Below are 54,902 nucleotides of genomic sequence, written 5' to 3' on the forward strand. Positions count from 1 at the left end.
CTCAGACTCAATCCGGGTGAACACCCGATACAACCTATTGAAGCTTCACACCTAGGCTTCATCAAGGGTGCCGCAACGCAAGGACGCCAGATCGAGCACCCGCAAACCACCGTACTCGACCCGGATCCAGCCCCTGGCCGCCAGCGTGGTCAGGGCCTCGTTGGTGCGCTGGCGCGACAGGCCCACCAGGTAGGCAAGTTCCTGCTGCGTGATGCGCAGCACGTCGCCCACGTTGGGCGAGAGCAGCGGGTGGAACAGCGATGCGAGGTTGCGTGCCACGCGAAGGTCCGGGCTGTTCAGACGGTCGATCTCGCGCGCGGCGATGAACTGGCCCAGGCGCTCGTTGAGCTGGTGCATCACGAAGCGGTTGAAGCCGAGCGAGTGATCGAGCAGCCAGTCAAAGGTCTTCACCGGCAGGCCTGCCACGCAGCTCTTGCGCAGCGCCTGGATGTTGTAGCGGTACTGCTCGTGCTTGAGCAGGGTGCCCTCGCCAAACCAGCCACCGGGCGCCACCCCGGTGAAGGTGACCACCGGTCCCTGCGACTCGTCGTTGCCCATCTTGAGCAGGCCTTCCACCAGACCGAACCAGTAGGTCACCGGTCGGCCAAAGCGGCAGATGTAGTCCCCCGCGTCGGCCTCGCCCACCACCAGCGCGTCCACCGCGCGCGCGCGCTCCACCGGCGTCAGGCGTTCCAGCCAGGGAATTTCGGCCAGCTCTGCAGCCGTTGGCGCGCGGGCACGGTCGCGCAGGCCGCTGCCCGATCGGTGGGGTGTGAAGGGGTTCATGGGAGGCGTGGCCAGGCCTTGGGTCGTAGGGGAAAGTCCTAGGAGGGATGACCCGCAATTGTCGTCGTACCGACAACATGACGTCAAACGAAGTCATACGATCGCTTTCATCGAAGGGTGTCCTGTGACGGACATCCGGATGCCGGCGCCACCGACCGGCCCAGGAGACACACATGCAAACAACGTTCCCCCGGCTGCTGCTGGACCACGCCCAGCGCCGCCCCGACGCGCCGGCGATGCGCGAGAAGGAATACGGCATCTGGCAGACCACCCGCTGGAGCGACATGGCGCGACTGGTCGAAGCCCTGGCCTGCGGCTTGCACCAGGCCGGCCTCAAGCGTGGCGAACACATGGTGGTGATCGGCGCCAACCGGCCACGGCTCTACGCCACCATGCTGGCGGCCCAGTCGCTGGGCGCCATCCCGATCCCGCTCTACCAGGACGCGGTGGGCGGCGAATGCATCTTCCCGATCAACAACGCGGAGGTGCGTTTTTGTGTGGTGGAAGACCAGGAACAGGTCGACAAGATGCTCGAGATCCGCGAGCAGTGCCCCCAGCTCTCGAACATCTACTACGACGATCCGCGCGGCCTGCGCAACTACGACCAACCCGGGTTGGGCGGTGTGGAAGAACTGGTGGCCGCCGGCCAGGCACACGCCAAGGTCCACCCGCAGCTGTTTCAGGACCAGGTCGCGGCCTGCCAGCCCGACGACGTGGCCGCCATGTTCTTCACCAGCGGCACCACCGGCAACCCCAAGGGCGTCGTGCACACGCACAACACGCTGATCAACCGCGCCGACGTGGGCGCCCGTTTCGACAAGCTCACACCCGCCGACGAGGTGCTGGCCTACATGCCGCCGGCCTGGATCGGGCAGAACATCTTTTCCTATGCGCAGTGGCTGGTGGCCGGCTACGTGGTGAACTGCCCCGAATCGGGCGCCACGGTGACCATCGACCTGAAGGAGGTCGGCCCGACCTACTACTTCGCGCCACCGCGCGTGTTTGAAGGCCTGCTCACCAGCGTGATGATCCGCATGGAAGACGCCGGTGCGATCAAGCGCGGCATGTTCCATTACTTCATGGACGTGGCGCGCCGCGTCGGTCCCACCCGCATGGACGGCAAGTCCATCGGTCTGGTGGACGCCATCAAATACCGACTGGGCGACTGGCTGGTCTACGGCCCGCTGCGCAACAACCTCGGCATGAGCCGCGTGCGCGTGGCCTACACCGCCGGCGAGGCCATCGGCCCCGACCTCTTCAGCTTCTACCGCTCCATCGGCATCAACCTGAAACAGCTCTACGGCTCCACCGAAACCGCCGTGTTCGTCTGCCTGCAGCCCGACCACGAAGCGCGCGCCGACACCGTGGGCGTGCCTTGCGAGGGGGTCGAGATCAAGCTCAGCGAGAGCGGCGAGATCCTGGTGAAGTCGCCCGGCCTGCTCAAGGGCTACTACAAGAACCCGACGGCGACGGCCGAGGTGCTCACCGCCGACGGCTGGTACCACACCAGCGACGCCGGCTTCATCGACGCCTCGGGCCACCTCAAGATCATCGACCGGGTGAAGGACGTGGGCCGCATCCAGGGCGGCGAACACGACGGTGCCATGTTCGCGCCCAAGTACGTGGAGAACAAGCTGAAGTTCTTCAGCTACATCAAGGAAGCGGTGGCCCTGGGCGACAAGCGCGACCGGGTCTGCGTGATGCTCAACATCGACTTCGAGGCCGTGGGCAACTGGGCCGAGCGGCGCAACCTCTCCTACGCCGGCTACACCGACCTGGCGCAGAAGCCCGAGGTGTACGAACTCATCCGCGATTGCGTGGAAAAGGTCAACGCCGACCTGTCGCGCGACGAGTTGCTCGCCGGCAGCCAGATCAGCCGTTTCCTGGTGCTGCACAAGGAGCTCGACGCCGACGACGGTGAGCTCACCCGCACGAACAAGGTGCGCCGCGGTTTCATCAGCGAGCGTTATGCCGCGCTGGTGGATGCCCTCTACAGCGGCAAGACCGAGCAGTACATCGAAACCCAGGTGAAGTTCGAGGACGGGCGCAGCGGCTCGGTCAGCGCCACGCTCAAGCTCGGTGACGCCAAGACCTTTGCCCCGGTGAAAGCCGCAGCCTGAAGACCATCCCATGAGCAAAAAAATCGGCGACGTCATCCTCGACGTGCACAACATCAGCCTTCGCTTCGGTGGCGTCAAGGCGCTCACCGACATCAGCTTCAACGTGCGCGAGCACGAGGTGCGCGCCATCATCGGGCCCAACGGCGCCGGCAAGAGCTCGATGCTCAACTGCATCAACGGCGTGTACCAGCCGCAAGAAGGCTCGATCAGCTTCCGGGGCCAGACCTTCAAGCACATGAACAGTCGCCAGGTGGCCGAGATGGGCATCGCGCGCACCTTCCAGAACCTCGCGCTCTTCAAGGGCATGAGCGTGATCGACAACATCATGACCGGGCGCAACCTGCGCATCAAAAGCAACATCTTCGCGCAGGCGTTCCGCAACCCTTTCGGCATCGGTGGGGCGCAGAAGGAAGAAGAGGCCAACCGCGAATTCGTCGAACACATCATCGACTTCCTGGAGATCCAGGCCTTTCGCAAGACCCCCGTGGGCACCCTGCCCTACGGTCTGCAAAAGCGCGTCGACCTCGGCCGCGCGCTGGCGATGGAGCCCCAGGTGTTGCTGCTGGACGAACCCATGGCCGGCATGAACCTCGAGGAGAAGCAGGACATGAGCCGCTTCATCCTGGATGTGAACGACGAGTTCGGCACCACCATCGTGCTGATCGAGCACGACATGGGCGTGGTGATGGACATCTCCGACCGCGTGGTGGTGCTCGACTACGGCAAGAAGATCGGCGACGGCACGCCCGAAGAAGTCCGCAACAACGAGGAGGTGATCAGCGCCTACCTCGGCACCTCCCATTGATGGACCTGACAACCATGCAGCAGAACACCACAAACCATTGCATGAAGAAGCCTCGCCCAGGGATGTCGTGGAACCGGCTTTGCCGGGCCACAGACATCGCCCCCTGGAGGGGGGATGCGGCTACACGCAGTGAGCAAGCAACGGGGGGGAGATAAGTCATGGCATTTTTCCTTGAAGCTCTTCTCGGCGGCCTGATGGCCGGCATGCTCTATTCGCTGGTGGCGCTGGGCTTCGTGCTCATCTACAAGGCCTCGGGCGTCTTCAACTTCGCGCAGGGCGCCATGGTGCTGTTCGCCGCGCTCGCCATGGCCCGCTTCTCCGGCTGGATCCCCGGCTGGCTGGGCATCGAAGACAAGTTCCTGGGCAACCTGATCGCTTTCGTGATGGCCGGCGCCCTCATGTTCGTGCTGGCCTGGCTGATCGAGCGCCTGGTGTTGCGCCACCTGGTCAACCAGGAAGGTGTGACCTTGCTCATGGCCACGCTGGGCATCACCTACTTCCTCGATGGCCTGGGCCAGACCATCTTCGGCTCCGACATCTACCAGATCGATGTCGGCATGCCCAAGGACCCGATCTTCCTGTTCGAGGGGGTGTTCGAAGGTGGCGTGCTGGTCAACCTCGAAGACGTCTATGCCGCCTGCGTGGCCGCGTTGCTGGTGATGGTGCTGTCGCTGTTCTTCCAGAAGACATCCACCGGGCGCGCCCTGCGCGCCGTGGCCGACGACCACCAGGCCGCACAGAGCATCGGCATTCCGCTCAACCGCATCTGGGTCATCGTCTGGTTCGTGGCCGGCATCACCGCGCTGGTGGCCGGCATCATCTGGGGCTCCAAGCTCGGCGTGCAGTTCTCGCTGACCACCGTGGCCCTGCGCGCCCTGCCCGTGATCATCCTGGGCGGCCTCACCTCGGTGCCCGGCGCCATCATCGGCGGCCTGATCATCGGCGTGGGCGAGAAGCTCTCCGAGGTTTACCTCGGCCCCTATGTGGGCGGGGGCATCGAGATCTGGTTTGCGTATGTGCTGGCCCTTGTGTTCCTGCTCTTCCGGCCTCAGGGCTTGTTCGGCGAAAAGATCATCGACCGCGTCTGACCCCACCACAAGAACAACACAGAAAGGGCACGCACCATGTTCTACCGAGAAAACGGTCAATTCAAGACCTCCTACCGCACCGACCAGCAGATCTTCCCGATCGCGCAGGACCGCTGGGTCATCCTCGCCTTCATCGCGTTTGCCTTCATCGGCGTGCCGCTGCTGGTTGACGAATACATGTTCCGCGCCATCCTGATCCCCTTCCTGATCCTGGCGCTGGCTGCGCTGGGCGTGAACATCCTGGTGGGCTACTGCGGACAGATCAGCCTGGGCTCGGGCGCCTTCATGGCGGTCGGCGCCTACATGGCCTACAACACCTATGTGCGCATCGACGGCATGCCGCTGATCATCGCCCTGCTCTCGGGCGGCTTCTTCGCCACTTTGGTGGGCATGTTCTTCGGCATTCCCAGCCTGCGCGTCAAGGGGCTGTACCTGGCGGTGGCCACGCTGGCCGCCCAGTTCTTCTGCGACTGGGCGTTCCTGCGCATCGGCTGGTTCACCAACAACACCGCTTCGGGTTCGGTCTCGGTGTCCAACCTCAGCGTGCTGGGCTGGACCATCAACACCCCGGCCGAAAAGTACCTCTTCTGCCTGGGCTTTCTGGTGGTCTTTGCCCTGCTGGCCAAGAACCTCGTGCGATCGGGGATCGGCCGCGAGTGGATGGCCATTCGCGACATGGACGTGGCCGCTGCGGTCATCGGCATCCGCCCCATGTACGCCAAGCTCAGCGCCTTTGCGGTCAGCAGCTTCATCATCGGCGTGGCCGGTGGCCTGTGGGGCTTCGTGCACCTGGGCTCGTGGGAGCCGGCGGCCTTCTCCATCGACCGCAGCTTTCAGTTGCTGTTCATGGTGATCATCGGGGGCATGGGCTCGATCATGGGGAGTTTCTTCGGTGCCGCGTTCATCGTCGTGCTGCCCATCTTCCTCAACCAGTTCCTGCCCGCCGTGGGCGCGCTGGTCGGCGTGGAGATCTCCACCGCGGCCATCTCCCACACCGAGTTCATGATTTTCGGCGCGCTCATCGTCTGGTTCCTCATCGTCGAGCCGCACGGCCTGGCCAAGCTGTGGAGCATCGCCAAACAGAAGTTGCGGCTCTGGCCCTTTCCGCACTGAGTCCGGAACGGCGCTGGCCGTCCGGCATCCAAGGGTCATCGTGAGTGTTGTGTTGGTCTGTGTTTGATTTTTACTAGGAGACAAGAGATGAAACTGCGAAATCTGGTTCTGTCCGCGTCCATCGCATGCGCGGGTGTGTCCGCTGCGCTGGTGGCACCGAGCGCCATGGCGCAAGCCAAGGAACAATTCTTCCCCTCGCTCGTGTACCGCACAGGCGCCTATGCGCCCAATGGCGTGCCCTTTGCGAACGGCTATGCCGACTACCTCAAGCTCACCAATGCGCGCGGCGGCATCAACGGCGTGCAGGTGTCCTTTGAAGAATGCGAGACCGGCTACGCAACCGACCGGGGCGTGGAGTGCTATGAGCGCCTGAAGGGCAAGAACGGCGGCGCCACGGTGTTCCAGCCGCTGTCCACCGGCATCACCTTCGCGCTCACCGAGAAGGCGCCCGTCGACAAGATCCCGCTGATCACCGCCGGTTATGGCCGCAGCGAATCGGCCGACGGCGGCGTGTTCAAGTGGAACTTCCCGATTGCCGGCACCTACTGGGTGGCGGCCGACGTGCTGATCCAGCACATCGCCAAGAAGGAAGGCGGCTACGACAAGCTCAAGGGCAAGAAGATCGCGCTGGTCTACCACGACAGCCCGTTCGGCAAGGAACCCATTCCGCTGCTGCAGGAACGCGCGGCCATGCACGGTTTCCAGCTGAGCCTGCTGCCGGTCACCCACCCGGGCGTGGAGCAGAAAGCCACCTGGTTGCAGATCCGTCGCGACCGCCCCGATTTCGTCATCAACTGGGGCTGGGGCGTGATGAACTCCACCCTGCTCAAGGAAGCACAGGCCACCGGTTACCCGCGCGAGAAGATCTACGGCGTGTGGTGGGCCGGTGCCGAGCCTGACGTGAAAGACGTGGGCATGGGCGCCAAGGGCTACAACGCCATCACGATGCAGCACGGCACCGAAAAAGGCGCCGCCGTCGTGAAGGAAATCCTGGCCAAGTTGCACGACAAGAACCAGGGCACCGGCCCCAGGGACGAAGTGGGCGAGGTGCTCTACATGCGCGGGCTGATCAGCGCCATGTTCGCCGTCGAGGGCGTGCGCCAGGCGCAGGAAAAGTACGGCAAGGGCAAGGTTGTGACCGGCGAGCAGGCGCGTTGGGGCTTCGAGAACCTGAACCTGACGCAAGCCAAGCTCGACGCGCTGGGCTTCAAGGGCGTGATGCGCCCCATCTCCACCAGCTGCCAGGACCACATGGGCGCCGCCTGGGCCCGCATCCACACGTGGAGCGGCACCAAGTGGGAGTTCAGCAGCGACTGGTACCAGGGTGACGAGCAGATCATCAAGCCCATGGTCAAGGCAGCTGCCGACAAGTACGCCGCCGAGAAGAAGCTGACGCGTCGCGCACCGTCCGACTGCCAGTCTTGAGGTAACACCCCCCGCCGCAAGGCTTGACCCACCCCCGCCGCGCTTCGCGCGACCCCCTCCAGGGGGCGACACTTGCGGCCCGGCAAAGCCGGTTCCGCGGTGTCCCTTGATGGGTCACCTCGTTCGCGGCGGGTCTCGGCGGCTGACTTCAGCCGCCATCCACAAGACCGGCGCGCCGTGTCTTGTGAATGGTTCACGAGGAAACACCATGAGCACCACTCCCAACATCGTTCTCAACGTCAACGGCATCGAGGTCATCTACAACCACGTGATCCTGGTGCTCAAGGGCGTCTCGCTCAACGTGCCCGAGGGCAAGATCGCCGCGGTGCTCGGCGGCAACGGCGCCGGCAAGACCACCACGCTGCGCGCCATCTCCAACCTCCTGAAGGCCGAGCGGGGCGAGGTCACCAAGGGCAGCATCGAGCTGCGCGGCGAACGCATCGAGAACCTCAGCACCTCCGACCTGGTGCACCGCGGCGTGGTGCAGGTGATGGAAGGTCGGCACTGCTTCGCCCACCTGACCATCGAGGAAAACCTCATGACCGGCTCCTACACCCGCAAGGACAAGGCCGAGATCGCGCGCAACCTGGAGAAGGTCTACAACTACTTTCCGCGCCTGAAGACGCGGCGCACCAGCCAGGCCGCCTACACCTCGGGCGGCGAGCAGCAGATGTGCGCCATCGGCCGGGCGCTGATGACCAATCCCAGCGTGATGCTGCTCGACGAGCCCTCCATGGGCCTGGCGCCGCAGATCGTCGAAGAGGTGTTCGAGATCGTGAAAGACCTGAACCAGAAGGAAAAGGTCACCTTCCTGCTGGCCGAGCAGAACACCAACATGGCGCTGAAATATGCCGACTACGGCTACATCATGGAGTCGGGCCGCATCGTGATGGATGGCCTGGCCAGCGACCTGCGCAACAACGAGGACGTCAAGGAGTTCTACCTCGGCATGGGCGGCGGGGAGCGCAAGAGTTTCAAGGACGTGAAAAGCTACAAGCGGAGAAAAAGGTGGCTTGCCTGACTCCCCCCCGCGCCTTCGGCGCGTCACCCCCTCGAGGGGGCAACACCTGCGGACCGGCAAAGCCGGATCTGCGGTGTTTCTCAAACAGACACTTCTCTCAACTGGAATGGCGATGAACGAGTTTTTCGACGCTCTTGAAACCCGGACTTGCGATCAGCGCGAGACCGAGCAGATGGCGGCGTTGCCCGCGCAGATTGCCCATGCACAACGCCACAGCGCTGCGTTTGCCGAGATCCTGAAAGGCGTGGACGCCGCCAGCATCAAGAGCCGCGCGGCGCTGGCCCGCTTGCCGGTGACACGCAAGGGCGAGCTGCTGGAGCGCCAGAAGGCGTCGCGGGCGCAGGGCGGTGATGCTTTTGGTGGCTTCGCCGCGCTGGTGCGTGGCCCGGCCATGTCGCGCGTGTTTGCCAGCCCAGGGCCGATCTACGAACCCGAAGGCGCGGCGCGCGATTACTGGCGCACCGGCCGGGCACTCTTCGCTGCGGGCTTTCGAGCCGGCGAGCTGGTGCACAACAGCTTCAGCTACCACATGACGCCCGGCGCGTTCATCCTGGAGTCGGGCGCCCACGCCGTGGGTTGTACCGTCTTCCCGGCCGGCACGGGGCAGACCGAACAACAGCTCGAAGCCATCGTCGACCTCAAGCCGACCGCCTACACCGGCACGCCGAGCTTCCTGCGCATCCTGCTGGAAAAGGCACGCGAAGCGGGCACCGACATCGGCAGCATCACCAAGGCATCGGTGGGAGGCGAAGCCTGCCCGCCCAGCCTCACCGCCTGGTTCAAGACACAGGGCCTGGACGTGTACCAGACCTACGCCACGGCCGATCTGGGCCTGGTGGCCTACGAGACCCCGGCGCGCGAAGGCCTGGTGCTCGATGAAGGGGTGATCGTGGAGATCGTGCGCCCCGGCACCGGCGACCCGGTGCCCGAGGGCGAGGTCGGAGAACTCGTGGTGACCACGCTCAACGCGGCCTACCCGCTGATCCGCTTCGGCACCGGTGACCTGTCGGCGGTGCTCGGCGGCACCTGCCCCACTGGCCGCACCGCCCAGCGCATCAAGGGGTGGATGGGTCGCGCCGACCAGACCACCAAGGTGCGCGGCATGTTTGTGCACGCCTCGCAGGTGGCCGACATCGCACGGCGCTTTCCGCAGGTGCACAAGGCGCGCTTGGTGATCAGCGGCGAAATGGCCAACGACCAGATGTGCCTGCACGTCGAAGCCAGCGACGCCGACGACAGCCTGCGGGGCCAGATCGAAACCGCGGTGCGGGACATCACCAAGCTGCGCAGCGCCGTGCAGCTGGTGCAACCCGGCAGCCTGCCCAACGACGGCAAGGTGATCGAGGACGCGCGCAGCTACCAGTGACGCTGGCCGGCGGAGACGGTTCGGGCCGGTCGGGCGGGGCCTCTGGCTGCACTGCAGCAGAGGGTTTTCCCCCGCCGCCCGCTAAGTAATTTCCGCGATTTCCCGTTGCTGCGCCGGGGATACCATCCGGGGGTTCCCTTAAACCTGCTGGAGATCCTTGATGAAAAAACTGCTTGTTCTCGCCCTGGCGGCCACGGTTTCGGCCGGCGCTTCGGCGCAGGCCTTCCCCGCCAAACCCGTCACCCTGGTGGTGCCTTTCGCCGCCGGCGGCCCCACCGACCTGGTGGCGCGCCGACTGGCCGAAGCCATGCGCGGGCCCCTGGGTGGCGCCAACATCGTGGTGGAGAACGCAGCCGGCGCCGGCGGCACCATTGCAGGCACCAAGGTGGCCCGCGCCACACCCGACGGCTACACCCTGCTGGTCTGGCACATCGGCATGGCCGCCACCACCAGCCTGTACCGCAAGCAGCAGTTCAAGCCGCTGGAAGATTTCGAGTACCTGGGCATGATCAACGACGTGCCCATGACCTTGCTGGGCTCGCCCAAGCTGCCCGCCAACACCTACCGCGACTTCGAGGCCTACATCCGCGCCAACGGCGGCAAGCTCAACCTGGCCCACGCCGGTCTGGGTTCCGCTTCGCACATCTGCGGCCTGATGTGGCAGTCGGCGGTCAAGCTCGACAAATCCATGACCACGATCGCCTACCGCGGCACCGGCCCGGCCATGAACGACCTGATCGGCGGCCAGGTGGACGTGATGTGCGACCAGACCACCAACACCACTTCGCAGATCGAAGCCGGCCGTGTGAAGGCCTTTGCCGTGACCACGGCCAAGCCCCTGTCGAACCACAAGCTGCTCAAGGACTACCCGTCCCTGCAGGAAATGGGTCTCAAGGACTTCAACCTGACCATCTGGCACGGCCTGTACGCCCCCAAGGGCACGCCCCCCGAAGTCACCAAGCGCCTGAACGAGGCGCTGCAGGCGGCCCTGAAGGACCCCGCCTTCATCAAGAGCCAGGAAGACCTGGGCGCCATCGTCGTCAAGGATGCCCGCGTGACGCCGGCTGGCCACAAGGCCTTCGTGGCCGGCGAGATCACCAAGCTCAAGACCGCCATCGACGCTGCCGGCCAGTTCGCAGACTGAACGGCCGAACACCCCTGCGGCGCTCTGCGCCGTCCCCTCGAGGGGACGATGCCTGTGGCCCGGCAAAGCCGGTTCCACGGCATCCGCCGGGTTGAGACGCGCGCGCCGACCAGACAACGGGACCCCATGATCTCGATCCGGGTGGTGGACTCCATCACCGAACTGCAGCCCGCCGACGCGGGCTGCATTGCGTTGAGCGGCTCGCACGGGGGCTTGAGTTCGGCGCGCTACGCACTGGCGGCGCGTCCGCTGCTCTCGGTCTTCAACGATGCGGGCGTGGGCCTGGACGACGCAGGCATCGCCGGCCTGGCGTTTCTGCAATCGCATGGCCTTGCTGCATGCGCGGTGTCGCACACGAGTGCGCGCATCGGGCAGGCAGCCAGTACATTGAGCCACGGCGTGGTCAGCCACGCCAACACCGCGGCGCAGGCGCTGGGCATTCGCACCCACGAAGCCCTGCAACCGCAAGTCGACAACCTGAGCCGGAGACAACCATGAACCTTTACCGTCGCACCCTCATTGCCGTGGCCGTTGCTGCCACCGCCCTCCCCGGTCTGGTCGCCGCGCAAGCCGCCTGGCCGAGCAAACCGATCCGCATCGTGGTGCCGTTCGCGCCCGGCGGCACCACCGACATCCTGGCCCGCACGCTCGCCCCCGAACTGACCAAGGCCCTGGGCCAACCCGTGGTGGTGGAAAACCGCGCCGGCGCCGGCGGCAACATCGGCGCCGATGTGGTCGCCAAGGCTCCCAATGACGGCTACACGCTGCTCATGGGCACCGTGGGCACGCACGGCATCAACAAGTCGCTGTATTCGAAACTGCCCTACGACCCGCAAAAGGACTTCGCACCCATCACCCTGGTTGCAGGCGTGCCCAACGTGATGGTGATGAACACCAAGCGCGCGCAGGAGCTGGGCATCAACAGCGTGGCCGACTTCGTTCGCCACGCCAAGGCCAACCCGGGCAAGCTCAACATGGCGTCCAGTGGCAACGGCACCTCGATCCACCTCGCGGGCGAACTGTTCAAGTCGCGCACCGGAATCTTCATGACGCACATTCCCTACCGCGGCTCCGGCCCGGCCATGACCGACATGCTCGGCGGCGCCATGGACGTGATGTTCGACAACCTGCCTTCGGCGATGCCGCACATCCAGTCGGGTGGCTTGAAGGCCTTTGCCGTGACCAGCGCCGTGCGCTCGAGCGCGCTGCCCGACACGCCCACGGTCGCCGAGGCCGGCGCTCTCGCGGGCTTTGAAGCCAGCTCCTGGTTTGGCCTGCTCGCTCCGGCCGGTACTCCCGCCGAGATCGTGAACCGCCTGCAGCAGGAGACCGCCAGGGCACTGAGCCTGCCGGCTGTCAAAGAACGGCTGGTGGCGCAAGGCGCCATTCCCAGCGGCAACACGCCGCAGGAGTTCGGCAAGTTGATCGAGGCCGAAATCGCGAAGTGGGCGCCCGTGGTGAAGGCATCCGGCGCGAGAGTCGATTGAAGGGACTGGCCCCCACGCTCCGCCGCGCTTCGCGCGACCCCCTGAAAGGGGGCGATGCCTGCGGCCCGGCGGAGCCGGTTCCGTGGCATCTCTTGGTGAAGGCATCGCGCCCCGGCGCGCGTGTCCCAAGCCAGGGACACCGCGGGTCCGGCTCCGCCGGCCCCAGGTGTCGCCCCCCTCTCGCCGCAGGCGAGAGAGGGGGGTGGCGCCGCAGGCGACGCGGGGGGTGCTTCCTCTAGACCCCCCAGGTGATCTCCACGCCCGCCTGTTCGCAGCGCTGGAGCATCTCGATGAAGGGGGCGCTGCGCATGCGCAGGCTCACCTGATCGAACGCCGGCGGCACGTCGCCGCGCGCGGCGGCCTCTTCGATCTGTCTCTTCTGATCGGCCTCTTCGAGCACGATCGCATCGCGGATCGCCTGAATGGCAGCAGGCATCTGCTGGTGCATCACCACGCCCGGACCCGATGGGTCCTTGCTCAGGATTTCCAGCAGGCGTTTGCCGTGCTGTTCCAGCATCACCAGATCGCCAGTTTCGCGGGATTTGAATCGGTACAGGGACATGTTGGCCTCCTTCGCCTATGGTTCATTGTTGCACCAAAAGTACTCCATACGGGCATGGGTACAAAGACCATGCGGGTAAACCCGATTGAAGCTGAATAATTCAAGTATAAACTAATTAGACATGAACACTCCAGACTCGCCTCTCCAACGGATCCTGTGCATTGGTGGCGGCCCGGCGGGGCTGTATTTCGCGCTGCTGATGAAGCGCCGCGATCCGTCTCTCACGGTCACCGTGGTCGAGCGCAACCGCCCGTTCGACACCTTCGGCTGGGGCGTGGTGTTCTCCGACCAGACCCTGGGCAATCTGCAGGCCGCCGACCCCGAGAGCGCGCAGCTGATCGGCGACGCCTTCAACCACTGGGACGACATCGAGGTCTTCTACAAGGGCGGCCGCGTGCGCTCGGGCGGACATGGTTTTTGCGGCATCGGACGCAAGAAGCTGCTCAACATCCTGCAGGAACGCTGCCTGGCGCTGGGCGTCAACCTGGTCTTCGAGACCGATGTGGCAGACGACCAGGCGCTGGCTGCGCAGTACGACGCAGACCTGGTGATCGCCAGTGACGGCCTCAACAGCCGCATTCGCACCCGCTACGCCGACACCTTCCAGCCCGACATCGACACCCGCGAATGCCGCTTTGTCTGGCTCGGCACAAAAAAGACCTTCGACGCCTTCACCTTCGACTTCGTGCAGACCGAACACGGCTGGTTCCAGGCGCACGCCTACAAGTTCGACAGCGACACATCGACCTTCATCGTGGAGACGCCCGAAGCGGTGTGGAAGGCCCACGGCATCGACCGGATGGATCAGGCCGAAGGCGTGGCGTTCTGCGAAAGGCTTTTTGCCGACCGGCTGGAAGGCCACGCCCTCATCAGCAATGCGCAGCATCTGCGGGGCTCGGCCAACTGGATCCGCTTTCCGCGCGTGATCTGCAAGACATGGGTGCACCGGGTTGACATTCCTGACCCCCACGCTCCACCGCTGCGCGGGTCGCTGCCCCCCGAGGGGGCTGATCCGGCTTGGGGCGGCCCGGCGCCGGATCGCGCGGCAAAGCGCATACCAGTGGTGCTCATGGGAGACGCCGCCCACACCGCGCACTTCTCCATCGGCAGCGGCACCAAGCTCGCACTGGAAGACGCGATCGACCTGGCCAACGAATTCACGCGCCACGCGAATGCCGATGTGGACGAAGTGCTGCGTGGCTACGAAGCACGCCGAAGTGTCGAGGTGCTCAAGATCCAGAATGCCGCGCGCAACTCGACCGAGTGGTTCGAGAACGTGGAGCGCTACAGCGGCATGGAGGTGGAGCAGTTCGCCTACTCGCTGCTCACGCGCAGCCAGCGCATCAGCCATGAAAACCTGCGCCTGCGCGATGCGGGTTGGCTCGAAGGCTACGAGTCGTGGCTGGCGCGTTTCAGCCCTGGCGCAGCGGCGCAGCGTGGGGGCGAGAACGATCCGGCGCCGGGCCGCCCCAAGCCGGATCAGCCCCCCCGGGGGGCAGCGACCCGCGCAGCGGCGCAGCGTGGGGGCGAGAACGATCCGGCGCCGGGCCGCCCCAAGCCGGATCAGCCCCCCCGGGGGGCAGCGACCCGCGCAGCGGCGGAGCGTGGGGGCCAACACCCCACACCGCCGATGCTGCTGCCGCTCACGGTGCGCGGACTGACGCTGAAAAACCGCATCGTGGTCTCGCCCATGGCGCAGTACAGCGCGGTGGACGGGGTGGTGGGCGACTACCACCTGGTGCACCTGGGCGCGCGCGCGCTCGGTGGTGCGGCGCTGGTGATGGTGGAGATGACCAGCCCCACGCCGGAGGGTCGCATCACACCCGGCTGCCCCGGCTTGTGGAACGACGCGCAGCAAGCCGGCTTCCAGCGCATCGTGGACTTCAGCCACAGCCAGCAGGCGCACATCGGCATCCAGCTCGGCCACAGCGGGCCCAAGGGTTCCACACAGCTCGGCTGGGAACGCATCGACGAGCCGCTGGCGACCGGCAACTGGCCCGTGATCTCGGCCAGCGCCGTGCCGTATGGCGAGCAGAACCAGGTGCCCCGCGCCATGACCCGCGCCGACATGGACGCGCTCACCGCCGCCTTCGTCGAGTCGACGAAGCGTGCCGCTGCCGCCGGCTTCGACTGGCTTGAATTGCACGCGGCCCACGGCTACCTGCTCTCGGCCTTCATCTGCCCGCTGACCAACCAACGCACCGACGAATACGGCGGCACGCTGGCCAACCGCTGCCGCTATCCGCTGGAGGTGTTCACCGCGGTGCGCGCCGCGTGGCCGGCGGATCGGCCCATGAGCGTGCGCATCTCGGCGCACGACTGGGCGCCCGGCGGCAACACCCCGGACGACGCAGTGGCGATGGCGCGGCTGTTCAAGGCCGCCGGCTGCGACGTGATCGACGTGTCCTCTGGCCAGACCACGCGCGCGGCCAAGCCGGTGTACGGCCGCATGTACCAGACACCGTTCGCCGACCGGGTGCGCAACGAGGCCGGCATCCTCACCATGGCGGTGGGTGCGATCAGCGAAGCCGACCACGCCAACAGCATCATCGCCGCCGGCCGCGCCGACCTCTGCGCCGTGGCCCGCCCCCACCTGGCCAACCCGGCCTGGACACTGCACGAGGCCGCCAGGCTGCAGACACGCGCCCTGCAATGGCCACGCCCCTACGAAAGCGGGCGGGACCAGCTCTACCGCGAAACGGCCCGATTGAACGCCCTCAACATCAGCGACAAGCCATGAACATCAACGGAGCAAGCAAGAGCCCGAGCCAGCCGCCGGGCCGCCCCAAGGCAGGCTCAGCCCCCTCGGGGGGCAGCGGACCTCGCGAAGCGGGGGAGCGTGGGGGCTCCGAGGCCCAGCCGCCGGGCCGCCCCAAGGCAGGCTCAGCCCCCCCGGGGGGCAGCGGACCTCGCGAAGCGGGGGAGCGTGGGGGCCTGCTGGATCTGGAAGCAAGGGCCCACAGCGAACACGCACAGGAACTGCGTTTGTGGCTGCGCCTGCTCACCTGCTCGCAGCTGATCGAAAAACGCGTGCGCACCGGCCTGCGCGAGCAGTTCGACACCACGCTGCCGCGCTTCGACCTCATGGCCCAGCTGGAGCGCCACCCCGAGGGGTTGAAGATGAAGGAGCTGTCGCACCGGCTCATGGTCACCGGTGGCAACGTCACCGGCATCACCGACCAGCTGGTCAACGAAGGCCTGGTGGAGCGGCTCGATGTGGACGGCGACCGCCGTGCATTTCGCGTGGCGCTGACCGAGCACGGCCGCGCCACCTTTGTCGAGATGGCGCGCCAGCACGAACAGTGGATCGTGGACGCCTTCGAAGGTCTGAGTCCGCGCGATCTGGAGAGCCTGCACAAACTGCTGGGCAAGGTGAAGGCCCATCAACTCGACATCAATCAGCGCATCGAAGAATGAAACACCCCATCCCCGACCACAACCCCATGCGCGGCCAATACACCGCCATGGCCAACGCCCGCCCCGGCCATTTCGCGCTCAGCGTGAACGAAGGCGTGGCCACCGTCACGCTCAACCGGCCCGAGCGCAAGAACCCGCTGACGTTCGACTCCTACGCCGAGTTGCGCGACTGGTTTGTGGCGCTGCAAAAAAGCACCGACATCCGCGCGGTGGTGCTCACCGGCGCGGGTGACAACTTCTGCTCGGGCGGCGATGTGCACGAAATCATCGGACCGCTCACGAAGATGAGCATGCCCGAGCTGCTGGCCTTCACCCGAATGACCGGCGCACTGGTGAGCGCGATGCGCGCCTGCCCGCAGCCCATCGTGGCGGCGCTCGACGGCGTTTGCGCCGGCGCCGGCGCGATGATGGCCCTGGCCGCTGACCTGCGCCTGGGCACACCGCAGGCGACCGTGGCTTTTCTCTTCACCCGCGTGGGCCTGGCCGGTGCCGACATGGGTGCCTGCGCCTTGCTGCCGCGCATGATCGGCCAGGGCCGCGCCAGCGAACTGCTGTTCACCGGGCGCGCCATGACGGCGCAAGAAGGCCACGCCTGGGGCTTCTTCAACACGCTGCACGAGAACGCCGCGCTGCTGCCCGCCGCGCACAAGCTCGCCGCTCAACTCGCGCAAGGACCAACCTTCGCGCACGGCATGACCAAGACCATGCTGCACCAGGAATGGGCCATGACGCTGGACCAGGCCATCGAAGCCGAAGCGCAGGCTCAGGCCATCTGCATGCAGACGCAGGATTTCAAACGCGCCTACGAGGCGTTCGCCGCGAAGCAGCGTCCTGTGTTCGAGGGAGATTGAAATGAAGCAACATCCGTTCGGGCTGAGCCTGTCGAAGCCCTTCCCGCGCACTTCGACAGCGCCCCTTGACCAGCCGGCAGAAAACGGCCATGGGCCGGCCTGAGATGGTTGCCTTCGAACACCCCCACGGCATGCACCCACCGCAGTCGCAGTGGGAACTGCCCTTCTTCGACGCGCACCACCGCGCCATGGCACCGCGCCTGGCCGACTGGACAGCGCTGCAACACGTGAACGAAGCCGACGACCGCGCTGCCTGCCGCGACTGGGTGGCGCGGCTGGGCGAAGCGGGCTGGCTGCGCTACTGCGTGCCCGAGGCGCATGGCGGCGCCCTGCCCGCCCTCGATTCGCGTTCGCTGGTGATCCTGCGCGAGACGCTGGCCTTCCATTCCCCGCTGGCCGACTTCGCCTTTGCCATGCAGGGGCTGGGAAGCGGCGTGATCACGCTCGCCGGCACGCCCGCGCAACAGGCGAACCACCTGCGCGACGTGGCGAGCGGCCAGCAGATCGCGGCCTTTGCGCTGAGCGAACCCGACGCCGGCTCCGACGTCGCCGCCATGACCACACAAGCCGTTCAGACCGCCGACGGCTGGACCTTGAACGGCACCAAGACCTGGATCAGCAACGGCGATCTGGCCGACTTCTACCTGGTGTTCGCCAAGACCGACCCACAGGCCGGTGCGCGCGGCATCAGCGCCTTCATCGTGAAGGCCCGACACCCGGGTCTGGACAGCAGCGAACACATCCACGTCATGGCGCCGCACCCGCTGGCCACGCTGCGTTTCACCGACTGCACGATCGCACCGGACGCGATGGTGGGTCCGCTGCACGGTGGCTTCAAGCTGGCCATGCAGACACTGGACATCTTCCGCGCGTCGGTCGCCGCGGCCGCGCTCGGCATGGCGCGCCGCGCGTTCGCTGAAAGCGTCGCGCAGGCCAGACGCCGCCAGATGTTCGGCCAGCGGCTGGCCGACTTCCAGCTCACACAGGCGCGCCTGGGCGAGATGAGCGCCCTGATCGACGCTGCCGCCCTGCTCACCTACCGCGCAGCCTGGCAGCGCGACTGCAGCGCCACCCAGGGCATGGGCACGGCGGCCTACACCACGGCGGCGGCCGCCGCCAAGCTCACCGCCACCGAGAACGCGCAGCGCGTGATCGACATGGCCGTGCAGCTGTTTGGCGGACGCGGCGTGCAGGTGGGCCAGAAGGTCGAGAGCCTGTACCGCGACATCCGCTCGCTGCGCATCTACGAAGGTGCCAGCGAGGTGCAACTGCTGATCCTCGGGAAGGCCGCACTGAAATGAACCACACGGCCTTTCCTTCCGCCCAGGCAGACCACTTCGTGCACGATCACCTGCCGCCGCCCGGGCAATGGCCCGAGTTGCGCTTCGACCGGCCCGAATTGCAGTTCCCGGCGCAGGTCAATGCGGTGCAGGCGTTGTTCGAGCGCGCGCGCCGTGCCGGTCATGCCGGGCGTCCCCTGTTCCGAAGTGAAGAGCACAGCCTGAGCTACGCGCAGGCGCAGACCGAGGTCAACCGCATCGCCAACGCCCTCACCGTGGATCTCGGCCTGGTGCCCGGCAACCGCGTGCTGCTGCGCGGTGGCAATTCGGTGGCCATGGCACTGGCCTGGCTGGCCACGGTGCAGGCCGGTCTGGTGGCGGTGGCGACCATGCCGCTGCTGCGTGCCAAAGAGCTCGGCGCCATCATCGCCAAGGCAAAGCCCTCGGTTGCGCTGTGCGACGCAAAACTGCAGGACGAACTCAAGGCCGCACTGGCCGCCGATCCGGACACCTCGGGCATGTCGCTGCTGGTGTTCAACACCGGCGGCGCCGACGTGCCCCATTCGCTGGAGACCCTGGCTGCCCGCCAGAGCGAGCACAGCATCCCCTGCACCACCGCGGCCACCGACATCGCGCTGCTGGCCTTCACCTCTGGCACCACCGGCACGCCCAAGGCCGCCGTGCACAGCCACCGCGACCTGCTCGCCGCCTGTGAAACCTGGCCGCGCCATGTGTTGCGCGCCACGCCCGACGACATCGTGGTGGGCTCGCCGCCGCTGGCCTTCACCTTCGGCCTGGGCGGTCTGCTGGTGTTTCCCATGTGGGCCGGCGCCAGCGTGTATTTCCCCTCCATCGCCTACACGCCCGAGGCCATGGTGCAGCTCATCGCCCGCGTGGGCGCCACCATCTGCTACACCGCACCGACCTTCTACCGGCAGATGGCTGCGTTCGCAAAACTGCACGGCATCGGCCAGCTGCGCATCAGTGTGAGCGCCGGCGAGGGCCTGCCCGACGCCACGCGACAGCTCTGGAAAAAGGCCACCGGGCTGGAGATGATCGACGGCATCGGTGCCACCGAGATGTTCCACATCTTCATCTCCTCAGCCCCGGAATCGGTGCGCCGCGGTGCCATCGGCCAGGTGGTGCCGGGCTACACGGCGCGCGTGGTGAATGACGCCGGCGAACCCTTGCCTGCCGGTGAAGTGGGCAGGCTTGCCGTGATCGGACCCACCGGCTGCCGCTACCTCGACGACGCGCGCCAGACGCAGTACGTGGCGGCCGGCTGGAACTTCCCTGGCGATGCCTTCCGCATGGACGCCGACGGCTATTTTTTCTACCAGGCCCGCACCGACGACATGATCATCACCGCCGGCTACAACGTGGCCGGACCGGAGGTGGAAGCCGCGCTGATGCAGCACCCGGCCGTGGCCGAATGCGGCGTGGTGGGCAAGCCCGACGACGAGCGCGGCCAGATCGTGCTGGCCTTCGTGGTGCTCAAGCCCGGCGAAACCGCCGACGCCCTGCAGGTCAAGGCGCTGCAAGACCATGTGAAACACAGCCTCGCTCCCTACAAGTACCCGCGCGAGGTGGTCTTCGTGGACCAGCTGCCGCGCACCGAAACCGGCAAGTTGCAGCGTTTTGCCTTGCGCCAGCGCGCGGGTACCTGACACCCCTCGCCTGGTCTGGCGGCCCCATCCACCACCTCTGTTTTCCTGAAACGACGGCTCTCACATGAAACACCTCCAACCGCCCGGCTGGGCTGCCCCCAGGGGATACGCCAACGGCATCGCTGCGCGCGGCACCCACGTCTTCGTCGGCGGCCAGATCGGCTGGAATGCCAGCCAGACGTTCGAGAGCGACGACTTCATCCAGCAGACCCGCCAGGCGCTGCTGAACATCCGCGAGGTGCTGGCCTGCGCCGACGCCGAGCCGCAGCACATGGTGCGCATGACCTGGTACATCACCGACCGCGTGGAATACAACGCCCGCCTGCGCGAACTCGGCGAGGTGTACCGCGAGGTCATGGGCAAGAACTTTCCGGCCATGACCTGTGTGGAAGTGAGCGCGCTGGTGGAGGCGCGGGCCCGGGTGGAGATCGAGGTGACGGCGGTCGTGCCGGACTGACGGGGAGACCAGCGGCCAGGTCGTCCAACCGCCCCGGGGCGTGGCAGCCGCGGCATTCAAGCGCTGCATCAGCCCGGCAGACGGCCGAACTCACTTTCGGGGTCGATCACCTGCGCCGGCAGGCTGATGGCGAACACACAGCCCGCGTCGGACGCCGATTCGCACCAGATGCGCCCGCCGTGCCGCTCGACGATGCGCTGCGCCAGCGCCAGGCCGGTCCCGATGCCCTCGTAGTCCATGGAATGGTGCTGGCGCTGGAACAGCGCAAACAGGTTGGGCGCATGTTCCAGATCAAAGCCCACGCCGTTGTCGCGCACAAAAACCACCCGCTCGCCGGAGCTGTCGGCCCACTGACCCACCTCGATGCGGGCCAGGGGGCGGGTGCGGGTGAAGCTCACCGCGTTCTGCAGCAGGTTGCGCAATACCTCGGCCAGCAGGATCGCGTCGCCACGCACCTGGGGCAGATCGTCATCGATCACCCACTCGATCGCGCGCGCCGGGTGCTCCGCCTGAAGGTGCCGCACCACGCCATGCACCAGCGGGCTCAAGGGAACCTGCTGCCGGGCCAGCGACACCCGCCCCATGCGGGCGTACTCCAGCAGTCCTTCGATCATCAGGCCCATGCGTTTGCTGGCCTTGGCGATGGAAGCCTGGTACTGCAACAGCTGGCTGTCGCCGTTCGGTCCGATCCGCTCCTGGGCGAGCGCAACGAAACTGGAGATGTGGCGCAGCGGCGCGCGCAGGTCGTGCGAGACGCTGTGCGAGAAGACGTCGATGTCCCGGTTCGCCGCCACCAGCTGGTTGGTGCGCCGGGCCACCCGCTCCTCGAGTGTCCGCTTGAGCTCGGCCAACTGGTGCTCGGCGCGGCTGCGCTCGGTGGCGTCCACCACCACCGCACTGGCGCACAGAAACTGCCCCTGGGCACCGAGCACCGGCTCCACGCCGAACTCGGCCCGAAACACCCTGCCTTGCGGCCCCGCCAGGTCCAGCTCCAGGGGAGCGACCGCGCGACCACGGGCCAGCAAGGCGAGATGCGCGCCGAGCAACGCGCGCGAATGCGCGTCGTCCAGGCCCACGAGCGTGAGGAAGTCGGTGGCCTGCGTCGGCCGACCCGACTCGATCGCGGTGGCATCCAGTGCCAGCCATCGGACCAGGGTGCGGTTGATGTGGACCACGCTCAGCCCGGCGTCAACGCAGACCAGCCCGCAGGCGGCATGGTCGTAGAGCGCGTCAGGGCCCGTGGAGCGTTCAGGAAAGGCCGACGTGTTGTCCATGGCGTCTCGCTCGTGTGGGGTGCAGGAAGGGCGATCGGCAGACCCGGCCCGGGCCCCTTGATGGGCGCGCCGGCGGTTCCGGATTTCAGTATCGGCCAAAAGGTCGGGAAAAGTGTCCCCTTTTTGACCAGGAAAGCCGGTGCCATCCCGCTGCGCCCATGTGGGGCCCGGCCCCTGATGGTTCATTAGCTGTTCTGATGAATCAGCTGGTTCAGCTGAGGATCGCTTAAAATGCGGGTTAACCCTAGTGAGCTCCCTGATGTTGAAGTACCTCCAAACCCTTTTCCAGACGCCCCGTTTCCCGGTCGGCGTTCGTGTCAACCGCCTCCACCAGGGCAGCCTGGACCGCACAGACGGCCGCGTCGTGGCCCAGACCGCCGACGGCGTCCTGGTCGAATGGCCCCGCAACGGCAGCGGCTGGGAGCGCCCGCACGCGCTGTGCCAGCAGGGCTGATCACCGACGCCGCGCCGCAGGCCCATGAAAAACGCCAGCTTTCGCTGGCGTTTTTCATGGGCCCGATGCGGGCATTCAGGTGCGCACGCGTCCGTCGCCCGTCAGCATGGACAACTCGGCGTAGCGCGAGGCCACGTGGTTGGTCGGGCTCAGCGAAATCGAGTACCCCCCCATGGACGTGTTGCCGATCGACTCCAGGCCGCTGATGAGGCTGTCGCGCGAGATGCGCGAGCCGGCCCGGCGCAGGCCTTCGGCGAACAGCTTGGCGGCCAGGAAACCCTCCATGCTGGAGAAGTTGGCCTGAACCTTGTTGCCACCTTTGGCGATGGCCTCCTGAAACTCACGCGAGATCGGTTTGGACGCCGTGTACGGCGTGGGCATCACCTGGGACACGACCACCCCGGCGCCGTCCTTGCCCAGTTCGTCGGCCAGCGCCTGCGTGCCCACGAAGGACACGTTGTAGAAAGTACCGCCGTATCCTGCGGCCTTGGCCGCGCGGATGTAGGCCGCACACGACTTGTAGGCACTGATCTGCACCACCGCATCGGGCTTGGCCGCATTGATCTTCTCGACCGCCTGCGCCACTTCCACCGAGTTGCGCTCCACCGTGGCCGTGGCCACCGGCTCCAGGTTGCGGGCCTTCAGCGCGAGCACCGTGCCGTCGAGTCCGGCCTTGCCGTAGGCGTCGTTCTGGTGGAACACCGCGATCTTCTTCAGACCGAGGTTGGTGAGCTGGCGCACGATCAGCTCGGTCTCGTCGTTGTACGAAGCGCGCAGGTGAAAGGCGAGCCGGTTGAACGGCTGGCGCAGGCCCATGGCGCCGGTGAAGGGCGCGAAGAAGGGGAGTTCGGCCTTGAAGGCCAGCGGCAACGCGGCCACGCTGGTGGGTGTGCCGATGTAGCCAAACAGCGCGAACACATCGGCTGCAATCAGCTTGTTGGTGTTTTCGGCACAGCGGTCGGGCTCGTAGCCGTCGTCGAGTTGCAGGATCTCGATGCGCTGCTGGTTCACCCCGCCCTGGCCGTTGATCTGGTCGAAATACAGCTTGGCACCCGCGTGGAACTGGATGCCCAGCTGCGCTGCGGCACCGGTGAAGGCCGCCGACTGGCCCAGCACGATGCGGTTGCCCGATTGCGCACGCAAGCCCGGTGCGCCGAGTGCGGCAACACCAGCGACGAATCCCGTGAAATGGCGGCGGGTGAGACCCGAAGCGGAGGAAGGTGTCATGGGGTGGATGGCTCCAGAAAAGGCATCGGAGGCCGCGTCGGGAGGCACTCCCCGCCGACGCGCACATTGCAAACATTTGTATCACTCGATGCTACCCACCCCCGTACCGTGTGCCGAGGCACTTGGTCCACCCATTCAACCGCTCATCGGGCTGTGCGCCGCTCGTGCGCGCCGACAAGGCCCGGGTGGAGTTGGTGGGCGGGGGTGGTGGGACCTTGCAAGGCGGGCCCGCCTGCGGGCTCCGCAGGATGGGTCCTTACCTTGCACTGCAACATCCCCCACATGTGGTGGGCCCGGCGTGGGCCGCGTGATAGTTTGCACGCTTCGCCGCAGCAGAGCCCGCCATGAACCTCCAACGATTTCTCGACGCCCAGGAACCGGTGTACGCACAGGCGCTGGAAGAACTCAGGGCGGGTCGCAAGCACAGCCACTGGATCTGGTTCGTCTTTCCCCAGCACCGCGGCCTGGGCAGCAGCCAGAAGGCGCAGTTTTACGGCATCGAATGTCTCGACGAAGCCCGCGCCTACCAGAAACACCCGGTGCTGGGCCGCCGCCTGCACGAGTGCACGACCGCCGTGTTGCGCCACACCCAGCAGGCGGCCAGCCAGATCCTGGGCGTTCCTGACGATCTCAAGTTTTTCTCCTGCATGACCCTGTTCAGCGAAGCCGCCCCGCAGGAACTGGTCTTCCGTCTGGCACTGCAGGCCTTCTTCAACGGTTCGAAAGACCCGGAAACCCTGCGCCTGTGCGGCCTCGCCAGCAGCTCCGCGCCCGGCGCGCGACCCGACGGCCCACCCCAGCAAAACCTGTCGGCTGCATCGCTCTGGCCGATGCGCTGACCGGCCGCCCTGGCCGGCGGCAGGACCGCCTCACCCGGCCCGGCGCCACCGCAGCGGGTCACACCGCGCTGTTGTGCGGGATCAGGCCGGCGGCTTCCTCGAAATCGAGTGTGTCGAGCAAATCCGACAGGCGCTGCACCGGTGCCGGCCCCAGCCGCGCGGCCAGTGCGCCGCGCTGCCCGGCAAAAAACGACAGGGCTTCCAGGTTCTGGTCGAGCAGCAGCTGGCGGAACTGCGCCAGCGCTGGATCACCGATCGCACTGGCGCCCTGAACGACGGTTCCGGAGGCAGGCTGCGGGCTGCACAGCTCGCCGGTGGCTTCTTCGAGTTCGGCCAGCGCAGCGCACAGCGGTGGCCACTGCTGCAGCACCGCGTTCCAGGGAGACTGGGCACGCAGCAGGTCCTCCAGCACCCGCGCCGCAGCGGCCAGCGGGCGCGCTTCCACCATGCCGGCACCGCCCTTGAGCTTGTGCATGCGGGCGGCCATCGATGCGCGCGCAACCGCGTCGGCGCTGGCCGGCAGCGGCTCGCGCTGCAACGGCCCGAACTCGTCGAGCAGTCGTCGCAGCGAGCGGCGCAACAGCGCTTCATCGCCCCCCATGCGATCGAGCGCGGCGCGGTGGTCCATGCACCGGACCGCGCCCCACGGGCCCGGATCGGAGGGCGCGGCTGCCGGTGCCGGTGCCGGCGGCAAGGCACTGACCGCCTCGCCGCTGCTGCGGGCGCGCTCGATGTGTTCGCGCAGAACCTGCTGCAGTTGCAACAGGTTGAGCTCCTTGCTCAAGAAGTCGTTCATGCCGGCGGCCAGCGCGTCATGCCGGTCATCCGGCCGGGTGCCCGCGCTCAGGGCAATCACCGGCAGCGTGATCAGGGCCAGTTCGCCCCGGATGCGGCGGGTGGTCTCCAGCCCGTCCATGTCGGGCATCTGCACGTCCATCAGCACCGCATCGAAGCGCCGGGGCCAGCTGGCCAGGTGCGTCAGTGCCTGGGCGCCTGAACGGGCGCAGGTGGCCACCGCCCCCAGGCGCTGCAACTGGTGGCGGGTGATATCGAGGTTGATGTCGCTGTCGTCCACCAGCAGGATCTGCAGGCCCTGCAACGCGGGCGCCGCGGTTGGCACCGGCGGTGCCGACGGCTTCCCTGCGCTGGCGTCGTCGGTCGGCGGCGCCAGCGCATCATGCAGCGCGCGCAAGGGTGCCGGATCGAAGCCCCTCAGCAGGCGCAAGGCTTCTTCCCCGTGCGATGCCTGGCGGGCCGAAGCCAGCGCTTTTTCAGCTCGGGAGCCAAGGTCCACCAGCGGGGTGATGCCCAGCGTTGCGGCCAGGCCCTTGAGGGTGTGTGCCACGCGCGCACCAGACTTGAAGTCACCGGCCTGCAAACCCGTTTCCAGATCGCTCATCTGGCGCGCATGGTCGTCGATGAAGCGCCCGAGAAACCGCGCATAGGCCCGGGTGCTGCCGCCCATGCGGTGCAATGCGGCACCCAGGTCGATGCCCTGCGCGTCCGCCAACGCCAGCGCCTGCGCCGGCAGCACCGACCCCTCGATGGCGGCACCGCGTTCGCCAGCAGCGTCTGCGTGCCGGGCAGGTGCGGTGTGGCGCTGGATCGTGCGCACCAGTTGCGCCAGATCGAAGGGTTTTCCCACGTGGTCGCTCATGCCCGCCTGCAGGCTCGCTTCGCGGTCGCTGGCCATGGCGTTGGCGGTCATGGCGATCACCGGCAAGGCGCCCAGGCCGAGTTCGCCGCGAATGCAGCGGGTCGCGGTGTAGCCGTCCATCACCGGCATCTGCACGTCCATGAGCACCAGGTCGAACGCCGCGCCGTCCGCGCCCAGCATGTCCACCGCGATCTGTCCATTGCCCGCCACGGTGACGCGTGCACCCTCGCCGGCCAGCAGCTCGCAGGCCACCTGCTGGTTGGTCTCGTTGTCTTCCACCAGCAGGATGTGCAGGCCCTGCAGTGCCTCCTGGCGCCGGGTCTGTGCGGTGGCAGCCGGGCCGCCGGCACGGTCTTCGCGGGCCAGCGTCAGCGCATCGGCCAGCATGGAGCCGGTGACGGGCTTGATCAGGTAACCGTCGAGCAGGTTCTTTTCCGTGCGGTCCTTGCTCTCCAGCCATTCGCGGCCATGCGCCGTGACCATGATCAGCAGGTCCAGCGCCTCGCACAGCGGCGCCGACTTGAGCCGGCGCGCCGATTCCCAGCCATCAAGACCGGGCATGTGCCAGTCCATGAACACGGCATCGAAGCGCCGTCCACGCTGGCGTGCCTGCGTCAGGCGCTCGATGGCCTCTTCTCCGCTGGCCACCACCTCCACCCGCCAGCCATTGGCCCGGGCCATGGACGACAGGGTGTCGCGGGCGATGTCGCTGTCGTCCACGATCAACACGTCCAGTGCACGCCCGGCAGGCTCGGTCTGCAGGCCCTGCCCCGCCGCCGGCAACTGCAGCGCGATGGAAAAGCGGAACACGGTTCCGCGTCCGACCTCGCTGTGCAGCGAGAGCTCGCCACCCATCATGGCCACCAGGCGCTGGCAGATCACCAGCCCCAGGCCGGTGCCACCGAAGCGGCGAGTCGTCGTGGCCTCGGCCTGCGTGAAGCCCTCGAAAATGCGGGCCTGGTTTTCCGGCGCAATGCCGATGCCGGTGTCGCGCACGGCCACATCGAGCATCACCTGCGCCTCGCCCACGCGCCGCGCGCGCAACGACACCACCACCTCGCCAAAGTCGGTGAACTTGATGGCATTGCCGGCCAGGTTCATCAGGATCTGGCGCAGGCGCAGGGCGTCGCCGACGAGCACCGGAGGCACATCGGCGCCGATGTCGAACAGCACCTCGATCTCCTTCTCGCCAACGCTGGCCGACAGCACGGTGGCCAGTTCGCGCAACACGTGGTCCAGGTTGAAAGGGTAGGGATCGAGCGTGAGCTTGCCCGCCTCGACCTTGGAGAAATCGAGGATGTCGTTGAGCAGGCCGAGCAGCGATCGCGCCGCGTTTTCGGTCTTCGCGGCGTAGTCGAGCTGGCGCGGCGACAGACCCGTGCGCTGCAGCAGCGACAGCATGCCCAGGATGGCGTTCATCGGGGTGCGTATCTCGTGGCTCATGTTGGCGAGGAACTGGCTCTTGGCGTGCGAGGCCGCCTCGGCCGCCACCGCCGCCTGCACGACCTCGGTGATGTCGAAGCGAAAGCTCACCACATGGCCGTCGGGCATGGCGCGCTCCACCACCCGCAGGGTTCGCCCACCGGGGATGTTGCGCTGCCAGTCACCGCCCTGCCGGTGATCGCGCACCCGCTCGGCCACCCATTCCTCGGTGCGCCCGCGCGCGGCAGGCGGCTCGTGCAGCGCCAGGCTGGCGCGCACCACGGTCTCGAATTTCACGCCGGGGCGCAGCACTTCGTCGATTTCGCGGTACAGCTCGCGGTAGCGTTCGTTGATGAACACCAGCTCGTCCGCGGCATCGAAGATCACCACGCCGGCTCCGGTGACCTCCAGTGCGCTGGACATGAGTTCGTTGGAGCGCCGGGCCTGGTTTTCGGCTTCGCGCCGGGCCGAGATGTCGACATAGGTGGTGACGAAGCCTCCCTTGTCCATCCGGCCCCGGCGCAACTCGATCACCTCCCCGCCGGGCAGGATGCGTTCGAACTGCTGCTTGCTCCCGGCCGTGACCGCCGCGTGGATGAGCTCACGCACCTGTTGCTCCACGTCGCCCGGACCAAAATCGCCCCGCTCGGCATTGAAGCGCACCATGTCCTCGAACCGGCTCACGCCCGGCTGGCACAGGTGGGCCGGCAGGCCGAACAGGCGGCCGAACTCGGTGTTGGCCACCAGCAGGCGGCCATCGGCGCCGATCATGCTGAGCGCACACGGCAGGCTTTCGATCACGTTGGTGAGCAGTTCGTGGCTGCGCTCCATGGCTTCGGAGAGCTGTCGGGCGGCGGTCACGTCCTGCATCGCCCCGACCAGGCCGCGTGGCACACCGCCCCGCACATCGAGCTCTCCCACGGCGCGCACCCGGATGGAGCGGCCAGAGGCCGTGACCAGCGGCAGTTCGACATCAAAGCCCTGCCCGGTTTCCAGCACCTCCCGAAAACCGGCCTCCACCACACTCCGTGCCTCGGGCGGGAAGTAGGACATGGCCTCCTTCAGGGTCGGCCGGTGTCCGGGCTCGAGGTCGTGGATGCGGCAGGTCTGGTCGGTCCAGAGAATCTCCCGGGTGGCGAGGTCCATCGCCCAGCCACCGACGCCGCCGATGCGCCCGGTGCGGTCCAGGAACGCCTGGCTGGCCTGCAGTTGTGCCTCGCTCTGGCGACGTTCGGTGACATCGCTCTGGATCGCCATGAAGCCCATGAAGTCGCCGGCGTCGGAGATCAGCGGCTGTATCTCGAGTTCGATCCAGTACTCGCGCCCGGACTTGCTGCGGTTGAGCAATTCACCGTGGTAGGGCTGACCGGCATCCAGCGAGGTCCGGATGCGGGCAAGCTCCTGCACGTCGGTGCCCTCGAACTGCACGAGTTCTCCGGGGCGCCGACCCATCACCTCGGCCATGGTGTAGCCGGTGATGCGCTCGAAGCCGTCATTGACCCAGGTGATGCGCCGCGCCGTGTCGGTGATGACCACCGCGTTGGACGTGCGGCGGGCAACCACTGCGAGCCGCTCGAGGTTGATCGTCATCGAGCGCGCCAGCGCCTCGGCCCGCAGGCGGGCGCGAACCGCATGCGACGCCATCCAGGCCAGCGCCAGCGTGAGCAGCACGCCCACGCCGAGCACAACGTATGCCGGCGTCTGTGTCACCGATCGTTCGAAGGCGCGCGTGCTGCTGGTCTGCAGCACGAAAGTGCGCCCGTACAGTTCGAAGTGCAGGCGCTGGCTGTAGGCGGCGGATGGCGCCAGCCGGGGCTCGGTGGTGCGGGTGATGCCCTCTCCGCTCTCGATCACGTGATAGCCGGCCACCCAGTTTTCGGGCTGGGGCGGCGCCTGCCCGGCGTACAGCTGGAAGGTGACGAGGTCGTCCGTGATGCCGGTGATGCCGCGCAGCATGTCGCGCGCGATCAGGGGGGCATACAGCACGCCCGTGAGTCTGGCCTGGCGCTCCTCCACCGTCGCCGGCACCACCCCGCCCGCGTACACCGGCATCAGCAGCAGAAAGCCGGGCGAGGGCGAACCGTCCCGGACCAGGGGCACCGGCGGGGTGAGTGTGGTCTCGCCGCTGTTGATGGCGTGTTCGATGGCGGCGCGACCGCGCGGGTCGCTGCCGATGTCGGCGCCCATGGCGCCGGGGTTGAGTTCTTCCGGCTCGACATACCGGATGACATAGAGGGTGTCGTGCTGCTTCTCGCCGAACTGGCGCAGCGCCATGCCGGGCGCATCACCCGCGCGCATCGCACGTTGGTAGGCCGGCCAGTCGGCTCGCTGAACACGGTCGACCCAGCCAAGGCCACGGCTGCCCGGCAGTTCACGGCGCAGGTCCATCGAATCGACCAGGGCCCGGAATTCGTCGCGATCGACCCGTTCGCTCGCGGCATGGGCGCCCCGCGCACCGCGCAGACCATAGGCCGCCGACGCCAGCCGCTGGGAGACTTCGGTCGCCAGCAGATCGCTCTTGCGCCAAAAATCCGTCTGGGCATCGGCGCGCACGCGCGCGGCCAGGCTGTATGCGCCGAGCGCACTGACGATCAGACCCAGGCAGAGGATCACCGCCGTCAGGCTGAAGCTGGCGAACGTCTTCCCGCGGCTGGGCAGTTCGGATTTCATCGATGCAGGCTCCGGTGACGGCGGTGGCGATGGAGATCGGGGCGGCAAGGCATCCGCGATCCATCGCACGGCCAGGCTCGCAGGGCCATCCCTGCGGCAGGAGGCTTCAGTGTCTTGTCGGCAGCGGCGGCGAAAACCTGAATCAAGCGGTGACTTGGGGCTCTTTTCCCGCCTTTGGGCGGCGCGGATCGGCCGAACATCGATCCCTCAACAACTGGAGCTGCCGTGGCCCTCCCAACGCACGACCCCACGATCGAACGCCGCCGCGTGCTGATCGTCGACGACGACCCGTCCATGGTGCACGTGCTCGCGCGCACCTTGATGGACTGCGCCCAGCTCTACTTTTCGGTCCGGGGCGAAGACGCCCTCAAGAAGCTCGAGGCACACGCGCCCGACCTGATGCTGATCGACGTGGACATGCCCGACCTGAGCGGCTACGAGGTGATGCAGCGCATGCAGCAGAGCCCGCGCACCCGCAACACCCAGGTGATCATGGTCACGTCGCACACCGAAGAGAGCTATCGCCGCCGCGCCATGGAGCTCGGGGCGGTGGATTTTTTCCTCAAACCCGTGAACCGGGTGGAGATCCGCGAACGCGTGGACCAGCTGATCAACCAGCAGGTCGAGGCCATCGAACTGAGCTTCTCGGACCACGGCGATTTCACCAGCAAGACCGCACTGGCCGCCGACGCCAGGCCACAGACCGCGCGCGCCCGGCAGACGGAACACACGCCCGACTTCGCACCGACCGACATCCTCGAGCAGTTCACCACGCCCCTGCCCTTGCTCGACCTGCCCCGGGCTGCGTCCCCACGCCCAGCCCCGCCGCCCAGCCAGCCAGCACCACACGGCGCCGACCAGATCACCTCCGAGCTGTTCGAACGAATGTCGGCCATCCTGGAGCAGACCGAGTCGATCCGGCAAACCGACCACAAAAGCCTGTCCCCCGCGGTGTCGCACCGCATCGCCCGCATCGAGGAAGAATGCGCCGAGGTGATCCAGTTGCTGGTGACGTTGAGCGACGGCGGGTAGGCCTACGGTGCCGCGCGTGCGAGGAAATGCGCCAGTGCTTTCAGGTCGGCGTCGGCGATGCCGTAGAGCGAGGCGGCCATGATGGTGTCTCGACCGGTGGCCTGGTTGTTCTTGAACTGCAGCATCGAATACAGCAGGTAGTCCTCACGCTGGCCTGCCAGCCGGGGCATCTGTTCGCGTCCGCGGTAGTCGGGCAGGTGGCAGGTGCCGCATCGCATGGACTCGGCCAGTGCCTTGCCCTGCGCCATGAGTGCCGGGTCGCCCGCAGGCGGCGTGTTGCGCGCGGGCAGCCGGGCGAAGTGCACCGCCATGGCGGTGATCTCCGCATCGCTCACGCCATCGAGCTGGCCCTTCATGGCCGGTATCTCGCGCAGACCCTCGCGGATGATGACGAGCTGGTTTTCGATGAAGACCCTGGGCTGACCCGCCAGCGACGGGATGCCGGGCAACTGCGAGTTGCCGTCCGCCCCGTGGCAGGCCGCACAGGCCATCAGGCGCACCGACACGTCTTGCGCCCAAACCGGGGCACCGACCCACAGCAGCAGCGCGAGGAGTGCAGGCACTCCCCGTGCGCGAGACGGCTGACGCCTCACTTCGCGTAGGTCACGCGGTAGATCGCGCCGAGCTGTTCATCGGAGACCAGCATCGAGCCGTCCTTCATTTGCAGCATGTAGGCCGGACGGCCCCAGAACGACTGGTCGGCCTCGTTCATGAAGCCGGTCATGAAGGGCACCACCTGGCTGTTCTTGCCATCGGCACCGGCCTTGACCATCACGATGTCGTAGCCGATCTTCTTCGTGCGGTTCCACGAACCCTTGCGCGCATTGAACAGCACGCCCTTGTACTCGGCCGGGAACATGTTGCCGGTGTAGAAGGTCACGCCCATGCTGGCGGCGTGCGGGCCCATGAGGGCCACGGGCTGCTCCACGCCGGCACAGGCGTTGTCCTTCTTCACGTCGGGGTCGGGCAGGTTGCCCTGGTGGCAATGCGGAAAGCCGAAGTTCAACCCCACCTTGTGCAGGCGGTTGACGGTGTCGTTGGGGGTGTCCTCGCCCATCCAGTCGCGGCCGTGGTTGCTGAACCAGAGCTCTTTGGTGGTCGGGTGCCAGTCGAAGCCCACGCTGTTGCGCACACCGGTGGCCACCACCTCCATGCCCGAGCCGTCGGGGTTGTAGCGGCGGATCTGGGCGTACTCGGGCGTGGGCAGCGCGCAGATGTTGCACGGCGCACCGAAGGGCACGTAGAGCTTGCCGTCCGGGCCGAAGGCGATGTACTTCCAGTTGTGGTGCTGCTCCGTCGGCAGCTTGAAAGCCGCGGTCATGTCCACCGGCGCCACCGCCGGGTTTTTCTCGATGCCGTCGAAACGCAGCACCTTGTTGATGGCCATCACGTAGAGCGCACCATCCTTGAAGGCCACGCCGGCGGGCTGCACCAGCTTGTCGACCACGGTGCGCACCGTGCGCTCGCTGCCATTGTTGGTGACCTCGTACACACGACCCAGGCCGCGCGTGCCCACATAGATCCTGCCTTCGTCGCCCATGGCCATGGCACGTCCGCCCGGCAGGCCGGTGGCCCAGACCTCGACCTTGAAACCCGGCGGCAGTTTGATCTTGTCGATCGGGATGTCGGCCGCGGGCGTGACGGTGTTCTTGCCGGCCAGGGGTGCCAGCGTCGAGGTGGCCATGCTCTCGGGCATGCCTTGTTTCCAAGCCGGCGCGGGGGGCGCGGCTGGTGCGGCGGTCTGGGCCAGCAGGGTGGTCGCGCCCAGGGCCAGGGCCAGGCCCACGCCCACCGAGCTCATGCGGTGAAGGGATGTCATCGGTTTGTCTCCTGAAGATTTTTTGAGGGCACTTGTGTTGCATCGTCACGGGTGAAGGGCCACACCCGACCGCGCGATGTTGCGCGATCGTGAGCATGGTAACGGTCGCGAAGAAGACTGGGAAGCGGCCTCGATGCTGCACTGCGGCTACAGTGCAGCGGCCCGTTCACCACCTGCAGGAATCCCATGTCCGATGTCGCACGCTTCGATCTCTACGCCTTCTGGCGCACCTCGGCCACCTACCGTGTGCGCGTGGCCTTTCACCACAAGGGCGTGCAGCCCAACGAGATCAAGGTCGATCTCGAGGCGGGCGAACAGCGCGGCGCGGCCTGGCTCCAGATCAATCCCATGGGTGCGATTCCGGCGCTGATCGACCACGCACCCGACCAGCCCCGCACGCCCATCACGCAGTCGCTGGCCATTCTCGAATTCATCGAAGAGACACACCCCACGCCCGCCTTGCTGCCGCCCGATGCGCACGGCCGCGCCCGCGTGCGCTCGCTCGCCGCGATGCTGGCGGCCGACACGCATCCGCTGATCACGCCGCGGGTGAAAAAGCACCTCACGGACGTCGGTGGTTTCGACGAAGCGGCCTGGCGCGCCTGGCAGATCCATTGGTTCACCACCGGACTGCAGGCGTTCGAGCAGCGCCTGGCCAGCGAGCCGGAGACCGGCACCTTCTGCCATGGCCATACGCCCACCTTCGCCGACATCTGTCTGGCCAGCATCGTGGTCATGACGCGCATCTTCAAGATCGACGTGCCCGACATTCCCAACGTGCAACGCATCATGGCCGCCTGCGAACAACTCGACGCGTTCGCGCGTGCCGCACCCGGCCTGCAGGCCGGCGCACCCCGGTCCTGAGCGCCGGCCTGCCCGCCCCGGGTTTTGCAATTTCTGAAAATTTGATTTTCAGCCCGGGGGTTCTCTGTCTGTTGTGCTCGACATAGAGTGCCCGCTCGGCCCGGCACGGGCCCGATCCTGCGCGAGCGGCGCAGCGACCCCGCACAACAACCCAGGAGACATGACATGAACGAAGACCTGACCGACCAGCTGCTGATCCGTCAGATGGTGGAGCGCTGGGCGGTGTGGCGCGACGCGGGCGACTGGCACCGATTCGCTTCGGTGTGGCACCCCCAGGGCGTGATGATGGCCACCTGGTTCCAGGGCCCGTTCGCCGACTTCATCCGCGTGACGCAGGAGGGCTGGGCCAAGGGCGTGAGCATCCTGCACTTTCTGGGTGGCTCGGCGATCGAGGTGGCGGGTGAACGCGCCATCGCGCAGACCAAGATGACCATCTCCCAGCGCGGCATGGTCGAAGGCGAACACGGTCCGGTGCTGTGCGACGTGGTGTGTACCGGTCGCTTCTACGACTTCGTGGAGAAGGTCGATGGGCAGTGGAAGCTGCTGCACCGCCAGCCGATCTATGAGAAGGACCGCATCGACGCGGTCGACCCTGCGGCCCGGCTCTCGCTCGACCAGCAAGCCCTGGCCGGGTTTCCCGAGGGCTACCGCCATCTGGCCTACATCCAGACGCGCATCGGCTACACGGTCAAGCTCGACATGCCCATGCTCAAGGGTGCGCAGGTCGAGGCCTTGTACCGGCGCGGTGCCGCCTGGCTGGCGGGCGGGGCGCTGGAGCGCGAGGTCCATCCCGCCTGAGGCCGCACGCACCCGATTCACCGCTCGACAACAACACCGGAGACCGACATGACCGACCGCAGCCCCCTCTCGACCTCTCGCCGCCATCTCGTCGCCGCACTGCCTGCGGCCTGCCTGCTGAGCGCGGTCGCACCCGCAGCCTGGGCGCAGGCCGACTTTCCTTCACGCGCGCTGCGCGTGATCGTGCCGCAGCCACCCGGCGGGGGTTTCGACTTCGTGGCGCGCGCGCTTGCTGAGCGCCTGGCGAAGCGGCTGGGCCAGCCGGTGGTGGTGGAGAACCGCACCGGTTCGGGCACGCTGATCGGTACCGACGCGGCGGCCAAGGCCGCCGCCGACGGTTACACGCTGCTCACGGGTTCGGTGTCGAACATGGTCCTGAACATGGGCCTGTACAAGAACCTCTCGTACGACAGCCTGCGCGACTTCGAGCCGGTGGGCCTGGCCGTGAGCTACAGCTACACGCTGATCGCGCGCGCTGACCTGCCCTTCAAGTCGCTGGCCGAGGTGGTGGCCCATGCCAAGGCCAATCCGGGCAAGCTGACCTACGCCTCGGCCGGCAACGGCTCGGGCCAGCACGTGCTGGCGGCCGCGCTCTGGCAACTCGCCGGCGTGGAGATCACCCATGTGCCGTACCGGGGTGCGCAGGCCGCCTACACCGACCTGCTCGGCGGTCGCGTCGACATGTTCTTCGACCTCACCCCCACCACCCGTTCGCACATCGAGTCGGGCAAGGTGTTCCCGCTCGCGGTCTCCGGCGCAGAGCGCAACGCCCTGCAACCCACCGTGCCCACGCTCATCGAGACCGGCGTGGCCAGGCTCGACCTGGAATCGTGGTTCGGCTACTTCGCACCCCGCGGCACACCGCCACAAGCCCTGCAGCGCCTGCGCACCGAGCTGGCCGCCGTGATCGCCGAACCCGAGCTGCGCGAGGTCTTCACCAAGGCCGGCGGCAAGCCCCTGACGATCAGCGTGGAGCAGACTTCGGCGATGCTCAAGCGCGATGTGGAGCGCTGGAGCGCCCTGATCCGTGCCGCCAACATCTCGCTCGACTGATCCCTTCCTTCATTTCAGGACACCCCATGACATTCCAGGTCGTTGCCATTTCAGGCAGCCTTCGCAAGAACTCCACCAACACCATGGCGCTGCGCGCCGCACAGCGGCTCGCACCCGAAGGCATGCAGATCGAGATTGCCGACATTGCCGATATCCCGTTCTACAACGACGATGTGCGCGCCGCCGGTGAGCCCGCCGCCGTGACGGCGCTGAAGGCGAAGATCGCCTCCGCCGACGCGGTGCTGATCGCAACGCCCGAGTACAACTTCTCGATTCCCGGTGTGCTCAAGAACACGCTGGACTGGATGTCGCGTCCGCCCGCACCACCGTTCGACGGCAAGCCGGTGGCCATCCTGGGTGCGAGCCCGGGCCCGGTGGGCACGGCCCGTGTGCAGTACCACCTGCGCCAGGTGCTGGTGTTCCTCAATGCCTTCACACTGAACAAGCCCGAGGTGTTCATCAACCTGTCGGGAACGAAGTTCAATGCCGACGGCGAACTGACCGACGAGACCACCGCCCGGTTCATCGGTGAGCAGCTGGTGGCCCTGCGCACGCTGGCTGAGCGCGTCGCGCCCCGCTGAGGCCCACCCAAACCCCCGTGACAGCGCAGCCGGCAGCGGCTGACTAAGATGCCCGGGTCCATTTGAAAACACCGGGAGACACCATGTTCGACACCGCGATCGCGGGCAGCCTGCCCAAACCGGCCTGGTTGGCCGAAACCGAAAAACTATGGCCGCAATGGAAGGCGCAAGGGCCGGAGCTGCAGCAAGCCAAGGCAGATGCCACCCTGCTGTGGATCAAGGCACAGGAAGATGCGGGCCTGGACGTGATCGGCGACGGCGAGCAGGCGCGCCAGCACTTCGTGCACGGCTTTGTCGAGCAGGTCGAGGGCATCGACTTCGAGCACAAGGTGACCATGGGCATCCGCAACAACCGCTACGACGCCCAGGTGCCGCAGGTGGTGGCACCGCTGCGCCTGAAGGGCCGCGTGCACGCGTTCGAGGCACAGCTCGCGCGCAAGCACACGAAGAAAAAACTGAAGTTCACGCTGCCCGGCCCCATGACCATCGTCGACACCGTGGCCGACCGTTACTACGGTGACAAGGTGAAGATGGCGATGGCGTTTGCCGAGCTGCTCAACCAGGAAGCACTGGCGCTGCAGGCCGACGGGGTGGACATCATCCAGTTCGACGAACCGGCCTTCAACGTCTACATGCAGGACGCGGCCGACTGGGGCGTGGCCGCGCTCGAGGTGGCGGCGCGCGGCCTCACCTGCACCACGGCGGTCCATATCTGCTACGGCTACGGCATCAAGGCGAACGTCGACTGGAAGCAGACGCTCGGGGAGGAATGGCGCCAGTACGAGCAGGTGTTTCCGGCGCTCGCAAAAAGCAGCATCGACCAGGTGAGCCTGGAGTGTTTCCACTCGCACGTGCCGCCCGAGCTGATGCAACTGCTCGAAGGCAAGGACGTGATGGTGGGCGTGATCGACGTGGCCAGCGACGTGATCGAGACGCCTGAGCAGGTGGCCGACACCATTGGTCTGGCCCTGAAGTACGTGCCCAGGCAGCACCTGATTGCCTGCACCAATTGCGGCCTGGCGCCCATGAGTCGCGAAGTCGCCATGGCCAAGCTCGAAGCGCTGGCCCAGGGCGCCGCACTGGCGCGTCAGCGCTACGGAGCCTGAATGCGCGCACCCCTGCCCCCCGCCGATCTGGCCGACCTGGGCCTGTGTCCCGACCGCATGCGCCGGCTGGTGGACGTGCTGCAGGCCGATGTTGAACGCGGCCGCCTGCCCGGCGCGGTGGTGGTGCTCGCGCGCCACGGCCGCATCGCCCTGATGCAGGGCATCGGGCGGCTCGATCCGGCGCGCGACACTCCCATGCCGCTCGACGCCGTGTTCCGCATCTACTCCATGACCAAGCCCATCGTGTCGGTGGCGGTGATGATGCTGATCGAACAAGGCCGCCTGAAGCTGGCCGACCCGGTGCACCAGCACCTGGGCGAGTACGCCGGGCAGCAAGTGGCGGTGCCCACACCCGGCGGCGTGACGCTGCGGGCGGTGCAGCGGGCCGCCACGGTGCAGGACCTGCTGCGCCACACGGCCGGCCTCACCTACGAATTCCTCGGTGACTCCCCGGTTCAGCAGATGTACCGGCAGTGCACCTTGGGCTCGCGCGCTCGCAGCAACGCCGAGTTCAGCCAGGCACTGGCCGCGTTGCCGCTCATGGCCGAACCCGGCAGCGAATGGGCCTACAGCCGCGCCACCGACGTGCTGGGCCGCTTGATCGAGGTGATCACCGGACAGACCCTGGCGCAGCACCTGCACCAGGCCATCCTGGCGCCACTGGGCATGACGGACACCGGCTTCGTGGTGCCCGAGGCCGATCACGCCCGCATCGCCGAGCCGTTTGCGCACGACCCCGACGGCGGCGTGCCGATGCGGCTGATCGACCCGCGCGAAAACCCGGTGCTGCAAAGCGGCGGAGGGGGCCTGATGTCCACCGCCGCCGACTACGCACGCTTCCTGCAGTTCATGCTCAACAAGGGTGAACTCGGTGGCGTGCGGCTGCTGGGCCCGCGCACGGTGGACTTCATGACGGCCGACCACCTGGGCACGATTCCCGGCAGCGATCCGTCGCTGCTGCCGCCGGGCCATGGCTTCGGCCTGGGCTTTGCCGTGCGCACCGCCTCTGGTGTGGCGCCCATGCCGGGCTCGGTGGGCACCTACCACTGGAGCGGCATCGGCGGCACCAGCTTTTTCGTCGATCCGGCGGAACAGCTGTTCGGTATCTTTCTCGCGCAGGCGCCCAACCAGCGGGAGCACTACCGCGCGTTGTTCCGCACGCTGGCCTGTTCGGCACTGATCGACTGAGCGGCCTTCGCTGGCGGCTGCCAGCGAAAGAACATCGGGTAGACCTTCTCCACCACCGGGCCGTTGAAGTCCCAGGCCAGGCACTGGCCCAGGTGCATCGGCGGGCTGCCATCGGCCGGTGGCGCAAAAGAGGCCGAGCGGGCCTGGAATGCGGCAGTCGCGAGGTTGAACAACAACTCGCGCAGGTGCGTGCAGCCCTGGATGCCACCGAGGTGGCGCTGGATCGTGTGGCGCCAGCCCTTGCCCAGCACCTCGCCGACCATGCCCTGCATGGGGAGCATCGCCTCGGGGCACGGCCCGTGCGGATGTGCGTCCATGGCCACCGCGATGTCGCGGATCACCATCGTCTCATCCACCGTCACGCGGATGTGCATGTGGTGCACCGGCTCGCCGGCTTCCCAGCGGCGTTCCCCTTCGATCTCGAAGGCGTGCGGCTTGCTGTCGTGCAGCGTGCCCTCGATGTCCCACAGGCCATCGGCGCGATGGAAGCCGCGGTACTCGACGCGGCGGGTGTGCATGGGGGTGCGGGGCTGGGGTGCGGGCAGGGGCAAAACGGTTTCTCCAACAGGGGCGATGCAAGGTGCAGATTTTCGGGCATGGGAGGCGATGGCACACTGGTTGCCCAATCGCCCTGGAGACACGCCATGTCACACGATCACGACACTGCCCACCCGCACCCGCACCCGCACCCGCACGATGTTCCGGCCTGGAAGCACGACGGCGTGCGCGTGGTGCCTTGCAACCAGCTCGACGGCAACGTGCCGTCGACGCCCGGCATGGACCGCAAGGCGGCGATCAACTTCGCACGCGTGGGCGCGAGCAAGCTCTGGGCGGGCACGGTGACCATCCATCCCGATGCGAAGACCGGCGCCCACCACCATGGGCCGCTGGAGAGCGTGATCTACGTGGTCAAGGGCCGCGCGCGCATGCGCTGGGGCGACCATCTGGAATTCACCGCCGAGGCCGGCCCGGGCGATTTCATCTACGTGCCGCCCTTCGTGCCGCACCAGGAGATCAACGCCAGCCCGACCGAGGTGCTGGAGTGCGTGCTGTGCCGCAGCGACGGGCAGGCGGTGGCGGTCAACCTGGACATCGAGCCGGTGGAAAAACCCGAACAGGTGCTGTGGGTGGACCCGACACACCCCACCGGCGCGGTCTGAGCCGCACCATCTCCCCGCCCGGTCTGCTCAGCCTCGAACCGCCGCTTCGAGCTGCAGCGCTGCGCTCAGGGCCCTGGCATCGCGCCAGCGCGGCCCGATCACCGTCACACCCACCGGCATGCCGTGGCTGCCCACGCCCGTGGGCACGTGCACGCAGGGCACGCCCAGCAGGCTCCACATCCGGCTGAAGACCGGGTTGCCGGTGGCGTCCAGCCCGGGTGGCGCCTCGCCGGTGGCGCTCGGCGCGATCAACACGTCCACCTGCGCGAGCAGGTTCTCGATCTCGCCACGCGCATGGATCGCCAGCGCGTGGGCCGCGGCCAGGCGCTCGCCGTCCACCGCGGCACCGCTGACCAGCAGATCGGCAAACGCCGGACTGAACAGGCTGGCGTGGCGGCGGCGCTCGGGGGCAAAGGCCGCCCAGGCCTCGAAACCCATGATGTCCATCTGCGCCTGCGCCAGCCCTGCCCAGGCGCCGGGCACGACCGCCTCGACAACACGCGCGCCGAGCCGGTCGAAATGGCGTGCGGCCACCTGCAGCGCGCGGCGCGCGTCTTCCGAGGCCAGATCCCAGTGCGGTGTGTGGCAGATGCCGACACGCCAGCCTTTGACGTCCCCCGTGGGCAAGGCGATGCGCGACAGGGTGCTGACAAAAAACGCCGCGTCGTCCACGGTGCGGGCAAACACCCCGGCGGTGTCCAGCGTGGGCGAAAGCGACTTGATGCCAGCCATGGGCAGCAGACCGAACGTGGGCTTGTAGCCGACCACGCCGCAGTAGGCTGCGGGCCGGACGATGGAGGCAGCGGTCTGCGTGCCGAAGGCCAGCGGCACCATGCCGGCGGCCACCGCTGCGGCCGAGCCGCTGGACGAGCCGCCGGGCGTGCGCGGTGCGTCGGCTGCGGCGCGCGGGTTGCGCGTGACGCCGGGCTTGAAGGTAGCGAACTCGGTGGTCACGGTCTTGCCCATGACCACGCCCCCGGCCTCGCGCACGCTGGCCACCACGGCAGCGTCCACCGTTGGACGGTGCCCGGCGTAGATCGGCGATCCGTAGGTGGTGGGCATGTCGGCGGTGTCGATCAGGTCCTTCACGGCCACCGGCACACCGGCCAGCGCTCCCTGAACACCGGCCTGGTCCAGCGCTCTTGCCTGGGCGATCACCTGGGCGCCATCAAAGTGCTGCCAGGCCATGATGCCGGGCTCCAGTGCTTCCACGCGTTCCACCAGGGCCTGCGCCACCGACTCGGCGCTGAGGTCGCGCCGCGCCACCAACGCGGCGATCTCGCGCGCCGTCATGTCATCGATCTTCTGCATGCCATGCCTTCATCAAGCGGGCCGGACATCCGACCCGTCAGCCCCGCATTCTGGCGGCGCAACCGGCCGGATGCGAGCCACTGAGGCGACAAGCTGCGCGGGGGTCTGGTCTTGACGACGGACCGTCGTCACCCTGCCCTCGCCAGGGCGCAGGATGCACGGCCTGAAGGCGCAGCTGGCGGGTGAACCGGCTCAGCGCGGCTGGCGCTGGATGCGGATCGACTGCACGCTGCCCGATCGGATGCGCACCGTGGCCATGAGCTTGCCGGGGCCCCGGTCGTAGATCCAGTCGTCGATCTGCTGGCAGGGCACGGCGGTGCCGGCCAGGGTCCCGGGCACCAGTTCCTTGTTCTGAAAAACCGGTGCACAGAAGCTGTCCTGCAACTGGGGGCGGCCGCATTTCTGCAGCAGGGATGCACGCGAATCGCCCTCTTCGACCGTGCCACCGCTGCAGCGCAGTGCATCGGCATGGACCGGCAGCGACAGCCAGACCAGCATGGTCAACAGACCCAGACGACCCCGCAAACCCATGCAGACCTCCCTCATGAAAGGGGTGAAGTGTGCGCCGTGCGTGTGTCTGGATTGTGTGGACGGTTCACATCCTGTCACCCGGCCTCACCACAGGGCGGAATCGCGCATGTCCTGGACCTTGCGGCGGTTGCGGGTGCGCCAGACACTCAGACCGTACGCCAGCGCCACCAACAGCAGCAAGGTGGCGCCCGCCAGTTCTCCCAGGCTCAGGTGGCGACCCAGCCAGACCGACGTCAGCCACGAGAAGCCGAGCAGGCACGCCGCGATGGCGGCGGCAGCGAGGGCTATGTATGGAAGTGAACGCAACATGGTCAGGGGGAGCTTGGGTGTTCTCTGGGGAAATGTGCTGGTGGGGGCCAGCGCGCAACGGGCCGCCGGGCTGCGCGGGATCCAGGGCATTGCATTCTCGCACCAAGGCATCGGCTTGCGTCACTACACTCTGACCTCCCCGGGTGAGCCGCCGGCCACCTCCACTTCGCCAGAAATGGCTACCAAAGTACGACAAAGGGCGACGAACTCGCTATGGAAATCCTGATTCTGGTGATGCTGGGGGTCTCGGGTGTGTGGCTGCTGCGCTCGAGCGAACAGAAGCACCGCATCGCACTGCTGGGCAGTTTTCTGGGCAAGTACCAGATCGAGACCCTGATGGAGAACCTCACACAGGGGTATCTGCGGGCCTTGGGCGAGGACGATCCGGCCCGGCGTGAGCAGATCCTGAACATGCTGGTGGCCGCAGAGCAGTCGGTGGCGCAGCAGTTCGGCAGTTTTGCCGCCGAGTTCTCCCGCCTTGACGAAGCGCGCACGCGTGTCAGCACGCTGGGCGTGGCGCTGCCGAAGGCCGCCAGCCTGTTTCCCAAGGCCACGTTCGACGCGCGCGAGGCTTTTCGCATCCACGCCCGCGGGCTGGCCGAAGTGGCGGGCAACGGGTTGCAGCGCTCGCCCCGCGACAAGGCCTTCACGATGTCGGCCGAGCTGCTGCTGATGCAGCACACCTGTCATTGGTTCTGCCGCTCCCGGGCCACGGCATCTGCACGCATGCTGATGCGCCACCAGACGACACACGAACAACTGGTGGCTGGCGTGACACCGGCCACGCGGCGGGACTACCTGGCCCTGACGCAGGCCTGAGGCGGCTCAGCCGCGGGCGGCGTCGCCGAGCAGGCCGGCGTCGAGCCTCTGCAGCAACGCGCGCAGGGCGTCGGCGTTCCGGGGGTCTTGGGCGCTGTCGAGCGCGTCGACCAGCACATCGCGCACGGCCTCGGCCGTGACCAGTTCCATGTCCCAGTCGGGAAACAGGCGCTCGCGCACTTCTTCGCCCGAGGTCAGCAGAACCACGTTGTGGTGCCGGGGATCCTTCTTGAGGTGCGACATGAGCGCAAGCACGCTGTCTCGCGGGCCTTCGAGCCACTGGAAGAAGATGCCGCTGCCGAACACCAGCAGGCCGGTGATGCCGCGCGGGGGGTTGCCGCGCCGCGAGGCCGCGATGATGTGGTCCACCGCCGCGGCGCCCACGCCGTCGGAGGCCTGGCTGCAGTACACGAGGTTGTAGAGCAGCGGCATGCCCTGACCGGACAAGGGTTCGTCGCCATGGTGAAGTGGGTGAGCGCTCATTCCTCAGCCTCCCAGCCCGGCGAAGACGTTCTGCACGTCTTCGTTGGCATCCAGTGCGGCCAGAAACGCCTCCACCTCTTCAAGGTGTTCGGCGCTCAGGCTCGCGGGGTCGATCGGATTCTTCGGCTTGTAGCCCAGCTTGGCCGACAACACGGTGAAGCCCTGCGCCGGCAGCGCGCGGCTGACCAGATCGAGGTCGGTGGGATCGGTGAGAAACACGACCACGCCGTCGTCGTCGGCGGAATGGAAGTCCTGCGCCCCGGCCTCGATGGCCGCCAGTTCCGGGTCGGCGCCCGGGGTGGCGGCTTCGGCCTCGATGATGCCGAGGTGATCGAAGTCCCATGACACGGAGCCCGAGGTACCGAGCTGCCCCTTGCGGAACAGCACACGCATGTCGGACGCGGCGCGGTTCACGTTGTCGGTCAGGCACTCGACCATGACCGGCACGCGGTGCGGGGCAAAGCCTTCATAGACGACGTGTTCGAAGTGAACGGTCTCGCCGGTGAGGCCTGCGCCCTTCTTGATCGCGCGGTCCAGCGTTTCCTTGGGCATGGACACCTTGCGTGCCTGCTCCACCACCAGGCGAAGGCGAGAGTTGGCGGCTGGATCGGCGCCGTGGCGTGCAGCGATCATGATGTCCTTGGCCAGCTTGCCAAAGAGCCTGCCTTTGGCATTGGCCGCCAGATCCTTGTGCTTTGCTTTCCACTGCGCGCCCATACGGAATTCCTTTGTGTAACGCGCGAGTTTACGCGTCAGCTCAGGGGCGCCATGGCCAGACCCCCCACAAACGCGAGCTGCCCGGCCATGCGCACCTGGCGGCGCGCATCGCACTCAGATCCTGGCCGCGGCGATGTAGCTGTCGTAACGCCATTCAGAGAAGCGGCTCCACAGGATCTGGTCACGCTGGAAAGCACGCATGTCCTGGTGGATCTTCTTGAATTCGGGCGACTTGGCTTCGTGCTCGGCAAACACTTCCATCGACGCCTTGAAGCCCGCATCCATCAGGGCCTTCGAGAACGGCAGCAGTTTGGTGCCGGCCGCGACAAGGCGCTTCAAGGCCGCCGGGTTCTGCGCGTCGTACTTGGAGGTCATGTCGCGTGCAGCCACGGCACCGGCAGCCCGCACGATCGCCTTGTTTTCAGGCGACAGGGCGTCGAAGGCCTTTTTGTTGATGAAGAACTCCAGCTCTGCACCACCCTCCCACCAGCCCGGGTAGTAATAGAACGGAGCTACCTTGTTGAAGCCGAGCTTCTCGTCGTCGAAGGGACCCACGAACTCGGTGGCGTCCAACGTGCCCTTTTCGAGCGCCTGGTACACCTCGCCTGCGGGCATGTTCTGCGCAATCACGCCGAGTTTGGCCATGGCCTGACCGAACAGACCGCCACCCAGGCGCATCTTCAGACCCTTGAGGTCTGACACGTTCTTGATCTCCTTGCGATACCAGCCGCCCATCTGGGTGCCGGTGTTGCCGGAGCTCATGGAAACGATGTTGTACTTGCCGTAGAACTCATCCATCAGCTTGCGGCCATTGCCGTGCTCCATCCAGGCGTCCATGTGGCGCGCGGTCAGACCAAAAGGCACCGCGCAGCCGAACGCGAAGATCGCATCCTTGCCGGTGAAGTAGTACGGCGCGGTTTGCGCCATTTCGATGGTGCTGTCCTGGATGGCATCGACCACTCCAAAGGCGGGCACGATGTCACCGGCGGGATGCACCGACACCTCGAACCTGCCACCCGAGAGTGCCTTCACCGTTTCGGAGAATTTTTCGGCCGAACCAAAGATGGTCGGCAAGGATTTCGGGAAACTGGACGCCAGGCGCCAGCGCACGGCGGCCTGAGCGTGAACGGCGGGGGCAATACCGGTTGTCAACACGCCGGCGATGCCGGCGTTCTTGATCAAGGAACGACGATCCATGGGGACAATTCTCCTGAGAAGTGGGTGATTTGAAGAGAGGGCGTGTGCCATGACAAACGAGGCCTGCCCATCACGGGTCGAACAGGTCGTTTCTGTGAGGTCAGATACCGCCACAGAAGTCGGCAGAAACAAAAAAGCCCTCGTTTCCGAGGGCTTCAGTGACAAGCAAGTGCTTGATTTGGTTGGTTGCGCGGGCAAGATTTGAACTTGCGACCTTTGGGTTATGAGCCCAACGAGCTACCAGGCTGCTCCACCGCGCGTCAAGCCTATGATTCTATCACGCTTTGTCAGCGTCTGCGGCCGGCGCAGCATCTTCTGCACGATCGACCAGTTCGACCAGCGCCATGGGTGCGTTGTCACCAACGCGGTAACCCATCTTCAGGATGCGGGTGTAGCCACCGGGGCGCGCAGCGAAGCGAGGGCCCAGTTCATTGAACAGCTTCACAACCACATCGCGGTCACGCAAGCGGTCGAAAGCCAGGCGGCGGTTGGCCACGGTGGCCACCTTGGCCAACGTGATCATGGGTTCCACCACGCGGCGCAATTCCTTGGCCTTGGGCACCGTGGTCTTGATGACTTCGTGCGTGAGCAACGAGTTCATCATGTTGCGAAGCATCGCAAGGCGGTGTTCGCTGGTGCGGTTGAGTTTTCTTAGTCCGTGTCCGTGACGCATTTTTCAGTCCTTTCAGTGTTTTGCCCGCAGCCGTGTCAGGTACTGCAGGTTCGTCCGTCACCGGCCTCGCGCCGGGTTGCGGAATTTCAGTGCTTGTCCAGACCCGCTGGTGGCCAGTTTTCAAGCTTCATGCCCAAGGTCAGGCCGCGCGAAGCGAGCACTTCCTTGATTTCGTTGAGCGACTTGCGACCCAGGTTGGGGGTCTTGAGCAACTCGTTCTCGGTGCGCTGAATCAGGTCACCGATGTAATAGATGTTTTCCGCCTTGAGACAGTTGGCCGAACGCACAGTGAGTTCGAGCTCGTCGACGGGGCGCAAGAGAATCGGATCGAACTGTTGCGAGCTGCGCTGCGCCGGGGCTTCAAAGTTGAGCTCTGCACCTTCCAGTTGCGCGAAGACGGCGAGCTGTTCCACCAGGATCTTGGCGGAAGCGCGGACGGCTTCTTCCGGGCCAATGGAGCCGTTGGTCTCGATCTCCAGCACCAGCTTGTCGAGGTCTGTGCGCTGTTCAACACGGGCACTCTCCACGATGTAGCTGACGCGCTTGACCGGCGAGAAGGAGGCATCCAGAACGATGCGTCCGATCGAACGGGCCTGATCGTCGTTGCGGCGCAGGCTGCCTGGCACATAGCCGCGGCCTTTTTCAACCTTGATCTGCATGTCCAGCTTGGCGCCGGCGGACAGCGTCGCAATCACATGACCGGGATTCACGATCTCGACATCGTGGGGCGTCTGGATGTCGGCAGCCGTGACCAGGCCTTCGCCGTCCTTGCGCAGGCTCAAGGTCACCTCGTCGCGGTTGTGGAGCTTGAAGACCACGCCCTTGAGGTTCAGGAGCATGTTGACCACGTCCTCCTGGACACCATCGATCGATGAATATTCGTGAACGACACCAGCAATGGTGACTTCGGTCGGTGCGTGGCCAGTCATGGACGACAACAAAACCCGCCGCAGGGCATTGCCCAGCGTGTGGCCATAGCCGCGTTCGAACGGTTCAAGCGTGACCTTGGCTTTGTTGGCCGAGACTTGCTCGACGTTGATGGTTTTGGGCTTCAGCAGATTGTTCAGCATTCAAACTTCCTTCAGTACCCTCGGCTCGTTACACCGATAAGGCAGATGGAGCATGGCCCGGCCGCGCCCAGAAGGGCGAGCGCCGGGAACGAAATTAACGGGAATACAGTTCGACGATCAACGACTCGTTGACGTCGGAGGCGAATTCGTCGCGGTCGGGAGACTTCTTGAAGACGCCTTCAACTTTCTCGACCGACACATCCACCCAGGCGGGGAAGCCGATCTGCTTGGCCAGCTCCATGGCTTCGAGCACGCGACCCTGCTTCTTCGACTTTTCACGCACAGCGATCACGTCGCCGGCCTTCACAGAGTACGAAGGGATGTTGACCGATTTGCCATTGACCAGGATCGCCTTGTGCGAAACGATCTGACGGGCTTCGGCGCGCGTGGAGGCAAAGCCCATGCGGAACACGACGTTGTCCAGGCGAGCTTCCAGCAGGAACAGCAGGTTCGCACCGGTGTTGCCGCGACGGCGGTCGGCTTCCGCGAAATAGCGACGGAACTGGCGCTCCAGCACACCATAGGTGCGCTTGACCTTCTGCTTCTCGCGCAGCTGAACACCGAAGTCCGAAGTGCGCTGACCCGAGGTGCGACCATGCTGGCCGGGCTTCGAATCGAACTTGGCCTTGTCGCTGATCGAGCGGCGCGCGCTCTTGAGCAGCAGATCAGAGCCTTCACGGCGGGAAAGTTTGGCCTTGGGGCCGAGGTAACGTGCCACGTTGATGTCCTTGTGTTTCTGCCGCAACCGGCATCAATCGACGCCATTGCGGGAGCCACTCCTCGCAGGAAGTGGCGGTGGGCTTAGCAAAAAATGCCACCGCAGGCAACTGCGGTGGCGCTCGAAAAAAAGCTTTCCATTGTACCGCGAAAGCGGTACCGCCTCAAATGCGGCGGCGCTTCTGGGGACGGCAGCCGTTGTGGGGCACGGGCGTCACGTCAGAAATGGAGTTGATGCGGATGCCCAGGGCACCCAGGGCACGCACCGACGACTCGCGACCAGGGCCCGGACCCTTGATCTCGACGTCGAGGTTCTTGATGCCTTGCTCAATGGCAGCACGGCCAGCCACTTCCGAAGCCACCTGGGCCGCAAAAGGAGTGGACTTGCGCGAGCCCTTGAAGCCCTGCCCACCGGACGAGGCCCACGACAAGGCGTTGCCCTGGCGATCGGTGATCGTGATGATGGTGTTGTTGAACGAAGCGTGCACGTGGGCAATGCCGTCGGCAATGTTCTTGCGGACTTTTTTGCGAACGCGTGCGGATGCGCTGGTGGAGGGTGACTTGGCCATGGGAATCCTTCGAACCGATTACTTCTTCAGCGACTGGGCCGCCTTGCGGGGACCTTTGCGCGTGCGCGCATTGGTCTTCGTGCGCTGACCACGCAGCGGCAGACCACGACGATGACGGAAGCCGCGGTAGCAACCGATGTCCATCAATCGCTTGATGTTCATCGTGGTTTCACGGCGCAGATCGCCCTCGATCGTGAACGTGCCGACCTGATCGCGAACTTTTTCGAGTTCTGCGTCGCTCAGATCCTTGATCTTCTTCGTGTAGTCGATGCCACACGCTTCGCAGATCTTGCGAGCGCGCGTGCGACCGATGCCGAAGATTGCCGTCAAGCCGATTTCAGCGTGCTTGTGCGGCGGAATGTTGATGCCTGCAATACGAGCCATGGTGGTCCTCTAAACTTCAATCAGCCTTGACGCTGTTTATGACGCGGATCGGTGCAAATGACTCGCACAACACCGTGCCGCTTGATGATCTTGCAGTTGCGGCACATTTTTTTGACCGAAGCCGAAACTCTCATAGTCTTCTCCTAGATATTCCAAAAAATATTCAACAACCAACCACTCACTTGGAACGGAACACAATCCGTGCCCGAGTGAGGTCGTAGGGCGTGAGCTCTACTTTGACCTTGTCGCCTGGCAGGATGCGGATGTAGTGCATCCTCATCTTGCCGCTGATGTGCCCGAGAACCACGTGACCGTTTTCGAGCTTGACCCTGAAGGTCGCATTGGGGAGGTTTTCAACCACCTCGCCCTGCATCTCGATCACGTCGTCCTTGGACATACAAACCACTCAACTGCCTGGTGAGGTCTTGAAGTTGGCCTTTTTCAGCAGCGAGTCGTACTGCTGCGACATCATGTAATTCTGTACCTGTGCCATGAAATCCATGGTCACGACAACGATGATCAGCAACGAGGTGCCACCGAAGTAAAACGGAACGTTGTACTTCAAGATCAGGAACTCGGGCAGCAGACACACCGCGGTGATGTAGATGGCGCCTGCCAGCGTGAGGCGCAGCAGGATCTTGTCGATGTAGCGTGCCGTCTGGTCTCCCGGACGAATGCCCGGAATGAACGCGCCGCTCTTCTTCAAGTTGTCGGCCGTCTCACGGCTGTTGAACACCAGCGCCGTGTAGAAGAAGCAGAAAAAGATGATCGCCGCGGCGTACAAGGCCACATAGATCGGCTGCCCGGGCGACAGGGCCGAAGCCATGTCGCGCAACCACCGCGTGGAGTCACCGGTGCTCACCCAACTCACCACGGTGGTCGGCAACAAGATGATGGACGAGGCGAAGATCGGGGGAATCACGCCAGCCATGTTGAGCTTCAAGGGCAAATGCGATGACTGGCCGCCATAGACCTTGTTGCCCACCTGGCGACGTGCGTAGTTCACCAGGATCTTGCGCTGTCCACGCTCGACAAACACCACGAAGTAGGTCACCAGGACCACGAGCGCAATGATGAAGATGGCCACCAGGATGTTCATGGCACCGGTGCGAACCAGTTCCAGCAAACCACCCACGGCACTCGGCAAGCCCGCTGCAATGCCGGCGAAGATCAGGATCGAAATGCCGTTGCCCAAGCCACGCTCGGTGATCTGCTCGCCCAGCCACATCAGGAACATGGTGCCAGCGACCAGGCTCACAACCGCGGTCAGGCGAAAGCCCATGCCGGGGTCGATCACGAGGCCGGCCTGACCTTCCAGGGCCAGCGCGATGCCCATCGACTGGAAGATCGCGAGGCCGAGCGTGCCGTACCGGGTGTACTGGGTGATCTTGCGTCGACCGGCTTCGCCCTCTTTCTTCAACTGCTCGAACGTGGGCACCACGTAGGTCATCAGCTGCATGATGATCGACGCCGAGATGTACGGCATGATCCCCAGCGCGAAGACAGCGAAGCGCGACAGTGATCCGCCCGAGAACATGTTGAAGAGGCTCAGAATGCCGCCCGCTTGCCCCTTGAACAGCTGTTCAAGTTGCGCGGGGTCGATGCCGGGCACCGGGATGTGCGCACCAATGCGGTACACCACCAAGGCGAGCAGCAGAAAAACCAGCCGGCGACGCAGGTCGCCGAACTTGCCGGTTTTGGCCAGGGACGTGGATCCAGTTGCCACAGGTCGGTTCCGTCGGATTCCGGTCAGACGATCGAGCCGCCAGCGGCTTCGATCACGGCTTTGGCACCGGCGGTCACGGACACGTCCTTGAAGGACACGGCACGCGTGAGTTCACCGGTCTTGATCACTTTGACGCGCTTGGCGAGGTGAGGGACGAGGCCCGCCTGCTTCAGCACGAGCATGTCGACTTCGGCCACGTTGAGCGCACTGATGTCGGTCAGCGTGACTTCGGCATTGAACTGAAGCTGGGTCGACTTGAAACCGCGCTTGGGCAGGCGGCGCTGCAAAGGCATCTGACCGCCTTCAAAGCCCACCTTGTGGTAGCCGCCCGAACGGGACTTCTGGCCCTTGTGGCCGCGACCTGCGGTCTTGCCCAGGCCTGAGCCGATGCCTCGACCGACGCGACGCTTGGCGTGCTTGGAGCCTTCAGAAGGCTTGATGGTGTTGAGTTGCATGTGCGTGACTCCGATCAGAGTACTTTGACCAGGTAGCTGATCTTGTTGATCATGCCGCGCACGGCAGGGGTGTCCTGCAGCTCGCTGGTGCTGTTGAGTTTGCGCAAACCCAGACCACGAACGGTGTCACGGTGGGATTGCTTGGTTCCAATGGGGCTTCGCACCAACTGGACCTTGACGGTGTTTTGAGTGGTCATGATCGCTCCAATCAACCCAGGATGTCTTCAACGGACTTGCCACGCTTGGCAGCCACGTCGGACGGGGTGGTTGAATTCTTCAGCGCGTCCAGCGTGGCACGCACCAGGTTGTAGGGATTGCTCGAGCCGTGGCTCTTGGCCACGACGTCGGTGATGCCGAGCACTTCGAACACTGCGCGCATCGGGCCGCCGGCAATGATGCCGGTACCCTTGGAGGCGGGCAGCATCATCACATTGGAAGCGCCGTGTTCGCCATGCACGCTGTGGTGCAACGAACCGTTCTTGAGCGACACCTTGATCATGTTGCGACGAGCGGCTTCCATGGCCTTCTGCACAGCCACCGGCACTTCACGCGCCTTGCCCTTGCCCATGCCCACGCGGCCATCGCCATCGCCGACCACGGTCAGTGCAGCGAAACCGAGAATGCGACCGCCCTTGACCACCTTGGTCACGCGGTTGATCGCGATCATCTTTTCGCGCAAACCGTCTTCGTTCGCTTCGTTCTTGATGTTTGCCGTAAATTTAGCCATTTTGTGGTTTCCGTTTGATCAGAACTGCAGGCCGGCTTCGCGGGCGGCGTCTGCCAGGGCTTTCACCCGACCGTGGTAGGCAAAACCGGAACGGTCGAACGCCACCTTTTCGATGCCGGCGGCCTTGGCCTTCTCGGCGATTCGCTTGCCGATCAGGGCAGCCGCGGAGGTGTTGCCACCCTTGCCTGCACCACCGATCTGAGCGCGCACCTCGGCTTCGGCCGTGGAGGCCGTGGCCAGCACCTTGGCGCCGTCGTCGGAGATGACGCTGGCGTAGATGTGCAGGTTCGTGCGGTTCACGGTCAGGCGAACGGCACCCTGTTGCGCAATGCGGATGCGCGTTTGGCGGGCGCGGCGCAGACGTTGCTGTTTTTTGGTCAACATGATCCTGATCCTTATTTCTTCTTGGTTTCCTTGATCACGACCTTTTCATCCGCGTAACGGATGCCCTTGCCTTTGTAGGGCTCGGGGGGGCGCACGGCCCGCACTTCGGAAGCGATCTGACCAACCCGCTGACGGTCCGAACCCTTGATCAGGATTTCGGTGGGCGTCGGCGTTTCCACCTTGATACCGGCCGGCATGTCCATCACCACCGGATGGGAGTAACCCACCGTGAGGTTGAGCTTGGTGCCCTGGGCCTGGGCCTTGTAGCCCACACCCAGCAGCGTGAGCTTCTTCTCGAAACCCTTGCTGACGCCGTTGACCATGTTGTTCACCAGTTGACGCATGGTGCCCGACATGGCGTTGGCTTCGCGGGACTCGTTCACAGGAACGAAAGTCAGCGCGCCGTTGTTGCTTTCAACCTTGACCAGCGCGTTTTGCGCCAGCGCCAGCGCACCCAGGGTGCCCTTGACGTTGATCAGGTCGTCTTTGACGGCGATCTCGACCCCGGCAGGGATGGAGACCGGCAGTTTTCCAATACGTGACATTAATTGCTCCTCAATGCCCGCATCAGGCGACGTAACACAGGACTTCGCCACCAACACCGTTGGCGCGAGCCTTGCGATCGGTCATCACGCCCTGGGGCGTGGTGACGATGGCCACACCCAGACCGTTCTGGACCTGGGGAATGGCGTTGCGGCCACGGTAAACGCGCAGGCCGGGACGGCTCACACGCTCGATGCGTTCGATCACGGGACGGCCAGCGTAGTACTTCAAGGCGATTTCAAGTTCGCTCTTGCCGTCGTTGCTCTTGACCTGGAATCCGTCGATGTAGCCTTCGTCCTTCAGGACTTGGGCAATCGCGGCTTTGACCTTGGAGGCCGGCATCGACACGCTGGCTTTTTCCACCATCTGCGCGTTGCGGATGCGGGTCAACATGTCGGCGATAGGATCACTCATGCTCATTTGTGGTTCTCCTAGGGCTTACCAGCTGGCTTTGGTGATGCCGGGGATTTCTCCGGCAAAGGCCATTTCGCGAACCTTGGCGCGAGCCAGGCCGAAGTGGGCAAAGGTGCCACGCGGACGACCGGTGATCTCGCAGCGGTTGCGCTGACGAGTCGGGTTCGAATTGCGGGGCAGCTTCTGAAGACCCAGACGGGCCGCGTCTCGCTCTTCGTCGGTCTTCTTGACGTCGTTGGCGACGGCTTTGAATTCGTTGTATTTCTTGGCGAACTTGGCTGCGAGTTTTTCGCGCTTGAGTTCACGTTGCAGTAGTGCTTGTTTAGCCACGCGCCACCTCAGTTCTTGAACGGGAAACGGAAACCAGCCAGAAGAGCCTTGCACTCTTCGTCGTTCTTGGCGGTCGTCGTGATGCTGATGTTGAGACCGCGCAAGGCGTCAACCTTGTCGTACTCGATCTCAGGGAAGATGATCTGTTCCTTGACGCCGACGTTGTAGTTGCCGCGGCCGTCAAACGAGCGACCGGAGATGCCACGGAAGTCGCGCACCCGGGGCAGGGCCACGGTGACGAAGCGGTCGAGGAATTCGTACATCTTGGCGCCGCGCAGGGTCACCATGCAGCCGATGGCCTGCTGTTCGCGGATCTTGAAGCCCGCGATGGCCTTGCGGGCCTTGGTGACGACTGGCTTCTGGCCGGCGATCTTGGTCAGGTCGCCAACGGCGTTGTCCATGACTTTCTTGTCGGCAACGGCTTCGCTCACGCCCATGTTCAAGGTGATCTTGGTGATGCGGGGCACCTCCATGATCGACTTGTAGCCGAACTTCTCGACCAGGCTGGGCGCGATCGTGTCGCGGAATGTGTCTTGCAAACGTGCCATGGTCATGCCGCCTTGATTTCTTCGCCGCTGGACTTGAAGACGCGCACTTTCTTGCCGTCAGCCAGGAGCTTGATGCCCACGCGATCTGCCTTGCCCGTGGCGCCATTGAAGATGGCGATGTTGGACTGGTGGATGGGCATGGTTTTTTCGATGATGCCGCCGGTCACACCCTTCATGGGGTTCGGCTTGGCATGCTTCTTGACGATGTTCACGCCCTCGACGACCAGCTTGCTGTCGTCGGCACGGAGCACGACCTTGCCGCGCTTGCCTTTGTCGCGGCCTGCGATCACGATGACTTCGTCACCACTGCGAATCTTGTTCATGATGATTCCTCAGAGAACCTCGGGCGCCAGCGACACGATCTTCATGAACTTTTCGGTGCGCAGCTCGCGCGTCACCGGTCCGAAGATGCGGGTGCCGATGGGCTCCAGCTTGGCGTTGAGCAACACCGCAGCGTTGCCGTCGAATTTGATGAGTGCACCGTCCTGGCGGCGGATGCCCTTGGCGGTGCGAACCACCACAGCGTTGTAAACCTCGCCTTTTTTGACGCGGCCACGGGGCGCTGCTTCTTTGATGGTGACCTTGATGACGTCGCCCACGCTGGCATAACGCCGCTTGGAGCCGCCGAGCACCTTGATGCACATCACGGACTTGGCACCCGTGTTGTCGGCAACATCGAGTCGAGATTGCGTTTGGATCATTTGATTTAAGTCCCAACTTGAATCCTCCCTGCCACCGCGGCGGGGAGTGATCAGTCTTGGGCCCGTCGTCGAGTGCTGGAGCGACTGCTGTCGATTCCAACCCTGTCCGAGTGGGCAGATTGCCTCGCTTTTTTGGAGCGAAGCCGCGCAGTATCACATGGTTTTCACCGGCTGTCAACGCAGTTCCCTGCGAAATTCGTCAATCCAGGTGATGGACCGGCCGGTACCGGGCGCACAGGGCCAGAAAACCGGCCAGGTCAGGGTCGGATCCCAGCTCCTCGATCAGGATCTCAGCCACGGCAGGCGCAAGGCGGGCTGCCTCGGCGGCGTCCAGGAACAGGATGCGGGAGCGCCGCGCCAGCACGTCCTCCACGGTGTGCGCGTACTCAAAACGCACGGCGTAACGCACCATGGCCTCGGTCAGACCCGCGCCCAGGATCCTGCCGCCGCCGGGGCAGTCGTTCACCCGGGCCGATTCACTCCCATACAGATGCAGGCCAGGCGGCGCATGAAGCGGCGTCGCCGGGCTCGCCAGGCCCGCCCCCTTGAGCCGGTGCATCG

General features: G+C 65.7%; 60 protein-coding genes and 1 tRNA gene (1 of these 61 running past the window's edge). 27 read left to right on the forward strand and 34 right to left on the reverse strand.

From position 1 onward, the window contains the following. Positions 1-51: 51 nt before the first annotated feature. Complete coding sequence (locus tag QUV35_RS09630; RefSeq protein ID WP_300873121.1) at positions 52-786, reverse strand: Crp/Fnr family transcriptional regulator; 735 nt, start codon at positions 784-786, stop codon at positions 52-54. 173 nt (positions 787-959) lie between these two features. On the opposite strand from QUV35_RS09630, the gene QUV35_RS09635 reads away from it, so the two are divergent. From QUV35_RS09635 to QUV35_RS09680, 10 genes are all read left to right on the forward strand, one after another. Further along, positions 960-2,906: an AMP-binding protein gene (locus QUV35_RS09635; RefSeq protein ID WP_300873123.1), complete on the forward strand. Its 1,947-nt coding sequence runs from the start codon at positions 960-962 to the stop codon at positions 2,904-2,906. Between the two features lie 10 nt (positions 2,907-2,916). After that, positions 2,917-3,711 carry an ABC transporter ATP-binding protein gene (locus QUV35_RS09640; protein WP_300873124.1) on the forward strand — a complete coding sequence of 265 codons (795 nt, stop codon included), beginning with the start codon at positions 2,917-2,919 and terminating at the stop codon, positions 3,709-3,711. Positions 3,712-3,869: 158 nt separating this feature from the next. After that, a complete protein-coding gene (locus QUV35_RS09645) occupies positions 3,870-4,799 on the forward strand; it encodes a branched-chain amino acid ABC transporter permease (RefSeq protein WP_300873126.1) in 930 nt (309 codons plus the stop codon). 36 nt (positions 4,800-4,835) lie between these two features. Next, positions 4,836-5,912: a branched-chain amino acid ABC transporter permease gene (locus QUV35_RS09650; protein WP_300873128.1), complete on the forward strand. Its 1,077-nt coding sequence runs from the start codon at positions 4,836-4,838 to the stop codon at positions 5,910-5,912. 87 nt (positions 5,913-5,999) lie between these two features. Beyond that, a complete protein-coding gene (locus QUV35_RS09655) occupies positions 6,000-7,337 on the forward strand; it encodes an ABC transporter substrate-binding protein (protein WP_300873130.1) in 1,338 nt (445 codons plus the stop codon). A 208-nt stretch (positions 7,338-7,545) separates the two neighbouring features. Next, positions 7,546-8,358, forward strand: coding sequence for an ABC transporter ATP-binding protein (locus QUV35_RS09660; protein WP_300873132.1), 813 nt, complete (start codon positions 7,546-7,548; stop codon positions 8,356-8,358). 112 nt (positions 8,359-8,470) lie between these two features. Then, complete coding sequence (locus tag QUV35_RS09665) at positions 8,471-9,724, forward strand: AMP-binding protein (protein ID WP_300873134.1); 1,254 nt, start codon at positions 8,471-8,473, stop codon at positions 9,722-9,724. 160 nt (positions 9,725-9,884) lie between these two features. Continuing rightward, entirely contained in the window at positions 9,885-10,868 is a 984-nt protein-coding gene (locus QUV35_RS09670; RefSeq protein ID WP_300873136.1) for a tripartite tricarboxylate transporter substrate-binding protein, read from the forward strand. Between the two features lie 126 nt (positions 10,869-10,994). Further along, positions 10,995-11,366, forward strand: coding sequence for a hypothetical protein (locus tag QUV35_RS09675; protein WP_300873138.1), 372 nt, complete (start codon positions 10,995-10,997; stop codon positions 11,364-11,366). Further along, positions 11,363-12,355: a tripartite tricarboxylate transporter substrate binding protein gene (locus QUV35_RS09680; protein ID WP_300873140.1), complete on the forward strand. Its 993-nt coding sequence runs from the start codon at positions 11,363-11,365 to the stop codon at positions 12,353-12,355. The genes QUV35_RS09675 and QUV35_RS09680 overlap by 4 nt, the downstream gene beginning before the upstream one ends. A 235-nt stretch (positions 12,356-12,590) precedes the next feature. Here QUV35_RS09680 and QUV35_RS09685 read toward each other — a convergent pair whose 3' ends face one another. Further along, on the reverse strand, positions 12,591-12,917 hold the full coding sequence (locus QUV35_RS09685; RefSeq protein ID WP_300873142.1) for a DUF1840 domain-containing protein: 327 nt from the start codon (positions 12,915-12,917) through the stop codon (positions 12,591-12,593). A gap of 121 nt (positions 12,918-13,038) precedes the next feature. Between QUV35_RS09685 and QUV35_RS09690 the strand changes: the two genes are divergently transcribed. The 6 genes from QUV35_RS09690 (at position 13,039) to QUV35_RS09715 (ending at position 20,589) form a co-directional block, all read left to right on the forward strand. Beyond that, entirely contained in the window at positions 13,039-15,657 is a 2,619-nt protein-coding gene (locus tag QUV35_RS09690) for a bifunctional salicylyl-CoA 5-hydroxylase/oxidoreductase (RefSeq protein ID WP_300873144.1), read from the forward strand. Positions 15,658-15,854: 197 nt separating this feature from the next. Next, complete coding sequence (locus QUV35_RS09695) at positions 15,855-16,334, forward strand: MarR family transcriptional regulator (protein ID WP_300873295.1); 480 nt, start codon at positions 15,855-15,857, stop codon at positions 16,332-16,334. After that, positions 16,331-17,185 carry an enoyl-CoA hydratase family protein gene (locus QUV35_RS09700; protein WP_300873146.1) on the forward strand — a complete coding sequence of 285 codons (855 nt, stop codon included), beginning with the start codon at positions 16,331-16,333 and terminating at the stop codon, positions 17,183-17,185. The genes QUV35_RS09695 and QUV35_RS09700 overlap by 4 nt, the downstream gene beginning before the upstream one ends. Before the next feature lie 104 nt (positions 17,186-17,289). Continuing rightward, on the forward strand, positions 17,290-18,486 hold the full coding sequence (locus QUV35_RS09705; RefSeq protein ID WP_300873297.1) for an acyl-CoA dehydrogenase family protein: 1,197 nt from the start codon (positions 17,290-17,292) through the stop codon (positions 18,484-18,486). After that, on the forward strand, positions 18,483-20,132 hold the full coding sequence (locus QUV35_RS09710) for an AMP-binding protein (RefSeq protein WP_300873148.1): 1,650 nt from the start codon (positions 18,483-18,485) through the stop codon (positions 20,130-20,132). Before QUV35_RS09705 ends, QUV35_RS09710 begins: the two co-directional genes overlap by 4 nt. Before the next feature lie 64 nt (positions 20,133-20,196). Then, complete coding sequence (locus QUV35_RS09715) at positions 20,197-20,589, forward strand: RidA family protein (RefSeq protein ID WP_300873150.1); 393 nt, start codon at positions 20,197-20,199, stop codon at positions 20,587-20,589. Between the two features lie 68 nt (positions 20,590-20,657). Here the strand turns inward: QUV35_RS09715 and QUV35_RS09720 are convergent, their stop codons facing one another. Continuing rightward, on the reverse strand, positions 20,658-21,863 hold the full coding sequence (locus tag QUV35_RS09720; RefSeq protein ID WP_300873152.1) for an ATP-binding protein: 1,206 nt from the start codon (positions 21,861-21,863) through the stop codon (positions 20,658-20,660). A gap of 259 nt (positions 21,864-22,122) precedes the next feature. On the opposite strand from QUV35_RS09720, the gene QUV35_RS09725 reads away from it, so the two are divergent. After that, positions 22,123-22,317, forward strand: a complete 195-nt coding sequence (locus tag QUV35_RS09725) for a hypothetical protein (RefSeq protein ID WP_300873154.1) — start codon at positions 22,123-22,125, stop codon at positions 22,315-22,317. A gap of 75 nt (positions 22,318-22,392) precedes the next feature. Here QUV35_RS09725 and QUV35_RS09730 read toward each other — a convergent pair whose 3' ends face one another. Next, positions 22,393-23,544, reverse strand: a complete 1,152-nt coding sequence (locus tag QUV35_RS09730) for an ABC transporter substrate-binding protein (RefSeq protein WP_300873156.1) — start codon at positions 23,542-23,544, stop codon at positions 22,393-22,395. A 344-nt stretch (positions 23,545-23,888) separates the two neighbouring features. Between QUV35_RS09730 and QUV35_RS09735 the strand changes: the two genes are divergently transcribed. Beyond that, on the forward strand, positions 23,889-24,383 hold the full coding sequence (locus QUV35_RS09735) for a DUF1810 domain-containing protein (RefSeq protein WP_366945414.1): 495 nt from the start codon (positions 23,889-23,891) through the stop codon (positions 24,381-24,383). Positions 24,384-24,441: 58 nt separating this feature from the next. Here QUV35_RS09735 and QUV35_RS09740 read toward each other — a convergent pair whose 3' ends face one another. After that, a complete protein-coding gene (locus tag QUV35_RS09740) occupies positions 24,442-30,132 on the reverse strand; it encodes a response regulator (RefSeq protein ID WP_300873159.1) in 5,691 nt (1,896 codons plus the stop codon). Between the two features lie 225 nt (positions 30,133-30,357). Between QUV35_RS09740 and QUV35_RS09745 the strand changes: the two genes are divergently transcribed. Beyond that, positions 30,358-31,164, forward strand: a complete 807-nt coding sequence (locus QUV35_RS09745) for a response regulator (RefSeq protein ID WP_300873161.1) — start codon at positions 30,358-30,360, stop codon at positions 31,162-31,164. A 2-nt stretch (positions 31,165-31,166) separates the two neighbouring features. Here the strand turns inward: QUV35_RS09745 and QUV35_RS09750 are convergent, their stop codons facing one another. Together QUV35_RS09750 and QUV35_RS09755 are read right to left on the reverse strand one after the other, a co-directional pair. Then, positions 31,167-31,727, reverse strand: coding sequence for a c-type cytochrome (locus QUV35_RS09750; protein ID WP_300873163.1), 561 nt, complete (start codon positions 31,725-31,727; stop codon positions 31,167-31,169). A gap of 26 nt (positions 31,728-31,753) precedes the next feature. Further along, a complete protein-coding gene (locus QUV35_RS09755; RefSeq protein ID WP_300873165.1) occupies positions 31,754-32,983 on the reverse strand; it encodes a PQQ-dependent sugar dehydrogenase in 1,230 nt (409 codons plus the stop codon). A 186-nt stretch (positions 32,984-33,169) separates the two neighbouring features. Between QUV35_RS09755 and maiA the strand changes: the two genes are divergently transcribed. The 6 genes from maiA to QUV35_RS09785 all read left to right on the forward strand — a co-directional run bounded on the left by maiA (position 33,170) and on the right by QUV35_RS09785 (position 38,573). Then, positions 33,170-33,847: a maleylacetoacetate isomerase gene (gene maiA / locus QUV35_RS09760; protein WP_300873167.1), complete on the forward strand. Its 678-nt coding sequence runs from the start codon at positions 33,170-33,172 to the stop codon at positions 33,845-33,847. A 165-nt stretch (positions 33,848-34,012) separates the two neighbouring features. Then, positions 34,013-34,645 (forward strand): nuclear transport factor 2 family protein, encoded by a 633-nt coding sequence (locus QUV35_RS09765; protein WP_300873169.1) that lies wholly within the window; start codon positions 34,013-34,015, stop codon positions 34,643-34,645. A 48-nt stretch (positions 34,646-34,693) separates the two neighbouring features. After that, positions 34,694-35,698 (forward strand): tripartite tricarboxylate transporter substrate binding protein, encoded by a 1,005-nt coding sequence (locus QUV35_RS09770; RefSeq protein ID WP_300873171.1) that lies wholly within the window; start codon positions 34,694-34,696, stop codon positions 35,696-35,698. Between the two features lie 26 nt (positions 35,699-35,724). After that, positions 35,725-36,279 (forward strand): NADPH-dependent FMN reductase, encoded by a 555-nt coding sequence (locus tag QUV35_RS09775; RefSeq protein WP_300873173.1) that lies wholly within the window; start codon positions 35,725-35,727, stop codon positions 36,277-36,279. A gap of 83 nt (positions 36,280-36,362) precedes the next feature. Then, complete coding sequence (locus QUV35_RS09780; RefSeq protein ID WP_300873175.1) at positions 36,363-37,385, forward strand: methionine synthase; 1,023 nt, start codon at positions 36,363-36,365, stop codon at positions 37,383-37,385. Next, entirely contained in the window at positions 37,386-38,573 is a 1,188-nt protein-coding gene (locus tag QUV35_RS09785) for a serine hydrolase (RefSeq protein WP_300873177.1), read from the forward strand. Here the strand turns inward: QUV35_RS09785 and QUV35_RS09790 are convergent. Next, the gene (locus QUV35_RS09790; protein ID WP_300873178.1) at positions 38,525-39,091 is read right to left on the reverse strand and encodes a DUF2889 domain-containing protein; all 567 of its coding nucleotides are present in this window, start codon (positions 39,089-39,091) and stop codon (positions 38,525-38,527) included. The genes QUV35_RS09785 and QUV35_RS09790 overlap by 49 nt on opposite strands. Positions 39,092-39,217: 126 nt before the next feature. Here QUV35_RS09790 and QUV35_RS09795 point away from each other — a divergent pair, with 126 nt between their 5' ends. Continuing rightward, complete coding sequence (locus QUV35_RS09795) at positions 39,218-39,733, forward strand: cupin domain-containing protein (protein ID WP_300873179.1); 516 nt, start codon at positions 39,218-39,220, stop codon at positions 39,731-39,733. Positions 39,734-39,760: 27 nt separating this feature from the next. On the opposite strand, the gene QUV35_RS09800 is transcribed toward QUV35_RS09795, so the two are convergent. The 3 genes from QUV35_RS09800 to QUV35_RS09810 all read right to left on the reverse strand — a co-directional run bounded on the left by QUV35_RS09800 (position 39,761) and on the right by QUV35_RS09810 (position 41,884). Further along, on the reverse strand, positions 39,761-41,044 hold the full coding sequence (locus QUV35_RS09800) for an amidase (RefSeq protein WP_300873181.1): 1,284 nt from the start codon (positions 41,042-41,044) through the stop codon (positions 39,761-39,763). A 192-nt stretch (positions 41,045-41,236) separates the two neighbouring features. After that, complete coding sequence (locus QUV35_RS09805; protein WP_300873183.1) at positions 41,237-41,575, reverse strand: DUF2845 domain-containing protein; 339 nt, start codon at positions 41,573-41,575, stop codon at positions 41,237-41,239. A gap of 84 nt (positions 41,576-41,659) precedes the next feature. Further along, on the reverse strand, positions 41,660-41,884 hold the full coding sequence (locus tag QUV35_RS09810) for a hypothetical protein (RefSeq protein WP_300873185.1): 225 nt from the start codon (positions 41,882-41,884) through the stop codon (positions 41,660-41,662). Positions 41,885-42,097: 213 nt separating this feature from the next. Here QUV35_RS09810 and QUV35_RS09815 point away from each other — a divergent pair, with 213 nt between their 5' ends. Then, entirely contained in the window at positions 42,098-42,703 is a 606-nt protein-coding gene (locus tag QUV35_RS09815) for a hypothetical protein (RefSeq protein ID WP_300873187.1), read from the forward strand. 6 nt (positions 42,704-42,709) lie between these two features. Here QUV35_RS09815 and QUV35_RS09820 read toward each other — a convergent pair whose 3' ends face one another. The 23 genes from QUV35_RS09820 to QUV35_RS09930 form a co-directional block, all read right to left on the reverse strand. Beyond that, entirely contained in the window at positions 42,710-43,186 is a 477-nt protein-coding gene (locus tag QUV35_RS09820; protein WP_300873189.1) for a BLUF domain-containing protein, read from the reverse strand. Between the two features lie 3 nt (positions 43,187-43,189). Continuing rightward, a complete protein-coding gene (locus tag QUV35_RS09825; protein ID WP_300873191.1) occupies positions 43,190-43,903 on the reverse strand; it encodes a YebC/PmpR family DNA-binding transcriptional regulator in 714 nt (237 codons plus the stop codon). 114 nt (positions 43,904-44,017) lie between these two features. Further along, a complete protein-coding gene (dctP, locus tag QUV35_RS09830) occupies positions 44,018-45,100 on the reverse strand; it encodes a TRAP transporter substrate-binding protein (RefSeq protein ID WP_300873193.1) in 1,083 nt (360 codons plus the stop codon). 183 nt (positions 45,101-45,283) lie between these two features. Beyond that, a tRNA-Met gene (locus QUV35_RS09835) sits at positions 45,284-45,360 on the reverse strand. A gap of 17 nt (positions 45,361-45,377) precedes the next feature. Then, complete coding sequence (gene rplQ / locus QUV35_RS09840) at positions 45,378-45,773, reverse strand: 50S ribosomal protein L17 (protein ID WP_069045179.1); 396 nt, start codon at positions 45,771-45,773, stop codon at positions 45,378-45,380. 86 nt (positions 45,774-45,859) lie between these two features. Further along, positions 45,860-46,843 carry a DNA-directed RNA polymerase subunit alpha gene (gene rpoA / locus QUV35_RS09845; RefSeq protein ID WP_300873196.1) on the reverse strand — a complete coding sequence of 328 codons (984 nt, stop codon included), beginning with the start codon at positions 46,841-46,843 and terminating at the stop codon, positions 45,860-45,862. A gap of 94 nt (positions 46,844-46,937) precedes the next feature. Next, positions 46,938-47,561: a 30S ribosomal protein S4 gene (gene rpsD / locus QUV35_RS09850; RefSeq protein ID WP_056269099.1), complete on the reverse strand. Its 624-nt coding sequence runs from the start codon at positions 47,559-47,561 to the stop codon at positions 46,938-46,940. Between the two features lie 163 nt (positions 47,562-47,724). Beyond that, positions 47,725-48,129, reverse strand: a complete 405-nt coding sequence (gene rpsK, locus QUV35_RS09855) for a 30S ribosomal protein S11 (RefSeq protein ID WP_056268973.1) — start codon at positions 48,127-48,129, stop codon at positions 47,725-47,727. An 18-nt stretch (positions 48,130-48,147) separates the two neighbouring features. Next, the gene (gene rpsM, locus QUV35_RS09860; protein WP_056268975.1) at positions 48,148-48,513 is read right to left on the reverse strand and encodes a 30S ribosomal protein S13; all 366 of its coding nucleotides are present in this window, start codon (positions 48,511-48,513) and stop codon (positions 48,148-48,150) included. A gap of 20 nt (positions 48,514-48,533) precedes the next feature. After that, a complete protein-coding gene (rpmJ, locus tag QUV35_RS09865; RefSeq protein ID WP_009514917.1) occupies positions 48,534-48,647 on the reverse strand; it encodes a 50S ribosomal protein L36 in 114 nt (37 codons plus the stop codon). Positions 48,648-48,691: 44 nt separating this feature from the next. Next, the gene (gene infA, locus QUV35_RS09870) at positions 48,692-48,910 is read right to left on the reverse strand and encodes a translation initiation factor IF-1 (RefSeq protein WP_029461331.1); all 219 of its coding nucleotides are present in this window, start codon (positions 48,908-48,910) and stop codon (positions 48,692-48,694) included. Between the two features lie 9 nt (positions 48,911-48,919). Next, positions 48,920-50,239: a preprotein translocase subunit SecY gene (secY, locus tag QUV35_RS09875; RefSeq protein ID WP_300873200.1), complete on the reverse strand. Its 1,320-nt coding sequence runs from the start codon at positions 50,237-50,239 to the stop codon at positions 48,920-48,922. A 23-nt stretch (positions 50,240-50,262) separates the two neighbouring features. Further along, complete coding sequence (gene rplO, locus QUV35_RS09880; RefSeq protein WP_300873202.1) at positions 50,263-50,694, reverse strand: 50S ribosomal protein L15; 432 nt, start codon at positions 50,692-50,694, stop codon at positions 50,263-50,265. Positions 50,695-50,708: 14 nt separating this feature from the next. Continuing rightward, on the reverse strand, positions 50,709-50,891 hold the full coding sequence (gene rpmD, locus QUV35_RS09885; RefSeq protein WP_056268982.1) for a 50S ribosomal protein L30: 183 nt from the start codon (positions 50,889-50,891) through the stop codon (positions 50,709-50,711). Positions 50,892-50,902: 11 nt separating this feature from the next. Continuing rightward, positions 50,903-51,421, reverse strand: a complete 519-nt coding sequence (gene rpsE, locus QUV35_RS09890; protein WP_056268984.1) for a 30S ribosomal protein S5 — start codon at positions 51,419-51,421, stop codon at positions 50,903-50,905. Positions 51,422-51,439: 18 nt separating this feature from the next. After that, positions 51,440-51,805 carry a 50S ribosomal protein L18 gene (gene rplR, locus QUV35_RS09895; RefSeq protein ID WP_300873205.1) on the reverse strand — a complete coding sequence of 122 codons (366 nt, stop codon included), beginning with the start codon at positions 51,803-51,805 and terminating at the stop codon, positions 51,440-51,442. An 11-nt stretch (positions 51,806-51,816) separates the two neighbouring features. Continuing rightward, a complete protein-coding gene (rplF, locus tag QUV35_RS09900) occupies positions 51,817-52,350 on the reverse strand; it encodes a 50S ribosomal protein L6 (RefSeq protein WP_056268989.1) in 534 nt (177 codons plus the stop codon). Positions 52,351-52,372: 22 nt separating this feature from the next. Beyond that, positions 52,373-52,768, reverse strand: a complete 396-nt coding sequence (rpsH, locus tag QUV35_RS09905; protein ID WP_300873208.1) for a 30S ribosomal protein S8 — start codon at positions 52,766-52,768, stop codon at positions 52,373-52,375. 18 nt (positions 52,769-52,786) lie between these two features. Further along, complete coding sequence (gene rpsN, locus QUV35_RS09910; protein ID WP_159603318.1) at positions 52,787-53,092, reverse strand: 30S ribosomal protein S14; 306 nt, start codon at positions 53,090-53,092, stop codon at positions 52,787-52,789. Positions 53,093-53,100: 8 nt separating this feature from the next. Next, positions 53,101-53,640, reverse strand: a complete 540-nt coding sequence (gene rplE, locus QUV35_RS09915) for a 50S ribosomal protein L5 (protein WP_300873211.1) — start codon at positions 53,638-53,640, stop codon at positions 53,101-53,103. A 2-nt stretch (positions 53,641-53,642) separates the two neighbouring features. Next, positions 53,643-53,963, reverse strand: coding sequence for a 50S ribosomal protein L24 (gene rplX, locus QUV35_RS09920; protein ID WP_069045173.1), 321 nt, complete (start codon positions 53,961-53,963; stop codon positions 53,643-53,645). A gap of 9 nt (positions 53,964-53,972) precedes the next feature. Beyond that, on the reverse strand, positions 53,973-54,341 hold the full coding sequence (gene rplN, locus QUV35_RS09925; protein ID WP_056268999.1) for a 50S ribosomal protein L14: 369 nt from the start codon (positions 54,339-54,341) through the stop codon (positions 53,973-53,975). Positions 54,342-54,540: 199 nt separating this feature from the next. Next, positions 54,541-54,902: the final stretch of a glycerol-3-phosphate dehydrogenase/oxidase gene (locus QUV35_RS09930; RefSeq protein WP_300873213.1), read on the reverse strand. Its footprint extends 1,222 nt past the window's final position; 362 of the gene's 1,584 nt are visible here — the last part of the coding sequence; the start codon falls outside the window, past its right edge — the gene reads right to left on this strand; the stop codon is at positions 54,541-54,543.

Origin of the sequence: Hydrogenophaga sp., assembly GCF_030373225.1 — a bacterium.
Classification (GTDB): Bacteria; Pseudomonadota; Gammaproteobacteria; order Burkholderiales; family Burkholderiaceae_C; genus Hydrogenophaga.

What these genes read in the sequence shown, in the direction of transcription:
- QUV35_RS09630 (WP_300873121.1), bottom strand. Translation starts at nt 786, where the DNA reads ATGAACCCCTTCACACCCCACCGATCGGGCAGCGGCCTGCGCGACCGT.
- QUV35_RS09635 (WP_300873123.1), top strand. Translation starts at nt 960, where the DNA reads ATGCAAACAACGTTCCCCCGGCTGCTGCTGGACCACGCCCAGCGCCGC.
- QUV35_RS09640 (WP_300873124.1), top strand. Translation starts at nt 2,917, where the DNA reads ATGAGCAAAAAAATCGGCGACGTCATCCTCGACGTGCACAACATCAGC.
- QUV35_RS09645 (WP_300873126.1), top strand. Translation starts at nt 3,870, where the DNA reads ATGGCATTTTTCCTTGAAGCTCTTCTCGGCGGCCTGATGGCCGGCATG.
- QUV35_RS09650 (WP_300873128.1), top strand. Translation starts at nt 4,836, where the DNA reads ATGTTCTACCGAGAAAACGGTCAATTCAAGACCTCCTACCGCACCGAC.
- QUV35_RS09655 (WP_300873130.1), top strand. Translation starts at nt 6,000, where the DNA reads ATGAAACTGCGAAATCTGGTTCTGTCCGCGTCCATCGCATGCGCGGGT.
- QUV35_RS09660 (WP_300873132.1), top strand. Translation starts at nt 7,546, where the DNA reads ATGAGCACCACTCCCAACATCGTTCTCAACGTCAACGGCATCGAGGTC.
- QUV35_RS09665 (WP_300873134.1), top strand. Translation starts at nt 8,471, where the DNA reads ATGAACGAGTTTTTCGACGCTCTTGAAACCCGGACTTGCGATCAGCGC.
- QUV35_RS09670 (WP_300873136.1), top strand. Translation starts at nt 9,885, where the DNA reads ATGAAAAAACTGCTTGTTCTCGCCCTGGCGGCCACGGTTTCGGCCGGC.
- QUV35_RS09675 (WP_300873138.1), top strand. Translation starts at nt 10,995, where the DNA reads ATGATCTCGATCCGGGTGGTGGACTCCATCACCGAACTGCAGCCCGCC.
- QUV35_RS09680 (WP_300873140.1), top strand. Translation starts at nt 11,363, where the DNA reads ATGAACCTTTACCGTCGCACCCTCATTGCCGTGGCCGTTGCTGCCACC.
- QUV35_RS09685 (WP_300873142.1), bottom strand. Translation starts at nt 12,917, where the DNA reads ATGTCCCTGTACCGATTCAAATCCCGCGAAACTGGCGATCTGGTGATG.
- QUV35_RS09690 (WP_300873144.1), top strand. Translation starts at nt 13,039, where the DNA reads ATGAACACTCCAGACTCGCCTCTCCAACGGATCCTGTGCATTGGTGGC.
- QUV35_RS09700 (WP_300873146.1), top strand. Translation starts at nt 16,331, where the DNA reads ATGAAACACCCCATCCCCGACCACAACCCCATGCGCGGCCAATACACC.
- QUV35_RS09705 (WP_300873297.1), top strand. Translation starts at nt 17,290, where the DNA reads ATGGTTGCCTTCGAACACCCCCACGGCATGCACCCACCGCAGTCGCAG.
- QUV35_RS09710 (WP_300873148.1), top strand. Translation starts at nt 18,483, where the DNA reads ATGAACCACACGGCCTTTCCTTCCGCCCAGGCAGACCACTTCGTGCAC.
- QUV35_RS09715 (WP_300873150.1), top strand. Translation starts at nt 20,197, where the DNA reads ATGAAACACCTCCAACCGCCCGGCTGGGCTGCCCCCAGGGGATACGCC.
- QUV35_RS09720 (WP_300873152.1), bottom strand. Translation starts at nt 21,863, where the DNA reads ATGGACAACACGTCGGCCTTTCCTGAACGCTCCACGGGCCCTGACGCG.
- QUV35_RS09725 (WP_300873154.1), top strand. Translation starts at nt 22,123, where the DNA reads ATGTTGAAGTACCTCCAAACCCTTTTCCAGACGCCCCGTTTCCCGGTC.
- QUV35_RS09730 (WP_300873156.1), bottom strand. Translation starts at nt 23,544, where the DNA reads ATGACACCTTCCTCCGCTTCGGGTCTCACCCGCCGCCATTTCACGGGA.
- QUV35_RS09735 (WP_366945414.1), top strand. Translation starts at nt 23,889, where the DNA reads ATGAACCTCCAACGATTTCTCGACGCCCAGGAACCGGTGTACGCACAG.
- QUV35_RS09740 (WP_300873159.1), bottom strand. Translation starts at nt 30,132, where the DNA reads ATGAAATCCGAACTGCCCAGCCGCGGGAAGACGTTCGCCAGCTTCAGC.
- QUV35_RS09755 (WP_300873165.1), bottom strand. Translation starts at nt 32,983, where the DNA reads ATGACATCCCTTCACCGCATGAGCTCGGTGGGCGTGGGCCTGGCCCTG.
- maiA (WP_300873167.1), top strand. Translation starts at nt 33,170, where the DNA reads ATGTCCGATGTCGCACGCTTCGATCTCTACGCCTTCTGGCGCACCTCG.
- QUV35_RS09765 (WP_300873169.1), top strand. Translation starts at nt 34,013, where the DNA reads ATGAACGAAGACCTGACCGACCAGCTGCTGATCCGTCAGATGGTGGAG.
- QUV35_RS09770 (WP_300873171.1), top strand. Translation starts at nt 34,694, where the DNA reads ATGACCGACCGCAGCCCCCTCTCGACCTCTCGCCGCCATCTCGTCGCC.
- QUV35_RS09775 (WP_300873173.1), top strand. Translation starts at nt 35,725, where the DNA reads ATGACATTCCAGGTCGTTGCCATTTCAGGCAGCCTTCGCAAGAACTCC.
- QUV35_RS09780 (WP_300873175.1), top strand. Translation starts at nt 36,363, where the DNA reads ATGTTCGACACCGCGATCGCGGGCAGCCTGCCCAAACCGGCCTGGTTG.
- QUV35_RS09785 (WP_300873177.1), top strand. Translation starts at nt 37,386, where the DNA reads ATGCGCGCACCCCTGCCCCCCGCCGATCTGGCCGACCTGGGCCTGTGT.
- QUV35_RS09790 (WP_300873178.1), bottom strand. Translation starts at nt 39,091, where the DNA reads ATGCACACCCGCCGCGTCGAGTACCGCGGCTTCCATCGCGCCGATGGC.
- QUV35_RS09795 (WP_300873179.1), top strand. Translation starts at nt 39,218, where the DNA reads ATGTCACACGATCACGACACTGCCCACCCGCACCCGCACCCGCACCCG.
- QUV35_RS09800 (WP_300873181.1), bottom strand. Translation starts at nt 41,044, where the DNA reads ATGCAGAAGATCGATGACATGACGGCGCGCGAGATCGCCGCGTTGGTG.
- QUV35_RS09805 (WP_300873183.1), bottom strand. Translation starts at nt 41,575, where the DNA reads ATGGGTTTGCGGGGTCGTCTGGGTCTGTTGACCATGCTGGTCTGGCTG.
- QUV35_RS09810 (WP_300873185.1), bottom strand. Translation starts at nt 41,884, where the DNA reads ATGTTGCGTTCACTTCCATACATAGCCCTCGCTGCCGCCGCCATCGCG.
- QUV35_RS09815 (WP_300873187.1), top strand. Translation starts at nt 42,098, where the DNA reads ATGGAAATCCTGATTCTGGTGATGCTGGGGGTCTCGGGTGTGTGGCTG.
- QUV35_RS09820 (WP_300873189.1), bottom strand. Translation starts at nt 43,186, where the DNA reads ATGAGCGCTCACCCACTTCACCATGGCGACGAACCCTTGTCCGGTCAG.
- QUV35_RS09825 (WP_300873191.1), bottom strand. Translation starts at nt 43,903, where the DNA reads ATGGGCGCGCAGTGGAAAGCAAAGCACAAGGATCTGGCGGCCAATGCC.
- dctP (WP_300873193.1), bottom strand. Translation starts at nt 45,100, where the DNA reads ATGGATCGTCGTTCCTTGATCAAGAACGCCGGCATCGCCGGCGTGTTG.
- rplQ (WP_069045179.1), bottom strand. Translation starts at nt 45,773, where the DNA reads ATGCGTCACGGACACGGACTAAGAAAACTCAACCGCACCAGCGAACAC.
- rpoA (WP_300873196.1), bottom strand. Translation starts at nt 46,843, where the DNA reads ATGCTGAACAATCTGCTGAAGCCCAAAACCATCAACGTCGAGCAAGTC.
- rpsK (WP_056268973.1), bottom strand. Translation starts at nt 48,129, where the DNA reads ATGGCCAAGTCACCCTCCACCAGCGCATCCGCACGCGTTCGCAAAAAA.
- rpsM (WP_056268975.1), bottom strand. Translation starts at nt 48,513, where the DNA reads ATGGCTCGTATTGCAGGCATCAACATTCCGCCGCACAAGCACGCTGAA.
- rpmJ (WP_009514917.1), bottom strand. Translation starts at nt 48,647, where the DNA reads ATGAGAGTTTCGGCTTCGGTCAAAAAAATGTGCCGCAACTGCAAGATC.
- infA (WP_029461331.1), bottom strand. Translation starts at nt 48,910, where the DNA reads ATGTCCAAGGACGACGTGATCGAGATGCAGGGCGAGGTGGTTGAAAAC.
- rplO (WP_300873202.1), bottom strand. Translation starts at nt 50,694, where the DNA reads ATGCAACTCAACACCATCAAGCCTTCTGAAGGCTCCAAGCACGCCAAG.
- rpmD (WP_056268982.1), bottom strand. Translation starts at nt 50,891, where the DNA reads ATGACCACTCAAAACACCGTCAAGGTCCAGTTGGTGCGAAGCCCCATT.
- rpsE (WP_056268984.1), bottom strand. Translation starts at nt 51,421, where the DNA reads ATGGCTAAATTTACGGCAAACATCAAGAACGAAGCGAACGAAGACGGT.
- rplR (WP_300873205.1), bottom strand. Translation starts at nt 51,805, where the DNA reads ATGTTGACCAAAAAACAGCAACGTCTGCGCCGCGCCCGCCAAACGCGC.
- rplF (WP_056268989.1), bottom strand. Translation starts at nt 52,350, where the DNA reads ATGTCACGTATTGGAAAACTGCCGGTCTCCATCCCTGCCGGGGTCGAG.
- rpsH (WP_300873208.1), bottom strand. Translation starts at nt 52,768, where the DNA reads ATGAGCATGAGTGATCCTATCGCCGACATGTTGACCCGCATCCGCAAC.
- rplE (WP_300873211.1), bottom strand. Translation starts at nt 53,640, where the DNA reads ATGGCACGTTTGCAAGACACATTCCGCGACACGATCGCGCCCAGCCTG.
- rplX (WP_069045173.1), bottom strand. Translation starts at nt 53,963, where the DNA reads ATGAACAAGATTCGCAGTGGTGACGAAGTCATCGTGATCGCAGGCCGC.
- rplN (WP_056268999.1), bottom strand. Translation starts at nt 54,341, where the DNA reads ATGATCCAAACGCAATCTCGACTCGATGTTGCCGACAACACGGGTGCC.